At 73.6% G+C, this 55322-nt stretch carries 53 protein-coding genes and 1 tRNA gene (2 of these 54 running past the window's edge); 27 read left to right on the forward strand and 27 right to left on the reverse strand.

Translation table 11 applies throughout. From position 1 onward, the window contains the following. Nucleotides 1-16 carry the beginning of a TetR/AcrR family transcriptional regulator gene (locus M1O15_RS18225; protein WP_248634992.1) on the reverse strand. It extends 722 nt beyond the left edge of the window, so only the first 16 of its 738 coding nucleotides appear in the window; the start codon lies at nt 14-16; the stop codon falls past the left edge of the window. A gap of 106 nt (nt 17-122) precedes the next feature. Here M1O15_RS18225 and M1O15_RS18230 point away from each other — a divergent pair, with 106 nt between their 5' ends. The 4 genes from M1O15_RS18230 (at nt 123) to M1O15_RS18245 (ending at nt 3647) form a co-directional block, all read left to right on the forward strand. Beyond that, entirely contained in the window at nt 123-1274 is a 1152-nt protein-coding gene (locus tag M1O15_RS18230) for an acyl-CoA dehydrogenase family protein (RefSeq protein ID WP_248634993.1), read from the forward strand. Between the two features lie 57 nt (nt 1275-1331). Further along, entirely contained in the window at nt 1332-2585 is a 1254-nt protein-coding gene (locus tag M1O15_RS18235) for an SLC13 family permease (RefSeq protein WP_248634994.1), read from the forward strand. Between the two features lie 71 nt (nt 2586-2656). After that, complete coding sequence (locus M1O15_RS18240; RefSeq protein WP_248634995.1) at nt 2657-2944, forward strand: YiaA/YiaB family inner membrane protein; 288 nt, start codon at nt 2657-2659, stop codon at nt 2942-2944. Nucleotides 2945-3020: 76 nt separating this feature from the next. Next, entirely contained in the window at nt 3021-3647 is a 627-nt protein-coding gene (locus tag M1O15_RS18245) for a TetR/AcrR family transcriptional regulator (protein WP_248635087.1), read from the forward strand. Between the two features lie 60 nt (nt 3648-3707). Here the strand turns inward: M1O15_RS18245 and M1O15_RS18250 are convergent, their stop codons facing one another. Continuing rightward, nucleotides 3708-4169, reverse strand: coding sequence for a MaoC family dehydratase (locus tag M1O15_RS18250; protein WP_248634996.1), 462 nt, complete (start codon nt 4167-4169; stop codon nt 3708-3710). 116 nt (nt 4170-4285) lie between these two features. Here M1O15_RS18250 and soxR point away from each other — a divergent pair, with 116 nt between their 5' ends. After that, on the forward strand, nt 4286-4771 hold the full coding sequence (gene soxR / locus M1O15_RS18255) for a redox-sensitive transcriptional activator SoxR (protein WP_308282362.1): 486 nt from the start codon (nt 4286-4288) through the stop codon (nt 4769-4771). Between the two features lie 80 nt (nt 4772-4851). On the opposite strand, the gene M1O15_RS18260 is transcribed toward soxR, so the two are convergent. Beyond that, nucleotides 4852-5886 (reverse strand): aldo/keto reductase, encoded by a 1035-nt coding sequence (locus M1O15_RS18260; RefSeq protein WP_248634998.1) that lies wholly within the window; start codon nt 5884-5886, stop codon nt 4852-4854. A gap of 105 nt (nt 5887-5991) precedes the next feature. Between M1O15_RS18260 and M1O15_RS18265 the strand changes: the two genes are divergently transcribed. Next, nucleotides 5992-6615, forward strand: coding sequence for a TetR/AcrR family transcriptional regulator (locus tag M1O15_RS18265; RefSeq protein ID WP_248634999.1), 624 nt, complete (start codon nt 5992-5994; stop codon nt 6613-6615). 111 nt (nt 6616-6726) lie between these two features. Here M1O15_RS18265 and M1O15_RS18270 read toward each other — a convergent pair whose 3' ends face one another. Beyond that, complete coding sequence (locus M1O15_RS18270) at nt 6727-8052, reverse strand: NsdA family TPR-like regulatory protein (RefSeq protein WP_248635000.1); 1326 nt, start codon at nt 8050-8052, stop codon at nt 6727-6729. A 442-nt stretch (nt 8053-8494) separates the two neighbouring features. Between M1O15_RS18270 and M1O15_RS18275 the strand changes: the two genes are divergently transcribed. Next, nucleotides 8495-9352, forward strand: a complete 858-nt coding sequence (locus tag M1O15_RS18275) for a phosphotransferase (RefSeq protein ID WP_248635001.1) — start codon at nt 8495-8497, stop codon at nt 9350-9352. Nucleotides 9353-9382: 30 nt separating this feature from the next. Here the strand turns inward: M1O15_RS18275 and M1O15_RS18280 are convergent, their stop codons facing one another. The 5 genes from M1O15_RS18280 to M1O15_RS18300 form a co-directional block, all read right to left on the reverse strand. Further along, the gene (locus M1O15_RS18280; protein WP_248635002.1) at nt 9383-10108 is read right to left on the reverse strand and encodes a VOC family protein; all 726 of its coding nucleotides are present in this window, start codon (nt 10106-10108) and stop codon (nt 9383-9385) included. A gap of 85 nt (nt 10109-10193) precedes the next feature. Further along, nucleotides 10194-10832, reverse strand: coding sequence for a TOPRIM nucleotidyl transferase/hydrolase domain-containing protein (locus tag M1O15_RS18285; RefSeq protein WP_248635003.1), 639 nt, complete (start codon nt 10830-10832; stop codon nt 10194-10196). Between the two features lie 83 nt (nt 10833-10915). Further along, nucleotides 10916-11701 (reverse strand): 3-keto-5-aminohexanoate cleavage protein, encoded by a 786-nt coding sequence (locus M1O15_RS18290; protein WP_248635004.1) that lies wholly within the window; start codon nt 11699-11701, stop codon nt 10916-10918. 123 nt (nt 11702-11824) lie between these two features. Beyond that, entirely contained in the window at nt 11825-12442 is a 618-nt protein-coding gene (locus M1O15_RS18295; RefSeq protein WP_248635005.1) for a hypothetical protein, read from the reverse strand. Nucleotides 12443-12654: 212 nt separating this feature from the next. Further along, nucleotides 12655-13920 (reverse strand): exo-beta-N-acetylmuramidase NamZ family protein, encoded by a 1266-nt coding sequence (locus tag M1O15_RS18300; protein ID WP_248635006.1) that lies wholly within the window; start codon nt 13918-13920, stop codon nt 12655-12657. A 199-nt stretch (nt 13921-14119) separates the two neighbouring features. Here M1O15_RS18300 and M1O15_RS18305 point away from each other — a divergent pair, with 199 nt between their 5' ends. Together M1O15_RS18305 and M1O15_RS18310 are read left to right on the forward strand one after the other, a co-directional pair. Beyond that, on the forward strand, nt 14120-14923 hold the full coding sequence (locus M1O15_RS18305) for an SDR family oxidoreductase (RefSeq protein ID WP_248635007.1): 804 nt from the start codon (nt 14120-14122) through the stop codon (nt 14921-14923). Nucleotides 14924-15146: 223 nt separating this feature from the next. Further along, entirely contained in the window at nt 15147-15740 is a 594-nt protein-coding gene (locus tag M1O15_RS18310; protein WP_248635008.1) for a TetR/AcrR family transcriptional regulator, read from the forward strand. A gap of 90 nt (nt 15741-15830) precedes the next feature. Here M1O15_RS18310 and M1O15_RS18315 read toward each other — a convergent pair whose 3' ends face one another. The 6 genes from M1O15_RS18315 to M1O15_RS18340 all read right to left on the reverse strand — a co-directional run bounded on the left by M1O15_RS18315 (nt 15831) and on the right by M1O15_RS18340 (nt 21904). Then, a complete protein-coding gene (locus M1O15_RS18315) occupies nt 15831-17585 on the reverse strand; it encodes a lysyl oxidase family protein (protein ID WP_248635009.1) in 1755 nt (584 codons plus the stop codon). 268 nt (nt 17586-17853) lie between these two features. Continuing rightward, nucleotides 17854-19089, reverse strand: coding sequence for an acyl-CoA dehydrogenase family protein (locus M1O15_RS18320; RefSeq protein ID WP_248635010.1), 1236 nt, complete (start codon nt 19087-19089; stop codon nt 17854-17856). Between the two features lie 7 nt (nt 19090-19096). Then, nucleotides 19097-20146, reverse strand: coding sequence for a phosphotransferase family protein (locus M1O15_RS18325; protein ID WP_248635011.1), 1050 nt, complete (start codon nt 20144-20146; stop codon nt 19097-19099). Between the two features lie 448 nt (nt 20147-20594). Beyond that, complete coding sequence (locus M1O15_RS18330; protein WP_248635012.1) at nt 20595-20924, reverse strand: DUF202 domain-containing protein; 330 nt, start codon at nt 20922-20924, stop codon at nt 20595-20597. Continuing rightward, nucleotides 20924-21316, reverse strand: a complete 393-nt coding sequence (locus tag M1O15_RS18335) for a YidH family protein (protein WP_248635013.1) — start codon at nt 21314-21316, stop codon at nt 20924-20926. The genes M1O15_RS18330 and M1O15_RS18335 overlap by 1 nt, the downstream gene beginning before the upstream one ends. Before the next feature lie 9 nt (nt 21317-21325). Next, nucleotides 21326-21904, reverse strand: a complete 579-nt coding sequence (locus tag M1O15_RS18340) for an NUDIX domain-containing protein (protein ID WP_248635014.1) — start codon at nt 21902-21904, stop codon at nt 21326-21328. A gap of 129 nt (nt 21905-22033) precedes the next feature. Between M1O15_RS18340 and M1O15_RS18345 the strand changes: the two genes are divergently transcribed. Continuing rightward, nucleotides 22034-23689: an FAD-binding dehydrogenase gene (locus tag M1O15_RS18345; RefSeq protein WP_248635015.1), complete on the forward strand. Its 1656-nt coding sequence runs from the start codon at nt 22034-22036 to the stop codon at nt 23687-23689. A gap of 30 nt (nt 23690-23719) precedes the next feature. Here the strand turns inward: M1O15_RS18345 and M1O15_RS18350 are convergent, their stop codons facing one another. Both M1O15_RS18350 and M1O15_RS18355 read right to left on the reverse strand, forming a co-directional pair. Beyond that, on the reverse strand, nt 23720-25117 hold the full coding sequence (locus M1O15_RS18350; protein ID WP_248635016.1) for a GntP family permease: 1398 nt from the start codon (nt 25115-25117) through the stop codon (nt 23720-23722). A 98-nt stretch (nt 25118-25215) separates the two neighbouring features. Beyond that, complete coding sequence (locus tag M1O15_RS18355; RefSeq protein WP_248635017.1) at nt 25216-25767, reverse strand: gluconokinase; 552 nt, start codon at nt 25765-25767, stop codon at nt 25216-25218. Nucleotides 25768-25942: 175 nt separating this feature from the next. Between M1O15_RS18355 and M1O15_RS18360 the strand changes: the two genes are divergently transcribed. From M1O15_RS18360 to M1O15_RS18375, 4 genes are all read left to right on the forward strand, one after another. After that, nucleotides 25943-26644, forward strand: coding sequence for a FadR/GntR family transcriptional regulator (locus tag M1O15_RS18360; RefSeq protein WP_248635018.1), 702 nt, complete (start codon nt 25943-25945; stop codon nt 26642-26644). Nucleotides 26645-26951: 307 nt separating this feature from the next. Further along, nucleotides 26952-28415, forward strand: a complete 1464-nt coding sequence (locus M1O15_RS18365; protein WP_248635019.1) for an amino acid permease — start codon at nt 26952-26954, stop codon at nt 28413-28415. A gap of 137 nt (nt 28416-28552) precedes the next feature. Then, complete coding sequence (locus tag M1O15_RS18370) at nt 28553-29638, forward strand: S-(hydroxymethyl)mycothiol dehydrogenase (RefSeq protein ID WP_248635020.1); 1086 nt, start codon at nt 28553-28555, stop codon at nt 29636-29638. Continuing rightward, nucleotides 29638-30273, forward strand: a complete 636-nt coding sequence (locus M1O15_RS18375; protein WP_248635021.1) for an MBL fold metallo-hydrolase — start codon at nt 29638-29640, stop codon at nt 30271-30273. The genes M1O15_RS18370 and M1O15_RS18375 overlap by 1 nt, the downstream gene beginning before the upstream one ends. 42 nt (nt 30274-30315) lie before the next feature. Here the strand turns inward: M1O15_RS18375 and M1O15_RS18380 are convergent, their stop codons facing one another. Next, entirely contained in the window at nt 30316-31248 is a 933-nt protein-coding gene (locus tag M1O15_RS18380; RefSeq protein WP_248635022.1) for a pseudouridine synthase, read from the reverse strand. Nucleotides 31249-31330: 82 nt separating this feature from the next. Here M1O15_RS18380 and M1O15_RS18385 point away from each other — a divergent pair, with 82 nt between their 5' ends. Next, on the forward strand, nt 31331-32581 hold the full coding sequence (locus M1O15_RS18385) for an MFS transporter (RefSeq protein WP_248635023.1): 1251 nt from the start codon (nt 31331-31333) through the stop codon (nt 32579-32581). A 23-nt stretch (nt 32582-32604) separates the two neighbouring features. Here M1O15_RS18385 and xylB read toward each other — a convergent pair whose 3' ends face one another. After that, nucleotides 32605-34089 (reverse strand): xylulokinase, encoded by a 1485-nt coding sequence (gene xylB, locus M1O15_RS18390; RefSeq protein WP_248635024.1) that lies wholly within the window; start codon nt 34087-34089, stop codon nt 32605-32607. Between the two features lie 154 nt (nt 34090-34243). Between xylB and xylA the strand changes: the two genes are divergently transcribed. Continuing rightward, a complete protein-coding gene (gene xylA / locus M1O15_RS18395; protein ID WP_248635025.1) occupies nt 34244-35413 on the forward strand; it encodes a xylose isomerase in 1170 nt (389 codons plus the stop codon). A 95-nt stretch (nt 35414-35508) separates the two neighbouring features. Beyond that, a complete protein-coding gene (locus M1O15_RS18400; protein ID WP_248635088.1) occupies nt 35509-36165 on the forward strand; it encodes a maleylpyruvate isomerase N-terminal domain-containing protein in 657 nt (218 codons plus the stop codon). Between the two features lie 12 nt (nt 36166-36177). Here the strand turns inward: M1O15_RS18400 and M1O15_RS18405 are convergent, their stop codons facing one another. Together M1O15_RS18405 and M1O15_RS18410 are read right to left on the reverse strand one after the other, a co-directional pair. Then, nucleotides 36178-37422, reverse strand: coding sequence for an ROK family protein (locus M1O15_RS18405; protein ID WP_248635026.1), 1245 nt, complete (start codon nt 37420-37422; stop codon nt 36178-36180). Between the two features lie 135 nt (nt 37423-37557). Then, a tRNA-Leu gene (locus M1O15_RS18410) sits at nt 37558-37642 on the reverse strand. 192 nt (nt 37643-37834) lie between these two features. Here M1O15_RS18410 and M1O15_RS18415 point away from each other — a divergent pair. The 3 genes from M1O15_RS18415 to M1O15_RS18425 all read left to right on the forward strand — a co-directional run bounded on the left by M1O15_RS18415 (nt 37835) and on the right by M1O15_RS18425 (nt 40714). Further along, complete coding sequence (locus M1O15_RS18415) at nt 37835-39166, forward strand: M20/M25/M40 family metallo-hydrolase (protein ID WP_248635027.1); 1332 nt, start codon at nt 37835-37837, stop codon at nt 39164-39166. Nucleotides 39167-39458: 292 nt separating this feature from the next. Then, nucleotides 39459-39692, forward strand: coding sequence for a chaplin (locus M1O15_RS18420; protein ID WP_248635028.1), 234 nt, complete (start codon nt 39459-39461; stop codon nt 39690-39692). Between the two features lie 176 nt (nt 39693-39868). Beyond that, nucleotides 39869-40714 (forward strand): chaplin, encoded by an 846-nt coding sequence (locus M1O15_RS18425; protein ID WP_248635029.1) that lies wholly within the window; start codon nt 39869-39871, stop codon nt 40712-40714. A 223-nt stretch (nt 40715-40937) separates the two neighbouring features. Here the strand turns inward: M1O15_RS18425 and M1O15_RS18430 are convergent, their stop codons facing one another. Next, complete coding sequence (locus tag M1O15_RS18430; protein WP_007380901.1) at nt 40938-41126, reverse strand: DUF5703 family protein; 189 nt, start codon at nt 41124-41126, stop codon at nt 40938-40940. A 47-nt stretch (nt 41127-41173) separates the two neighbouring features. On the opposite strand from M1O15_RS18430, the gene M1O15_RS18435 reads away from it, so the two are divergent. Next, nucleotides 41174-41839: a hypothetical protein gene (locus tag M1O15_RS18435; protein WP_248635030.1), complete on the forward strand. Its 666-nt coding sequence runs from the start codon at nt 41174-41176 to the stop codon at nt 41837-41839. A gap of 120 nt (nt 41840-41959) precedes the next feature. Here the strand turns inward: M1O15_RS18435 and M1O15_RS18440 are convergent, their stop codons facing one another. Both M1O15_RS18440 and M1O15_RS18445 read right to left on the reverse strand, forming a co-directional pair. Then, nucleotides 41960-44404 carry a helix-hairpin-helix domain-containing protein gene (locus M1O15_RS18440; protein ID WP_248635031.1) on the reverse strand — a complete coding sequence of 815 codons (2445 nt, stop codon included), beginning with the start codon at nt 44402-44404 and terminating at the stop codon, nt 41960-41962. Further along, nucleotides 44401-45384, reverse strand: a complete 984-nt coding sequence (locus tag M1O15_RS18445; RefSeq protein ID WP_248635032.1) for an aldo/keto reductase — start codon at nt 45382-45384, stop codon at nt 44401-44403. Before M1O15_RS18445 ends, M1O15_RS18440 begins: the two co-directional genes overlap by 4 nt. A 219-nt stretch (nt 45385-45603) precedes the next feature. Here M1O15_RS18445 and M1O15_RS18450 point away from each other — a divergent pair, with 219 nt between their 5' ends. Beyond that, a complete protein-coding gene (locus M1O15_RS18450) occupies nt 45604-46656 on the forward strand; it encodes an LLM class F420-dependent oxidoreductase (protein ID WP_248635033.1) in 1053 nt (350 codons plus the stop codon). Between the two features lie 369 nt (nt 46657-47025). Further along, entirely contained in the window at nt 47026-47829 is an 804-nt protein-coding gene (locus tag M1O15_RS18455; protein WP_248635034.1) for a ferritin-like domain-containing protein, read from the forward strand. Between the two features lie 27 nt (nt 47830-47856). Here the strand turns inward: M1O15_RS18455 and corA are convergent, their stop codons facing one another. Beyond that, the gene (corA, locus tag M1O15_RS18460) at nt 47857-48852 is read right to left on the reverse strand and encodes a magnesium/cobalt transporter CorA (protein ID WP_248635089.1); all 996 of its coding nucleotides are present in this window, start codon (nt 48850-48852) and stop codon (nt 47857-47859) included. A gap of 53 nt (nt 48853-48905) precedes the next feature. Here corA and M1O15_RS18465 point away from each other — a divergent pair, with 53 nt between their 5' ends. From M1O15_RS18465 to mshC, 4 genes are all read left to right on the forward strand, one after another. Further along, nucleotides 48906-49619, forward strand: a complete 714-nt coding sequence (locus tag M1O15_RS18465; RefSeq protein WP_248635035.1) for a histidine phosphatase family protein — start codon at nt 48906-48908, stop codon at nt 49617-49619. A 127-nt stretch (nt 49620-49746) separates the two neighbouring features. Further along, complete coding sequence (locus M1O15_RS18470; RefSeq protein ID WP_248635036.1) at nt 49747-50334, forward strand: DUF3090 domain-containing protein; 588 nt, start codon at nt 49747-49749, stop codon at nt 50332-50334. Further along, nucleotides 50301-51167, forward strand: a complete 867-nt coding sequence (locus tag M1O15_RS18475) for an SCO1664 family protein (protein ID WP_248635037.1) — start codon at nt 50301-50303, stop codon at nt 51165-51167. The genes M1O15_RS18470 and M1O15_RS18475 overlap by 34 nt, the downstream gene beginning before the upstream one ends. A gap of 463 nt (nt 51168-51630) precedes the next feature. After that, nucleotides 51631-52860, forward strand: a complete 1230-nt coding sequence (gene mshC / locus M1O15_RS18485; protein ID WP_248635038.1) for a cysteine--1-D-myo-inosityl 2-amino-2-deoxy-alpha-D-glucopyranoside ligase — start codon at nt 51631-51633, stop codon at nt 52858-52860. A 137-nt stretch (nt 52861-52997) separates the two neighbouring features. Here the strand turns inward: mshC and M1O15_RS18490 are convergent, their stop codons facing one another. Together M1O15_RS18490 and M1O15_RS18495 are read right to left on the reverse strand one after the other, a co-directional pair. Next, on the reverse strand, nt 52998-54362 hold the full coding sequence (locus M1O15_RS18490; RefSeq protein ID WP_248635039.1) for a PAC2 family protein: 1365 nt from the start codon (nt 54360-54362) through the stop codon (nt 52998-53000). Between the two features lie 375 nt (nt 54363-54737). Then, nucleotides 54738-55322: the 3' end of a glycerol-3-phosphate dehydrogenase/oxidase gene (locus M1O15_RS18495; protein ID WP_248635040.1), read on the reverse strand. 1026 nt of this gene lie beyond the right edge of the window; the window shows 585 of its 1611 coding nt (coding positions 1027-1611); its start codon lies beyond the right edge, outside the window; its stop codon occupies nt 54738-54740.

Here is a 55322-nt window from a genome sequence, read left to right on the forward strand (position 1 = left end):
TGCGCGGTCGGGCCATGCGGCACATAGTAGGCCCCGCCGCTAAAAAACTAGCACCGGTAGTTTTCGTGTCCCGATCACCGTCGGGACCTACCGATCACCGTCATCGAAGGGAAGCCGTCGCCGTGGACCTGGAGCTGAGCGAGGAGCAGACGGCCGTCCGGCGGCTCGCCGAGGAGTTCGTCCGACGGGAGGTCACCCCGTACGCGGCCGAGTGGGACCGCGCCGAGAACGTCGACCGGTCCATCATCCGCAAGCTCGGCGCGCTCGGCTTCCTCGGCCTCACCCTCCCGGAGGAGTACGGCGGCAGCGGCGGCGACCACCTCGCCTACTGCCTGGTCACCGAGGAGCTCGGGCGCGGGGACTCCTCGGTGCGCGGGATCGTCTCGGTCTCCCTCGGCCTGGTCGCCAAGACCATCGCCACCTGGGGCGACGAGGACCAGAAGCAGTCCTGGCTGCCCCGGCTCGCCTCGGGGGAGGCCCTCGGCTGCTTCGGCCTCACCGAGCCCGGCACCGGCTCGGACGCCGGCCACCTCACCACCCGGGCCGTCCGGGACGGGGACGGCTGGCTGCTCACCGGCACCAAGATGTTCATCACCAACGGCACCTGGGCCGATGTCGTCCTCCTCTTCGCCCGCACCGAGGACACCCCCGGCCCCAAGGGCGTCTCCGCCTTCCTCGTCCCGGCCGACAGCCCCGGGCTCACCCGCCGCCCCGTGCACGGCAAGCTCGGGCTCCGCGGACAGGCGACCGCCGAACTGGTCCTCGACGGCGTCCGGGTGCCCGACTCGGCCATGCTCGGCCCGCGCGGCAAGGGCTTCTCGGTCGCCATGTCCGCCCTGGCCAAGGGCCGGATGTCGGTCGCCGCCGGCTGCGTCGGCATCGCCCAGGCCGCCCTGGACGCGGCGGTCGGCTACGCGGGGGAGCGCGAGCAGTTCGGCAAGCCCATCGCCTCGTACCAGCTGGTGCAGGAACTGCTCACCGACATCGCCGTGGACGTGGACGCGGCCCGGCTGCTCACCTGGCGGGTGGCCGACCTGGTGGACCGGGGCCGGGAGTTCGCCACCGCCGCCTCCCAGGCCAAGCTCTTCGCCTCCGAGGCCGCCGTGCGCTGCGCGAACAACGCCCTCCAGGTCTTCGGCGGCTACGGCTACATCGACGAGTACCCGGTCGGCAAACTGCTCCGCGACGCCCGGGTGATGACCCTGTACGAGGGCACCAGCCAGATCCAGAAGCTCATCATCGGCCGCGCCCTGACCGGCGTCTCCGCCTTCTGACCCCGCCGGACACCCCGACACGCCCCCGGTCGGCGGACCGGCCGGCCGCGGGGGATCATGGGCGCCGTGCTCCTCGCCCTGCTGTCCGTCGCCGCGCTCGCCCTGGTACTCGGAGGCGCCGTGCTGCGCCCGCGCGGACTGCCCGAGGCGGTCTTCGCGGTCCCCGCCGCCGTACTCGTCATCGCCGCCGGCGCCGTACCCCTGGAGCACGCCGGGGAGGAAGCAGAACGGCTCGGCCCGGTCATCGGCTTCCTGGCGGCCGTCCTCGTCCTGGCCCGGCTCTGCGCCGACGAAGGGCTGTTCCGCGCCTGCGGGGCGTGGACGGCCCGCTGGGCGCACGGACGCCCCGGCCGCCTCCTCGGCGCGGTCTTCGCCCTCGCCTCCACCGTCACCGCCGCGCTCAGCCTGGACGCCACCGTCGTGCTGCTCACCCCGGTCGTCTTCGCCACCGCCGCCCGGATGGGCGCCCCGCCCGCCCCGCACGTCTACGCCACCGCCCACCTCTCCAACACCGCCTCGACCCTGCTGCCGGTCTCCAACCTCACCAACCTGCTCGCCTTCGCCGCCACCGGACTGACCTTCACCCGGTTCGCCGCGCTGATGGCGGCGCCCTGGCTGGTGGCCATCGCGATCGAGTACGCCGTCTTCCGGCGGTTCTTCGCCGCCGACCTGGCCGCACCCGCCCCCGGCGAACCGGAGGCGCCGCCGCCGATGCCGCTCTTCGCCCTGGTCACCGTGGCCGCCACCCTCGCCGGCTTCGCGGTGGCCTCGGCCTTCGGCATCGAACCGGCCTGGGCCGCCGCAGCCGGGGCGCTGGTCCTGGGCGTACGCGCGCTGGCCCACCGCACCACCACCCCCCGCACCCTCCTCAACGCCGCCGCCGTACCGTTCCTCCTCTTCGTACTGGCGCTCGGCATCGTGGTCCGCGCCGTGGTGGACCACGGCCTCGGCGACCTGCTGGACCGCCTGCTGCCCGCCGGCGGCTCACTGCCCGCGCTGCTGGCCGCGGCCACCGTCGCGGCCCTGCTCGCCAACGTGATCAACAACCTGCCGGCCGTGCTCGCCCTGATCCCGGTGGCGGCCCCGCTGGGCACCGGCACCCTGCTCGCCGTACTCCTCGGCGTCAACATCGGCCCCAACCTCACCTACGCCGGCTCGCTCGCCACCCTGCTCTGGCGCCGCGTCGCCCACCGCCACGCGTACGAGGTCCGGCTCGGCGAGTTCACCCGGCTCGGACTGCTCACCACCCCGCTGGCCCTGGCCGCCGCCACCTGCGCGCTCTGGGCCGGCCTACGGCTCATCGGGACCTGAGTACCGCCCCCACCAGCCGCTGAGTACGCCACCGGATGCCCCGGCCGCCTTCCTCCCCGCATGCTCGGGCCATGAGTGACACACCGGTCAAGCAGCAGAACACCGCCGCCTACTACGGACAGGCCGTCGCCTCGTTCGCCCTCGCCGTGGCCGCCGTGACCGTCGGCATCGTCAGGATGGAGGCCGACGCCTGGGTCCGCGCCTTCCTCGGCATCGCCGTCCTCTACCTCACGACCTCCGCCTTCACCCTCGCCAAGGTGGTCCGCGACCGCCAGGAGGCCGGGCAGATCACCAGCCGCGTCGACCAGGCCCGCCTGGAGAAGCTGCTCGCCGAACACGACCCCTTCCAGAAGCTCTGACCGAGCCTAAGCGCTTGCTCACCCTCGGGGTATGGTGTTCGTCCTGTCCGGTGGTGCCAGCGAGGGAGCGAAGCGGATGAGTGCGGCGGAGCAGACCCCCGGCGACGACACGCCGTGGGGCGAGGTCACCCCGGAGGCGGCCCGGCGACTGCTGGTCGCCGCCGTGGACGCCTTCGCCGAACGGGGCTACCACGCGACCACCACCCGCGACATCGCCGGACGGGCCGGGATGAGCCCGGCCGCCCTCTACATCCACTACAAGACCAAGGAAGAGCTGCTCCACCGGATCTCCGCCATCGGCCACGACAAGGCCCTGGAGATCCTCCAGACCGCCGCCGACGGCCCCGGCACCGCCGCCGAACGGCTCACCGCCGCCGTACGGTCCTTCGTCCGCTGGCACGCCGAACGGCACACCACGGCCCGGGTCGTCCAGTACGAACTGGACGCCCTCGGCGCCGAGCACCGCACCGAGATCGTGGCCCTGCGCCGCCGCAGCGACGCAGCGGTACGGCGGATCATCAACGAGGGCGTCGCCTCCGGCGAGTTCGACGTCCCGGACATCCCCGGCACCACCCTCGCCGTGCTGTCGCTCTGCATCGACGTGGCCCGCTGGTTCGACTCCGCCGGACGCCGCACCCCCGACGAGGTCGGCGCCCTCTACGCCGACCTGGTGCTCCGCATGGTCGGCGCCGGCCCGAAGTAGCAGCCCCCCGCAGGGAGACGCCCCCCCCGCACCGGCCGCGGGGAGGAGCCCCCTCACCGGTCAGAAGTAGAAGCGGGACACCGACTCCGCCACGCAGACCGGCTTCTCGCCGCCCTCCCGCTCCACCGTCACCAGCGCCGTCACCTGCACCCCGCCGCCCGCCTCCTCGACACTCCGGACCTCCGCCGTCGCCCGCAACCGCGACCCCACCGGCACCGGTGCCGGGAAACGCACCTTGTTGGCGCCGTAGTTGACACCCATCCGCGTCTTCTCCACCCGCATGATCTGCGGCGTGAACAACGGGAGCAGCGACAGCGTCAGATACCCGTGCGCGATCGTCGTCCCGAACGGCCCGGTCGCGGCCTTCTCCGGGTCCACATGGATCCACTGGTGGTCCCCGGTGGCCTCGGCGAACCGGTCGATGCGCTCCTGCCCGACCTCCACCCAGTCGCTGTACCCCAACTGCTCGCCCACCGCCGCCCGCAGCTCGTCGACGGATGTGAAGACCCTCGGCTCTGCCATGGTTCCCGCTCCCGGTTCCCCGTCTCGATGGTGGTGCCTCTCGCTGTCTAAGCGCTTGCTCAGCATCGTCCGGCCGGAAGGCCCGTGTCAACGGCCGGGCCGCTAGGCTTCGCGGAGTGCCGCAGATGCCAGAGAAGATCCAGGAACTGACCGTGGGCCAGCTCTCCGCGCGCAGCGGAGCGGCCGTCTCCGCCCTCCACTTCTACGAGGCCAAGGGCCTGATCACCAGCCGCCGCACCAGTGGCAACCAGCGCCGCTACGGCCGGGACGCGCTGCGCCGGGTCGCCTTCGTCCGCGCCGCCCAGCGGGTGGGCATCCCGCTCGCCACCATCCGCGACGCCCTGGCCGCGCTCCCCGAGGAGCGCACCCCCACCCGCGAGGACTGGGCCCGCCTCTCCGAGCGCTGGCGCGGCGAGCTGGACGAGCGGATCACCCGGCTGAGCCGGCTGCGCGACCATCTGACGGACTGCATCGGCTGCGGCTGCCTGTCCCTGGAGACCTGCGTGCTGTCCAACCCGGACGACGTCCTCGGCACCCGGATGGCCGGCTCCCGCCTCCTCCCCGAGCGCCTGGCCGAACCGCAGCCCCGAACCGAGCCCTGACGTCCGGGCCGGCCCGCGGCCCCGGACGGCCGCCGGACCGCAGTGCCGGGGCGGCGGCGCACCGAATCGGCGCGGGAGCCCTAGACCATCGGGGGGTTCAGCCGGGCGAAACCCTCCTGGCGCTCGTACGGGAAGTACGGGTAGGGGGCCGGCCGGCGGCTGGCGGCGTCGAGCCGGGCCATCTGGTCGGGGGTGAGGGTCCAGCCCACGGCCCCGAGGTTCTGGCGCAGCTGCTTCTCGTTGCGGGCGCCGATGATGACCGAGGCCACGGTGGGGCGCTGCAGCAGCCAGCGCAGGGCGATCTGCGGCACGGCCCTGCCGGTCTCCTCGGCGATCCCGTCCAGCGCGTCGACCACCCGGTAGAGGTGCTCGTCCTCGACGGGCGGGCCGTAGTCGGCGGTGTCGTGCAGCCTGCTGTCGGCCGGCAGCGGGTCGCCCCGGCGGATCCTGCCGGTCAGCCGTCCCCAGCCGAGCGGGCTCCAGACGATCGCGCCGAGCCCCTGGTCGAGCCCGAGCGGCATCAGCTCCCATTCGTAGTCGCGGCCGATGAGGGAGTAGTAGACCTGGTGGGCGACATAGCGCTCCCGGCCGCGCCGCTCGGCGGTGGCGAGGGACTTCATCGCCTGCCAGCCGGAGAAGTTGGAGACGCCGAGGTGGCGGATCTTCCCGGCCCGGACCAGGTCGTCCAGGGTGGACAGCACCTCCTTGACGGGGGTCCGGGCGTCGTAGGCGTGCAACTGGAACAGGTCGATGTAGTCGGTGCCGAGCCGGCGCAGGGCGCCGTCCACCGAAGAGATCAGCCGGGAGCGCGAGGTGCCGGCGTCCCGGGGGCCGTCGCCCATGGGCAGACCCGCCTTGGTGGAGATGATCACCTGGTCCCGCCGGCCCTTGAGGGCGGCCCCCAGCACCTCCTCCGAGGCGCCGCCGGAGTAGACGTCGGCCGTGTCGAACATGGTGATCCCGGCCTCCAGGCAGATGTCCACCAGGCGGCGCGCCTCCTCCACGCCGGTGCTGCCCCAGGCTCCGAAGAGCGGACCCTGCCCGCCGAACGTCCCGGCGCCGAAACTCAGCGCCGGAACCCGAAGCCCTGACGCGCCCAGCTGCCTGTACTCCATGGCGAATCCCCTCTCGACCCGACCCACCCACTAATGGGCGTGTGGTCCCGTTAAGATGCCCTCAACGTAGCAAAGATCAGCAACTAACGGAACGGGAGTCCCGTTATGGAGTCCGAGGGGCACGAGACGGAGCCGGGCACCACCCGGCCCGGAGGGCGCACGGCGCGGGTGCGGGCGGCGGTCCTGGAGGCCGCGGGTGACGTCCTGGCGGAGCACGGCTTCGCCCATCTGGACCTCGCCGACGTCGCACGCCGCGCCGGAGTCGGCAAGACGACCGTCTACCGCCGCTGGGGGACGGCCACCGGCCTGGTGACCGATCTGCTGCTGGACATGGCACAGCAGTCCGTGCCGCGCACGGAGACGGGCTCGCTCCTCGGCGACCTGACGGCCAACGCCCGCCTGGTGCAGCGGACGTTGGCCGACCCGCGGCAGGGGGCCCTGTTCAAGGCGGTGATCGCGGCCGCCACCTGCGACCCGAAGGCGGCCGAGGCCCTGCACGGCTTCTACGCGGTCCGCGTGAAGGAGTGGGCGCCGTGCGTCCGGCAGGCCGCGGCCCGCGGCGAGGTGCCGGAGGACACCGATCCGTACGAGGTGATCCGCGCGGCCTCCGCCCCGCTCTACTACCGCCTGCTGACCACAGACCTCCCGCTGGACGAGGCCGCCGCCGACCGCGCCGCCACCGCCACCGCAGCCGCCGCCCGCGCGGGCGCCTTCGGGCGGGGGGCTTAGAGCGCGCCTACGGACTGCGCATCCCTGGTGCGTGCTGTGATTCCGCACTGCGACGATGATTGACCAATTCCCATAACCATGCGTGGGCGACGGCGAAGCGTCAGCCCGTAGCTAGGAGACCTCTTTGACGCGGTCGTAGATATCACGTGCCGCCAAGTTTGTTCGATATGGGCGCAAAAGGGATGGAATTTGTGCAACCTGCTCATCCACTCGTCCGGAATGGATGGTGGGAACCTCACTCAGGGCCTTCCGCCAAGTCGCACAAGCCGCTTCAAGGTGCCCTATTCTCAACTGCCGTTCGGCGAGCATGAAGCTGAAACGAATTGCTGACCTTCTGCTATCGCTGGTATCTCGAAGGCGAAAGTGCGATTCGAGCGATTCCACACTGCCGGAGACGTCGCCGAGTTCATACCGGACTTGAGCGATGTGGTAAGCGAGGGTTGAAGAGTTGTAAGAGCCAAACGTCTTTGAGCGTGATTCCGCCTTTTCTATGGCTGTTTCGGCCTCGCGTAGATACATGAGGGAAGCGTGCCGATCGCCCAGTTGGGCGCTGGCGTGTGCTTGTTGACCGGCGAGGAATGCCCGCATGCGTGGTCCCGCTTGGGGCGATGCCGCCGCTGCGGCGTCAGCGAGTCGCATTGCGTGCCGCCCGTGGCCCAGGTCCACTGACTGCACGCTCATACCCCGAAGAGTGGTGCAGTAGGTCAGGTGGTCCTCGGCGGCCCCGGCGAGTTCAAGCGCCTTCAGGTAATACCTTTGTGCTAGTCCGTGAACTCCTTCATCTACCGCCATATAGCCAGTCAGATAACAAAGGTCCGATGCGGCAGCCATCATCGCTTTGCGGACCGGGTCGGGGGCTTCAGCCTTCAGGTAGGGCGCAACGGTATTGACGAGGAACGCAGCAGCCATCGGGCGAGCGTGCCGACCTCCGAATTGATCGTCCAATTCGGAAACACGCTCCGTCATGGCGATGACCATGTTCACGTCGGCCGTCCCAATGCGCTGCGTTTTTCCGGTTTGAACCGCCTCCATGCGTCCGATGACGTCCGGCCAGTGAGGAACGGTAAGGGCCACGGAGAATAGTCCCGCATTCAGGACGCTACGGCGTGAGGGATCCATGTCCTGCCTCCCCAGGTCGACCAGCCCTTCCGCGGTGGTCGGATGGCTGCTGGACTCCTCCGGAGGCAGCGGGAATCCTGCCTCGGCGTACGTGATCGGCCGGAGCAGTCGCCGGGCGAACACTTCTAGAACCAGCGGCCGGACGGACTCCTTTGGCAGGTGTCCGTTCAGCCACTGGTGCACCGAAGGCTCTCGGTACCGCAGAGGCGTTCCGCGCTCCGTCCCTAAGCGGTTGACCTCTTGAGCGAACTGCCGCAGCGTCCAACCGCTCTCGCGGTACAGCCGCTCAAGTCCGGCGTTCGGCTGTCGTACCGTCACTGGACTCAACTCCCGTGCGTTGAAGGCTTAAAGGTCTTAAGTCCTGCCCCTCTTCCAACAGTACCGCTGTGCGTGGTCGAGCGGTTGCCTAGTGCGAGCAGGACACCGCGGCGGAGCGGAAGGCACTGACATGGACCACGAGCCCACCTGTGAGACCAGCACACGTGGTGGGTTAAGGCGTAAGGACCGCGTGGCCGCCCTCCGCTGTCGGGCACCCAAGCCCCCGCCCGGGGATCGAGACCCTGGACAGGTCGAGTACCCCGGGCGGGTTGCACGTGCCAGGAAGATCGAGTGGAAGGAACCTCAGATGGCAGACTGCGACCACGAGTGGGTGGGCTGGTCCGGGAAGACCCGGTGCCGCAAGTGCGGTGCCACGCAGGGCTAGGAGAAGACTGATCACCGGGGCCGGGGAAACTCGGCCCCCCCGGCCTACTGAGGGGTCATGAGCGAGCGTGTCACGTGGGAAGAGCTGCCGACCGAACTTCGCACGGCAGTGGAAGAACACACCGGGAAGGTGCTCTCCGCAGAGCAGGTGAGTAAGGGTCTCAACAGCCCGGCGGCATTCATCATCACGACCGCCGGGAACGGGCGCCTTTTCTTCAAGGGGGTGCGGCTTGATGACCCCGAGGGGGTCATGGCCACGCGTGCTGAGGAATCCCTCAATCGGACCGTGGCAGGCGTGAGCCCGTGGATTCGGCACCGGTTCGAGATGGCCGGGTGGTACTGCCTCGCCTTCATCCATGTGGACGGCAGGCATGTGGACTTCTCGCCCGGTACGAAGGATCTCGGGCCTGTGGCGTTCACGCTCAACTGGATGGCGCGCCGATTCACGGTGCTGAGCCTTGCGCGCGCCGACTACCGGCCACCCATGCTGGCTGAGCGCTTCACGGGATTTCTCAGCGAGAAGGAAGCCGTCCTGCTCGACGGCACCAACATCCTGCACACGGATACCAACCCACACAACATCATGGTTCCCGGCGTCGGGAACAACGCCTACGTCGTGGATTGGGCCATGCCTGCCGTCGGCCCCGCATGGGTGGACATGGCGAATACGGCCGTGCGGCTCATGGAGGCGGACCAGCCGGACGAAGATGCTCTTGCCTGGTTGGGTGGCTTCGACGCGTGGAAGACGGCCGATCCGAGAGCCGTGAAGGCTTACGTGGACGCGACGTGTCGGCAGTGGTCGGCGCGGGTCGGAGAGCAAGCGGCGAGCCACAGCAACCGGCGCTTTTCCGTGCTGCTGGAGTATCCGCGCACCGAGCCCCGGGCGGCCCGTAGTCGCGGCTTGAGGGACACGTGACTCTGCCGATGCGAGGTAGGAGGCGGGGGGTCAGCGGGGCGGGAGCAGGCGGAACTCGTTGCCGTCGGGGTCGGCCAGCACCACCGCGCCGTGCTCGTCCGGGGCGGAGGCCGTGCGGGTCGCTCCGAGGGAGAGAAGGCGCTCGACCTCGGCCTGCTGGTCGCCGTGGCTGGGGACGGCCAGGTCGAAGCGCAGCCGGTCCCGCCCGTGCCTCGGCAGCAGCGGGGGACCGCCCCAGGTGATCTTCGTGCCGCCGTGCGGGGACTGGATCGCGGTCTCCTCGTCCTGGTCCCAGACCAGCGGCCACTCCAGCGCCTTGCTCCAGAAGTACCCGACCGCGTGGGAACCGTCGCAGGCGAGCGCCCCGATGAGACCGCAGTCGGCGAGGAACGTGTTGCCCGCCGGGATCACGCAGAACTCGTTGCCCTCGGGGTCGGCGAGCACCACATGGCCCTCCTCGGGCCGTTGGCCGATGTCGATGTGCCGGGCGCCCAGCTCCAGGGCCCTCGCCACGGTCGCCTCTTGGTCGCCGGAGGAGGAACTGGTCAGGTCGAAGTGGCTGCGGTTCTGGCCCCACTTCGGGTCCTCGGAGGGAGTGAAACGGAGCCGGAAGCCGGTGTCCTCTGCGGGCAGCAGCTCCGCGGCGCCGTCCAGGGAGTCGCCGGCCGCCTCCCGGCCCAGCACCCCGCCCCAGAAGCGGGCGAGGGCGAGGGGATCGTGTGCGTCGAAGCGGAGTGCGTCAAGGCGAGGGGGCATGTTCGGATATCTCCGGTGTGGGGCGGGACGGGGCGGGGCGGGATGGGATGGGGCGGTGGGGTGGTGGGATGCGGTGGGGTGGGGGTCAGAGGGTGGTGAAGAGGTCGTTGAGGGGGGAGGGGGTGTGGTCGGGGTGGAGGGCGTCGACCAGGAGGCGGCCGTAGCGGATCTTGCGGCCCTTCTTGGTGCCGAGGAAACGGCGCAGTTGCTGCTCCGGGGGGCGGCCCCGGTGGGCGGGCTGGCTCTGGAACGTCGTCCAGGCGCGGAGGTCGCCGGCGGTCCGGATGATGTCCTCGACCCGGGCGGGGCCCAGGGCGCGGATGAGTTCGTCCTCCAGGTCCGCCACGCAGACGAAGAAGGGGTCCGAGGGTGCTCCGGCCCGGGTCAGGGCGCGCTCGTAGTAGCCCCGTTCCCGCTCGTCGCAGAGGCCCGTGAGGCGCAGGCCGAGGCCGGGCGGCCCGAGGAGTCCGGCGTAGCGGCCGACACTCATGGCCCCGCCCATCGGCACCACGCACACCCCCTCGGCGGCCAGGTCCCGGCCGCGCCGGGCGGCCAGCGCCTCCACGGCGGCGAGGTCGCTCCGTCCCTCCAGCAGCACGGCCGTCCGCACCCCGTGCTCCACGGCCAGCTCGCGGGCGGGTCCACCGGGGCCGCCGGACGCCCAGTCGGCGACCGCGTCCCGTAGTGCCACCGTCCCCGCGGGGGAGGGTCGTGTTTGCGCCATGGACGGGAGTCTGCACGTCCGGCGGCGGGAGGGCACGGGGTTTTACGGCAGGGGGCGGTGCTGGGGTGGCTGCCTGGTGGCGGCTACTCGGCTGGTGGGTGCTCCGCCTCTGCCCGTAGGTGCGCGGCCGCCGTCACCAGCTCGGCGTTGGAGGCGGCCGGGGTGCCGTCCGGGAGCAGCAGGGTGTCCTCCAGGCCGATCCGGGTGTCCAGGCCGAGATCGAGCGCCAGCCGCAGCACCGGCCAGGCGCCGCCGTCCTCGCCGTGCAGCAGCACCGGCACACCCGCAGGCGGCGCGGCCTCCTCCAGCAGGGCCCGGGCGGTGCGCGGTGCCGTGGCGGGGTCGGTGTCCGTCACCTCGGCCAGCACCCGCGCCACCCGGGGCGCCAGCGGTGAGGCGGCGAACAACCGCGCACCGGGCGTGCCCGACCAGAGGCCGGCCTCCACCGCCACCCCGCGCTCCAGCAGCGCCGCGGCGACTTCCTCGGCGCCGGGCTCATGCCAGTTGACCGAGGCCAGGTCGGGCAGCACCGTCCAGGAGCGGACCCGCTCCACCCGCCGCACCGGATCGGGCTCCGCCCAGGCGCCGGTGGTGACGCCGACCGGCACGCCCACGGCCGCCGCCCGTATCGCCTCCACCGTCTCGGCGACCAGCCGGCCGGACACACTGTCCTGGCCGCAGGGCGTCTTGGGGTGCACATGCACCTCCGCGGCACCGGCGGCGACCGCCCGCGCGGCCGACCGGGCCATCGCCTCCGGGGTCATCGGCACGGCGGCCGACTCCCCGGCGGTCCGGGCGCCGTTCAGGCAGACCTGGAGGAGACCCCGGCCGGCGGGCCCGGCCGCATGCTGGTTCACGATCCCGTTCATGTCCTCGATGGTGGCAGCCGCCACTGACAACGGGGCCGGTGTACCGGCGTGTGTGGCGAGACCTCGCCACCCTGCCGAGCCGTGCTGGGCCGAGCCGTGCCGTGCCGGGCCGGTATCGGCCGACTAGGCCACCGATGCCAGTTGTTCCCGGTGCCGCCGCTCCTGCTTGGCCGCCGCCAGCGCCTCCGGGGTGAGCACCGGCTGCGGCACGACCACTCCGCACCCGGTGCACACCGGGCCGTGCCAGGGCTCGTTCGACAGCTCCGGGCGCCAGACGATCCCGGCGTCCGCGCACACCGGGCAGCGCTTCCCGGGGTCGGCCTCCAGCGCGGAGATCAGCCGCCGCAGCGCCTCCGCGAGCGGCAGCGTCGGGTGCAGGGACGGGTCGTCGCACCGCGCCACCCCGTAACCGCCCCAGGTCCGCCGGTGCCAGTCGTCGAACGAGCCGGGCCGCCTCAGCCCGTCGTGCTTCTCCTTCTTGCGGCGCTCGGCGAACCTCTCCTCGTAGGAGAGCCACACCTCGCGCGCCTCCTCCAGCTCCTCCAGCGCGGCCACCAGGCGCGCCGGATCCACGCCCCGGTCCTCCGGGTGGAACCGGTGCCTGGTGCACAGATGGTGCCAGGTCGCCCGATGCCCGTAAGGGGCGAAGCGTTCCAGGCACTTGCGCAGCGAGTAGCGCCGTAGCGCCAGATCGCATCGAGAGTCACGGACCTGTCTGGCGAGACTCCGGAAACCGGCCATCGCACTGTCACCTCCGTCGCGGGGTACTTCGGCTCACGGAATGGACGTACGGGTGCCCGGTTCGGCTCCCGTAAAAAGCGGATGGGCACCGTCCATGGCGCATCTGGCGTGAATTGCCCCAAGCGCGCCCGCCCCACGCGCCCCCGCATCCCCACCGCGCGCCCCCTGCCAGGGGGTTTGCTGATACCCGGTCAGCAGGCCCATAGAAGATGTCAATAGAGCAGGTACTTCCGGCGTACCGCGCGGAAGGCGGACAGCTCGCGCCGCCAGGCGGCCACCACCTCGTCGGTGCCCGCGCCCGCGTCGATCATCGTGCGCACCCGCGCCGAGCCGGTCAGCTTGTCGATCCACCGGTCGGCCCGCCAGGCGAAACCGCTCCAGCTCCGCTTCGCCGTCACCAGCAGCCCGATCCCGGTGCGCACCGCGTCGAACGCCTCCCGGTCGTGGAGGTGCAGTTGCACCCCACCGACCGTCTTGCCCTGGAACTTGGAGAAGGTGGGCGCGAAGTAGGCCTCCCGGAAGCGGACCCCGGGCAGCCCGAGCGCGTTGGCCGCCTCGGCCCACCGGCGGTCGACGCCCTCCGCGCCCAGCAGCTCGAAGGGCCGGGTGGTGCCGCGCCCCTCGGACAGGTTGGTCCCCTCGAAGAGGCAGGTCCCCGCGTACACCAGGGCCGTCTCCGGCGTCGGCATGTTGGGGCTCGGCGGCACCCAGGGCAGTCCGGTGGCGTCGAAGAAGTCGCCCCGGCGCCAGCCCGACATCCGTACCACCGACAGCTCCACCGGGCGCGCGGTCAGGAACTCCCCCTGGAACAGCCGCGCCAGCTCCGCCACCGTCATCCCGTGCGCCTGGGCGATCGGCTCCCGCCCGACGAAGGTGGCGAACGCCCGGTCGAGGACCGGGCCGGACGCGGCTCGGCCGGTCACCGGGTTCGGGCGGTCCAGGACGAGGAAGCGCTTGCCGGCCAGCGCGGCCGCCGCCATGCAGTCGTAGAGGGTCCAGATGTAGGTGTAGAAGCGGGCGCCCGCGTCCTGGATGTCGAACACCACGGTGTCCACCCCGGAGGCGGTGAAGACGTCCGCCAGCGGCTGCCCGCTCTTGAGGTACGTGTCGTAGACCGGCAGCCCGGTCGCCGGGTCGTCGTAGCGCCCCTCCGAACCGCCCGCCTGCGCGGTGCCCCGGAAGCCGTGCTCGGGCCCGAACACCGCCACCAGGTCCACCCGCTCGTCGGCGTGCATCACGTCCACCAGGTGGACGGCGTCCGCGGTGATCCCGGTCGGGTTGGTCACCACCCCGACCCGCTGCCCGGCCAGCTCCGCGTACCCTCCGGCGGCCAGCCGGTCGAATCCGGTGCGCACCCGCCGCCGTCCCCCTTCCCCGCCCGTGCGGGCGGCGGCCGGTCCGGCCCCGGCGGCGGTCACCGCGGCGGCCGCCCCCACCGCACCGCCCGCGGTCAGCAGACCTCTTCTGTCCACGCTCATCAGCGCAACCTCCCGATCGGGCACCGGCTGGTGCCGGGCGGCCCTGGCGGCCGGCCGGGCCACGCACGCTAGCGCCGCCGAGGGCCCGGGGGAACGAGGCGGACCGGCCGAGCTGCCACCGGCCCGGCACCCTTCTTCAGACCGGCCATACCGACTGGTTAGTATGTGGTTCCCATCGGTTCACGGGAGGCGGTCCGCCATGAGTACGCCCATCACCCCCGGCACACCCAGTCGGCCAGGCCCATCGGACGAGCTGCGGGGCGCGAAGGTGGTCGTCACCGGCGCGGGCGGCGGCATCGGCGCCGCGCTCGCCCGCCGGTTCGCCGCCGAGGGTGCCCGGGTGGTGGTCAACGACATCGACGCCGGCCGGGTCGAGGCGGTGGCCGAGGAGATCGGGGCCATCGCCCTGCCCGGCGACGCCTCCGCGATCGCGGCCGAGGCCCGTGAGGCGCTCGGCGGCACCGTCGACGTCTACTGCGCCAACGCCGGACTGGCCTCGCCCGGTGACGCCTTCGCCGAGGAGGAGGTCTGGGCCGCCGCCTGGGACGTCAACGTCATGGCCCATGTCCGCGCCGTGCGCACGCTGCTGCCCGAGTGGCTGGAGCGCGGCTCCGGGCGGTTCGTCTCCACCGTCTCGGCCGCCGGACTGCTCACCATGGTGGGCGCCGCCCCGTACAGCGTTTCCAAGCACGGCGCGTACGCCTTCGCCGAATGGCTCTCGCTCACCTACCGCCACCGCGGCCTGAAGGTGCACGCCATCTGCCCGCAGGGGGTGCGCACCGACATGCTCACCGCCGCCGGCTCGGCCGGGGAGCTCGTCCTCGCCCCCACCGCCATCGAGGCCGAGGACGTCGCCGAGGCGCTGATGGACGGGATCGCCTCCGACCGCTTCCTGATCCTGCCGCACCCCGAGGTGGCCCGGTACTACCAGGCCCGGGCGAGTGACCCGGGGCGCTGGCTGGCCGGGATGAACCGGGTCCAGCGGACCTGGGAGGACGGCTGACGGCCGGGCCGTGATCCCTGGCGGCGGAAGGCCCCGCCACGGGGGAGAGCGGGGCGGAGCGGCGGGCCGCGGACCGGCGGTGGGAAGATCCCGTGGTGGGGCACGCGTTTTCGGACGAGTGCCGGAGTGACGCGCGCGGGCGACGAGCACCGGTGTGCGGACGGCAGGTACGGCGGCCCCGCGCACGGACGGCCGGTGAGAGCGAGAGGACAGGTGTCGGCGGATGGCCACGACGACGGACGGGGGCGAGCTCCCCGTCCCCCACAGGCTGCTGGCCACGGCGACCCGGCTCTTCGCCGAGCAGGGCTACGACCGCACCTCGGTCCAGGAGATCGTGGAGGCGGCCGGCGTCACCAAGGGCGCGCTCTACCACTACTTCGGGTCCAAGGAGGACCTGCTCCACGAGGTGTACGCGCGGGTGCTGCGGCTCCAGCAGGAGCGGCTGGACGCCTTCGCCGAGGCCGACGCGCCGGTGGAGCGCCGGCTGCGCGACGCCGCCGCCGACGTGGTGGTCACCACCATCGACAACCTGGACGACGCCGCCATCTTCTTCCGCTCCATGCACCACCTGGGCCCGGAGAAGAACAAGCAGGTCCGCGCCGAGCGCCGGCGCTACCACGAGCGGTTCCGGGCGCTGGTCGAGGAGGGGCAGAACAGCGGGGTGTTCTCCTCGGCCACCCCGGCCGACCTGGTGGTGGACTACCACTTCGGCTCGGTCCACCACCTGTCCACCTGGTACCGCCCGGACGGCCCGCTCACCCCCCAGCAGGTCGCCGAGCACCTGGCCGACCTGCTGCTGCGCGCCCTGCGCCCGTAGCACCGGAGGCACCTGGGATACCGGGGAAGGCGAACGGGCGGGCGGACCGTGCACCGGTCCGGCCGCCCGCCCGCGTACGCCCCGTCTGGATCAGTTGGCGTTGACCAGGTCGTGCGCCGGTACGGTCACCGTGCGCTTGCCCGGCTTGCCGCCCAGCACGACCTTGCGCAGCGCGCTGTTGTTGTTGAGGTTGGTCTCCTTCAGCCGCTTCTCCGGGTTGGCCAGCACCTGGATGTAGTACGTGCCGTTGGGGAGGGTGGTGATGTCGAAGGACTGGCCCGGCAGGTCCTGGGTGTAGGTGTCACCGGAGCCGACGTCCAGCACCTCGCGGACGGAGATCGAGTTCTCCTGGCCGCAGGCGGTGGACAGGTCGGTGTTGTACGGGTGCCAGTTGGCGCCCTTCACCGTGTAGTCGACCGCGTCGGTGTTGGCCAGGCAGAAGGCCTCCTTGCCGCTGCGCACGGCCTCCTTCTGGTCCGCCTTCAGCAGCCGGTAGCTGGCGAAGTCGGTGAAGTGCCAGTGCACATGGCCCGGGCGCGGGTCCCACTCCATGGTGCCGGTCGGGGTGTAGCCGACCTGCTTGCCCTTGGCGTCGTAGAAGTACTGGAAGGCGTCCATCTTGGCCTTGCCCGGCGTGCGGAAGCCGTCCACCACGAGCTGCGCCGGACCGGCGTTCCAGACGTTGGCGCTGAAGGCCAGGTAGTCCTTGTTGGGGACGTCCTTGCCGCCGTCGCTGATGGTGATGCCGTACGCCGGCAGCGAGCGCAGGTCGGGCTTGGGGACGTTCGGGACGGCGGCCCGGCCGGTGGGCCGCTTGGCCAGCGGCTTCAGGGCGGGCGCCTGGCGCGAGCCGTCGGTGCGGCCACCGGTGTCACCGACCCGCAGCGACCGTCCGGCGGCCTGCTTCTTCGCCGCCCACGGCAGGGCCGGCGGGGCGGCCTTCAGCGGGCCGTGGCCCACGTTGTACGAGGGACCCGCGCCGCTCGTCTCCGGGGCGCCGGCCTGGGCGGGCGTCGGCTCGTGGCCGGGCATCCGGTGCCCCTCGTGGCCGGTGGCCGCCTGGTGCCCGGCGCCGTGGCCGGCGTGCCCGCCGGTCTTGGCGGAGCGGGCGGCGGCGCCCTGCGCCTCCTCCTCGTAGCTCTTCTCCACCACGGTCACCTTGACGGTGGCCGGCTTGTTCGCGATGCCGAACAGGTCCCGGTACTTCTTGGCCACGCCGACCTTGGCGGTGTACGCGCCGGCCTTCAGTTTCACCGGGGCGTCGCTGTAGGCGCCCGCGTAGGTGTTGGCGGCCCAGCCCTTCTCGACGCCCCAGACCGAGCCGAGGGTGAAGGCGTTGGTCGGGCAGCTCTCCGGATACTTGGAGGTGGAGGGCGCGTCGGGGCGCACCCGGCCGCTGGCGTTGTTCGGGCAGAAGGCCTCGTTGCGGGAGAGGACCTTCTTGCCGGCCTTGTCGGTGAGGGTGATCTCCACGAAGCCGGGCAGCCCGGAGAAGTCCTTCACCGTGCCCTTGGGCAGGGTCTTGGCCTTCGCCTTGCCGCCCTCGTAGACGGTCTGGGTGATGGTCACCGGGTCCTTGTAGGACTTCCGGGTCACCTTGAGCTCCAGCGGCGTCCCCTCGGCGGTGAGGTAGGTGCCGAGGTCCAGCCAGACGCCCGGCTCCTCCTTCCAGGAGGTGAGCGTCACCGCGTTGGTGGCGGCGATGAGGCGGAGCTTGGGCCCGGTGGGGGCCTTCGCCGCCTCGGGCGCGGCGGCGACGACGCCGGCGGTCACGGCGGTCACGGCGAGGGCCGTGGTGCCGGCGAGCAGCGGACGCCGCAGCCGGGTGGTGCGGGTTCTGGTCATCGTTCCCTCGTCTTCCGGGTACTGCGGGAAGAAAGCAGGGCGGCGGGCGGCATGTGCTCGACCGTGGAGTCGTCTGCCGGACCGGCGCGGTGAGGGGCGCTTGCTGTGCCCGCGCTGTGAGAGGCGCCACCCGGTCGCCCGGTTGCCCGGAGGGAGGGAAGCCCCCGGAGAATGGCCGGATCCCGCTGGGAGGAGCGAGATCCGGCCGTTGGTGTCTGTATGGCTTATCTGAGTGCAGTGATTCTGGTAGGGGAAAACGGCTGCGGTGTCAACTCCCGGTGAGCGCGTACCGCTTCAGCTCCCGGCGGGCCAGCGAGCGCTGGTGCACCTCGTCCGGGCCGTCGGCCAGCATCAGGGTCCGCGCGCCCGCCCACAGCTCGGCCAGCGGGAAGTCCTGGCTCACCCCGCCGGCGCCGTGCAGCTGGACGGCCCGGTCGAGGATGCCCACCACGGCCCGGGGGGTGGCGATCTTGATGGCCTGGATCTCGGTGTGCGCGCCCCGGTTGCCGACCGTGTCCATCAGCCAGGCGGTCTTCAGCACCAGCAGCCGCAGCTGCTCCACCGTCACCCGGGCGTCCGCGATCCACTCCTGGACCTGGCCCTGCGCGGCCAGCGGCCTGCCGAAGGCGGTCCGGGACACCGCCCGGCGGCACATCAGCTCGACGGCCCGCTCCGCCATGCCGATCAGCCGCATGCAGTGGTGGATGCGGCCGGGGCCCAACCGGGCCTGGGCGATGGCGAATCCGCCGCCCTCCTCGCCGATCAGGTGCGCCGCCGGGACCCGTACGTCCTCGAACACCACCTCGGCGTGGCCGCCGTGGGAGTGGTCCTCGTACCCGTACACCCGCATCGCGCGGCGGACGTCCACCCCGGGGGTGTCCCGGGGGACCAGGACCATCGACTGCTGGCGGCGGACGTCCGCTCCGTCCGGGTCGGTCTTGCCCATCACGATGAAGACGGCGCAGTCCGGGTTCATGGCGCCGGAGATGTACCACTTGCGGCCGTTGATCACGTAGTCGCCGCTGCCGTCGGCGGCCCGGTCGATCCGGGTCTCGATATTGGTGGCGTCCGAGGAGGCCACCTCCGGCTCGGTCATCGCGAACGCCGAGCGGATCTCACCCGCCAGCAGCGGTTCCAGCCACTGCTGGCGCTGCGCCTCGGAGCCGAACTGGGCCAGCACCTCCATGTTCCCGGTGTCCGGGGCGGCGCAGTTGAGCGCGGTGGGCGCCAGGTGCGGCGAGCGCCCGGTGATCTCGGCGAGCGGCGCGTACTGGAGGTTGGTCAGCCCCGCCCCGTACTCCTCGTCGGGCAGGAAGAGGTTCCACAGCCCCTGCCGCCGGGCCTCGGCCTTCAGCTCCCCGACCACCGCCGGGGTGTCCCACGGCGAGGCGAGCGCGGCCCGCTGCTCCTCGGCCACCGGCTCGGCCGGGTACACGTGCTCGTCCATGAAGGCGAGCAGCCGGGCCCGCAGCTCCTCGGTGCGCGCGTCGAACGCGAAGTCCATGATCGGCTCAGCCTTCCGTCAGCAAGTGCGAGGTGTGCGGGGCGCGGAGGGTGTGCAGGCCGTGCTCGGTGAAGACCGGCACCAGCTCGCCGATCCGGTCGAAGCCGGCGCCCACGGTCTGCCCCAGGGTGTAGCGGTAGTGGATGCCCTCCAGGATCACCGCGAGCTTGAACCAGGCGAACGCGGTGTACCAGGCGATGGCGGAGGTGTCCCGGCCCGAGCGGGCGGCGTACCGCTCGACCAGCTCGGCGGCGTCCGGGTGCCCGGCCGCGGTCGCCGTGGTGGAGATGGGGGAGCCGGGCAGGTCCAGCGGGGTGCTGTACATCACCAGCAGCCCCAGGTCGGTGAGCGGGTCGCCGAGCGTGGACATCTCCCAGTCCAGGACCGCCGCCACCCGGTCGCCGCCGTCCAGCAGCACGTTGTCCAGCCGGTAGTCGCCGTGCACCACGGTCGGGGCGGGGGAGTGGGGCAGCGCCCGGCCGAGCCCGGCGTGCAGCTCCTCGATACCGGCCAGCTCGCGGCTGCGGGAGGCGTCCAGCTGCTTGCCCCAGCGGCGCAGCTGGCGGTCGAGGAAGCCCTCCGGCCGGCCGAAGTCCGCCAGGCCCACCGACTCCGGGTCCACCGCGTGCAGTTCGACCAGGGTGTCCACCAGGCCGAGGACGGCCGCCCGGACGCGCTCCGGGCCGAGCGGGGCGAGCTGCTCGGCGGTGCGGTACGGCGTACCCGCCACATGCTCCATCACATAGAACGGCGCCCCGAGCACCGACTCGTCCTCGCAGAGCGCGAGCGGCTCGGGCACCGGCACCGCCGTCGGGTGCAGGGCGCTGATCACCCGGTGCTCGCGCCGCATGTCATGGGCGGTCGCCAGCACATGGCCGAGCGGCGGCCGGCGCACCACCCAGCTGCCGGTGCCGTCGGTGACGGTGTACGTGAGGTTGGAGCGGCCGCCCTCGATCAGCCGGCCGGTCAGCGGCCCGGCCACCAGGCCGGGCCGGACGCGGTCCAGGAAGCCGCGCAACTGCTCGGGGTCGAGGCCGGGCGGCGGGGCTGGACTCATCGGGGGCACCTCCGGGGCGGCGCCCGGGCACCGTGGAGGCGGGCCCGGGGTGGGTCGGCGATCTACTGGGAGGCAGTCTGACCGACCAGTCGGTATGCCGTCCAGTGCGCGCCCGCCCCTCGCCCGGGGGTCCGGTGGCTCAGTGGTCGTCCCAGTGCCCGTCATGGGCGGGCGGCGTGCCGGTGGCCGTCGTGCGGGGTGTGTTCCTGGTGCTGGAGCGTCGCCATGGCCGGCTCCCTCGCATCCGTACGGGTGATATGTCCAGCTTAGGGCGGCTGGCCTGGCTGGGTGGTGACGCCGGGAGGGCCGCTGGCTCGGCTCGGTGGTGACGCCGGGAGGCCCCCGCTCGACACCAGGCAGGCCCGCGCTCACGCCAGAAGCGCTGCGTGCACGTCAGCAGAGCCCCCCTCACACCAGCAGGGCCCCGCTCACCCCAGCAGAGCCCCGCTCACACCAGCAGGGCGACCGCGAAGCAGGCCAGCGCCAGGGAGCAGGCGGCCGCCGCCGTGGCCGTGCGCGGGGTCAGCCCCGGCGGGCGGGGTGCCGCCAGCGCCCGCATCCGGCGGTGGGCCACCGCCAGGAACGCCACCCAGACCAGCAGCGACAGCGCCGCGCCGATGATCCCCGCCGGGTCGGCCGGTCCGTCGGCCACGCACTGCCGGGCCGCCAGCACGGCCGCGACCGTGGCCGAGAGGGTGGTCCGCCGCCAGGCCAGCCGGGTGCGCTCCGGCTGGAGCCCCGGGTCGCGCGCCGCCCCGCCGGCCGGGCCCGCCGCCATCAGCCGTGCCGGCGCAGCAGCACGGCGAGCACCATGGTGGCGGCGACCGCGCCGACCGCCAGGCTCAGCAGCGCGGGGAAGCGGCTGACCGGCAGGTCCTCGCCGCGCCGCATGGCCCGCTCGCACCGCACCCAGTGGTTGACCGCCCGCAGCGCGCACAGCGCCCCGGCGGCGAGCAGCGCCAGGGCCAGGCCCACCCGGGCGCCCCAGCGCAGGTCCGGCAGGAACTGGTCGACCGCGAAGCCGCCGCCGACCAGGGCGAGCGCGGTGCGCACCCACGCCAGGAAGGTGCGCTCGTTGGCGAGGGAGAACCGGTAGTCGGGGGTCTCCCCCTCCTCCCGGATCCGGCGCGGCGCGAACCAGAGCCGCAGATCCCGTACGAAGTCGCTCACATGATCACACTAACGGGGTGGCCTGGTCCCGGCGCTGCCGGACACCTCCCTCCGGTGCTTCCGCAGCAGCTCGTAGGCGGCCAGCCCGTCCGGCACCCAGGGCCAGTCGTCGAGCCGCGCCCGCACCTCCTCCTCCGGCAGGAAGGCGTGCCAGGCCACCTCCTCCACCTGCGGACGCACCGGCAGCGCGCACCGCACCTGGTACACCGCCGACCACCAGGAGCCGAACCCGCCGGCGTCCTCATAGAGGAAACGGAACAGCGGCTGCGGCGGCTCCAGCCCCCGTACCCCCAGCTCCTCCTCCGCCTCGCGCAGCGCGGCCGCGTCGTACCCCTCGCCCGCGCCGACCACCCCGCCCACGAACATGTCGTAGTGGGACGGGAAGAGCAGCTTCCCGGGTGTGCGGCGGTGCACGAAGATCCGCCCCTCCGCGTCCCGCGCCAGCACGAACACGCAGCGGTGGCGCAGCCCCAGGGCGTACACCTCGCCCCGGGCCCGCTGCTCCACCACCCGGTCCCGCTCGTCCACCACGTCCAGGATCTCGTCCGCCGGGTTCACCGGCCGCTCCGGATCGGTCAGATCAGTCATGCAGGCATGGAACCACCCTCGGATCCTGCGAGGCCCCCCGTCCGGACCGTTGACGTGTTACCCCCGGGTACGGAGGATCGAGCCCGGGAGCGGAGGACCGCGCCGGGGAGCGAGAGGAACGGGAAGCCCATGGCGTACGACGCCGATGTGATCGTGATCGGGGCGGGGCTGGCCGGGCTGGTGGCCACCGCCGAGCTGGTGGACGCCGGACGCAGTGTCATCCTGCTCGACCAGGAGCCCGAGCAGTCCCTCGGCGGCCAGGCGCACTGGTCCTTCGGCGGGCTCTTCCTGGTCGACTCGCCCGAGCAGCGCCGGATGCGCATCCGGGACAGCCGCGCCCTCGCCCTCCAGGACTGGCTGGGCACCGCCGGCTTCGACCGCCCCGAGGACCACTGGCCGCGCGAGTGGGCCGAGGCGTACGTGGACTTCGCGGCCGGCGAGAAACGGCCCTGGCTGCACCGGCAGGGGGTGCGCTTCTTCCCGGTGGTCGGCTGGGCCGAGCGCGGCGGCTACGACGCCACCGGCCACGGCAACTCGGTGCCGCGCTTCCACATCACCTGGGGTACGGGCCCCGGGCTGCTCGCCCCCTTCGAGCGGCGGGTGCGCGCGGGCGCCGAACGGGGCCTGGTCCGGTTCGCCTTCCGGCACCGGGTCACCGGCCTGTCCCGTACCGCCGGCGCGGTGGACACCGTCACCGGCGAGATCCTCATCCCCTCCGACGCCGAGCGCGGCACCGCCTCCTCCCGCGAGGTGAGCGGCGCCTTCGAGTACCGCGCCCAGGCGGTGGTCGTCACCTCCGGCGGCATCGGCGGCAACCACGACCTGGTCCGCGCCCACTGGCCGAAGCGGCTCGGCACCCCGCCCGGGAAGCTGCTCTCCGGCGTCCCCGCCCATGTGGACGGGCTGATGCTGGACGTGGCGGGCGGGGCAGGGGCGCGGCTGGTCAACCGGGACCGGATGTGGCACTACACCGAGGGCATCGAGAACTGGAACCCGATCTGGGCCCGGCACGGCATCCGGATCCTGCCCGGCCCGTCCTCGCTCTGGCTGGACGCCACCGGCCGCCGGCTGCCCGTCCCGCTCTTCCCCGGCTTCGACACCCTCGGCACGCTGGAGCACATCACCCGCTCCGGGCACGGCCACACCTGGTTCGTGCTCAACCAGCGGATCATCGGCAAGGAGTTCACCCTCTCCGGCTCCGAGCAGAACCCGGACCTGACGGGCCGTTCGGTCCGCGGGGTGGTCGACCGGGCCCGCGCCGACGTCCCGGCCCCGGTCAAGGCGTTCATGGACCACGGCGTTGACTTCGTGGTGGAGCGCGACCTCGCCTCCCTGGTCCGGGGGATGAACGCCCTCACCGAGGAGCCGCTGATCGACGAGGCGGCACTGCGCCGCGAGATCACCGCCCGGGACCGGGAGATCGCCAACCCGTTCACCAAGGACCTCCAGATCACCGCGATCCGGGGCAGCCGCCGCTACCTCGGCGACCGGCTCATCCGCACCGCCACCCCGCACCGCATCCTGGACCCGGCCGCCGGACCGCTGGTCGCCGTGCGCCTCAACATCCTCACCCGCAAGTCGCTGGGCGGCCTGGAGACCGACCTCTCCTCCCGGGTTCTCACCGACGGCGGCGAGCCGCTGCCCGGCGTCTACGCGGCCGGGGAGGCCGCCGGCTTCGGCGGCGGGGGAGTGCACGGCTACCGCTCCCTGGAGGGCACCTTCCTGGGCGGCTGCCTCTTCTCCGGCCGCGCCGCGGGGCGGGCCGCGGCCCGCGAGGTGGGGTGACGTGCCGTCACGGCCCCGGGGGCGCAGGCGTCACAACACCAGTGACAGCAGCAGCACGAACACGATCCCGCACACCGAGATGATCGTCTCCATCACCGACCAGGTCTTGATCGTCTGGCCGACGGTCATCCCGAAGTACTCCTTCACCAGCCAGAACCCGGCGTCGTTCACATGGCTGAAGAAGAGCGAGCCCGCGCCGATCGCCAGCACCAGCAGCGCCGCGTGCGTGGTCGACATGTCCGCCGCCAGCGGCGCCACCAGGCCCGCCGCGGAGATCGTCGCCACCGTCGCCGAACCGGTCGCCAGCCGGATCGCCACCGCGATCAGCCAGCCCAGCAGCAGCGCCGGGATCGACCAGTTCTCGGAGAGGTCCAGGATCATCCGGCCCACCCCGATGTCGATCAGGGTCTGCTTGAAGCCGCCGCCGGCGCCGACGATCAGCAGCACGCCCGCGATCGGGGCGAGCGAGGACTCCACGGTCGAGGAGAGCCGCCCCCGGGTGAACCCGGCCGCCCGGCCGAGCGTGAGCATCCCGACGAGCACCGCCGCCAGCAGGGCGATCAGCGGCTGGCCGACGATGTCGGTGACCCGCTGGAGGTGGTTCTCCGGGTCGTCCACCACGATCTCCACCAGCGCCTTGACCAGCATCAGCACCACCGGCAGCAGCACGGTGGCCACCGTGGCGCCGAAGCCGGGACGGCGGTCGAGGTCCTCCGAGGCGCGCTGCGGGATCATCCGGTCCGGGGCCGGGATGTCCACCCAGCGGGCCGCGTAGCGGGAGAAGAGCGGACCGGCGATGACCACCGTCGGGACGGCCACCACCAGGCCGAGCGCCAGCGTCACCCCGAGGTTGGCCCCGATGGCGTCGATCGCGACCAGCGGGCCGGGGTGCGGCGGGATGAGCCCGTGCATCACCGAAAGCCCGGCCAGCGCCGGGATGCCGATCCGCATCAGCGAGTAGTTGCCGCGCTTGGCCACCAGCAGCACCACCGGGATCAGCAGCACGATGCCGACCTCGAAGAAGAGCGGCAGCCCGATCACCGAGGCGATCAGCACCATCGCCCAGGGCATGGCGCGCCCGCTCGCCCGGGCCAGGATGGTGTCCACGATCTGGTCCGCGCCGCCCGAGTCGGCGAGCAGCTTGCCCAGGATGGCGCCCAGCGCGATGAGCACACCGACGCCCGCGACGGTCGTGCCGAGGCCGGCGGTGAAGGAGGTGATGGTGTCGCCCAGCGGCGCGCCCGCGAAGGCGCCCAGCAGGAGCGAGCCGATGGTCAGCGCCAGGAAGGCGTGGAGCTTGAACCGGGTGATGAGTACGACGATGACGGCGATGCCCGCCAGGACGGCGATGCCCAGTCGGGCGTTGCCGGCCGAGGTGATCGGCTCGGCGGCGCCGGCTGCCAGCATCTCGACGTTGAGACTGGTCACAGGGGGTCCTCGGGTTGGTCGCGGGGCCCGGCGGGTCGCCGGACGGGCGGGGGAGGCGGAGGGGGAAGGCGGAGGTGAGGGGCCCGGGGGCGGGGATCCTACGGGGCCGGGGCGAGCGCGTCCGCCCGGCGCAGCGCGGCGACGGCCCGCTCGGCGATCTGCTCGGGGGTGCCGGCCACGTCGACCGCCACCCCGGCCTCGTCCGCGCCCAGCGGCTGGAGCGCGGCGAACTGGGAGTCCAGCAGCGCGGTCGGCATGAAGTGGCCCTTCCGCTCGGCCATCCGCCGCTCCACCAGGGCCCGGTCGCCGGTCAGATGGAGGAAGACCGCGCCGGGGGCGGCGGCCCGCAGCCGGTCGCGGTAGGCCCGCTTCAGCGCCGAGCTGCTCACCACCCCGCCGAGTCCGGCCCGGCCGTGCGCCCACCGCCCGATGGCGTCCAGCCAGGGGGCGCGGTCCGCGTCGTCCAGCGGGACGCCGGCCGACATCTTGGCGATGTTCGCCGCCGGGTGGAAGTCGTCGCCCTCGGCGTAGGGGACGCCCAGGCGCTCGGCGACCAGCGGGCCGATGGTGGTCTTGCCCGTCCCGGCCACGCCCATCACGACGACGACCGGGGGGTGGTCCGGGTTCTCGGGGTTCTCCGGCGGGGTCATGGCGGAGGGTGCCTCGCTGTCCTGGTGCGGGCGGCCGCGCGGGGTCCTCGTCGACCTCGCGGGGGGACGCCGGGATCGGTGTCCGTCGCCGCACACTGAAACCCATCGGATACGACGTATTCAAGAGGTCGTGACTAAAAAGTCATACTTAATTGGTGGCGGCTAGGCTGAGCGCATGACGACTTCGGCCCGGGGGCTCCATACGCAGGTGCTGGACGGCCTGGGTCTGGCCATCACGGCCGGCGAGTACCCGCCCGGCAGCGTCCTGCGCACCGACGAGGTGGCCCAGCGGTTCGAGGTCTCCCGCACCGTGGTCCGCGAGGTGGTCCGGGTCCTGGAGTCGATGCACCTGGTGGAGTCCCGGCGCCGGGTCGGGGTGACGGTCCGGGCCGCCGAGCAGTGGAACGTCTACGACCCCCAGGTCATCCGCTGGCGGCTGGCCGGCGCCGACCGCCCCCGCCAGCTCCGCTCGCTGACCGTGCTGCGCTCCGCCGTGGAGCCGGTGGCCGCCGGGCTCGCCGCCGCCCACGCCACCCCCGAGCAGTGCCGGGAGCTCACCGAGCAGGCCCTCGGCATGGTCGCCACCTCGCGCGGCCGGCAGCTGGAGGCGTATCTGGTGCACGACATCGCCTTCCACCGGGTGGTGCTGGGCGCCTCCGGCAACGAGATGTTCGCCCGGCTCGGCGATGTGGTGGCCGAGGTGCTGGCCGGCCGCACCCACCACCAGGTGATGTTCGAGGACCCCGACCCGGCCGCGGTGACCCTGCACGTCCAGGTCGCCGAGGCGGTACGGGCCCGGGACGGCCGCCGCGCCGAGGAACTCACCCGCGAGATCGCCGTGGGCGCCCTGAAGGAGCTGGACGTCCTCGCCCCCTGAGCGGTCCCGAGGGCGTCACCCGAGCCGCACCGTCGCCCCTGGTGGCCCTCGCCGCCCGGTCGCGCCGGAGCCCGGCTGATCCGGGCCGATGCGGCCACCCGGGCGAACCTCGCCTAAGCTGCGCACCGCCCGTCCATCGCGCGGCAACCTCAAAAACCCCTCAAATCAGCTCTTACGTGACATGGGCCACAGCGTTACGGCGGTGTTGCCGTGACTATGTGACCTGGCCTTCTGCGTGGTGACCCACCCCCTTCACCGGCGTACGGCGGCTCCTCCCGCACGACCCCTCACAAAGGCGACTTCCCAGATGAGTGACCGCACCGTGGCTGCGGCCGACACCCAGAGCCCCGGTTCGCCGGCGGCGGGTGCCCCCCACATCGACGCCGGTGACGCCGGTTACAGCAAGGACCTCAAGTCCCGGCACATCAACATGATCGCCATCGGTGGCGCGATCGGCACCGGGCTCTTCCTCGGCGCCGGCGGCCGCCTGGCGGGCGCGGGTCCGTCCCTGGCCATCGCCTACGCCGTCTGCGGCGTCTTCGCCTTCTTCGTCGTCCGGGCCCTCGGCGAGCTGGTGCTCTACCGTCCGTCCTCCGGCGCCTTCGTCTCCTACGCCCGTGAGTTCATGGGCGAGAAGGGGGCCTACTCGGCGGGCTGGCTGTACTTCCTGAACTGGTCGACCACCGCCGTCGCCGACATCACCGCGGCCGCGACCTACGCCCACTTCTGGGCCATGTTCAGCGACGTCCCGCAGTGGATCCTCGCCCTGATCGCGCTCGCGGTCGTGCTCACCGCCAACCTCATCTCGGTGAAGTACTTCGGCGAGATGGAGTTCTGGTTCGCCATCGTCAAGGTCGCCGCGCTGGTGGTCTTCATGCTGGTGGGCATCTTCCTGGTGGTCACCCAGCACGAGGTCGGCGGCCACACCCCGGGCCTGTCCACCATCACCGACAGCGGCGGCATCTTCCCCCTCGGCATGGTGCCGATGCTGATGGTCGTCCAGGGCGTCGTCTTCGCCTACGCCTCCGTCGAGCTGTGCGGTGTCGCGGCCGGTGAGACCGAGAACCCCGAGAAGATCATGCCGAAGGCGATCAACTCGATCATGTGGCGGGTGGGCCTGTTCTACGTCGGCTCGGTGGTGCTGCTCGCGCTGCTCCTGCCGTACACCTCGTACTCCGCCGGCCAGAGCCCCTTCGTCACCGTCTTCGACAAGCTGGGCGTCCCCGGGGCGGCCGGCGTGATGAACCTGGTCGTGCTCACCGCCGCGCTCTCCAGCCTGAACTCCGGCCTCTACTCCACCGGCCGCATCCTGCGCTCGATGGCGATGGCCGGCTCCGCGCCGAAGTTCACCGCCCGGATGAACAAGGGCCAGGTCCCCTACGGCGGCATCCTGCTCACCGCCGCCTTCGGTGTGCTGGGCGTCGGCCTCAACTACGTCGTCCCCGGCGAGGCCTTCGAGATCGTGCTGAACCTCGCCTCCATCGGCATCCTCGGCACCTGGGGCATGATCATGCTCTGCTCGCTGCTGTTCTGGAAGCGCTCCGAGCAGGGCCGGGTCGAGCGCCCCTCGTACCGGCTGCCCTGGGCCCCGTACACCCAGATCGTCACCCTGGTGTTCCTGGTGACCGTGCTCGGCCTGATGTGGTGGGGCGGCGGCGTCGGCCGCACCACGGTCAACTGCCTGCCGCTGATCGCCGCGGCCCTGGTCGGCGGCTGGTTCGTGGTCCGCAGGCGGGTCACCGCGCTGGCCGCCGCCCGCCCCCTGGACTGACGGGCGCCGGCACCACCCCCGTACCACCCGCGACCCCCGCCGGAGCACTGCCCGGCGGGGGTCGCGGTGTGTGGCGGGTGCGCGATAGTGGACCGTACAGGCAACATCATCGAGGCGTGACGAAGGGACGGCGTGCCATGACGCAGCAGGTCCGCGGGGTGATCGCACCCGGACGCGACGAGCCGGTACGGGTCGAGACCATCACCATCCCCGACCCCGGACCCGGCGAGGCCGTGGTGAGGATCCAGGCCTGCGGGGTGTGCCACACCGATCTGCACTACAAGCAGGGCGGCATCAACGACGACTTCCCCTTCCTGCTCGGCCATGAGGCCGCCGGCACCGTGGAGTCGGTCGGCGAGGGCGTCACCGACGTGGCCCCCGGCGACTTCGTGATCCTCAACTGGCGGGCCGTCTGCGGCCAGTGCCGGGCCTGTCTGCGCGGCCGCCCCTGGTACTGCTTCGACACCCACAACGCCAAGCAGAAGATGACCCTGGCCGACGGCACCGAGCTCACCCCGGCCCTGGGCATCGGCGCCTTCGCCGAGAAGACCCTGGTCGCCGCCGGGCAGTGCACCAAGGTGGACCCGGCCGCCTCCCCGGCCGTCGCCGGGCTGCTGGGCTGCGGGGTGATGGCCGGCATCGGCGCCGCGATCAACACCGGGAACGTCGGCCGGGGCGACTCGGTCGCCGTCATCGGCTGCGGCGGTGTCGGGGACGCGGCGATCGTCGGCTCCCGGCTGGCCGGGGCGGCCCGGATCATCGCCGTCGACGTGGACGACCGCAAGCTGGCCAAGGCCACCGAGGTCGGTGCCACCCACACCGTCAACTCCCGCACCACCGACCCGGTCGAGGCCATCCGCGAACTCACCGGCGGCTTCGGCGCGGACGTGGTCATCGAGGCGGTCGGCCGCCCCGAGACGTACACCCAGGCCTTCTACGCCCGCGACCTGGCCGGCACCGTCGTCCTGGTCGGCGTCCCCACCCCGGAGATGAAGCTCGAACTGCCCCTGCTGGACGTCTTCGGCCGCGGCGGATCGCTGAAGTCCTCCTGGTACGGGGACTGCCTGCCCTCCCGGGACTTCCCGATGCTCATCGACCTGCACCAGCAGGGCCGGATCGACCTGTCCGCCTTCGTCACCGAGACCATCGCCCTGGACGAGGTCGAGAAGGCCTTCGGCCGGATGCACGAGGGCGACGTCCTCCGCTCGGTGGTGGTCTTCTGATGACCGGCACCGCACGGATCGACCACCTCACCACCTCCGGCACCTTCAGCCTGGACGGCGGCACCTGGGACGTCGACAACAACGTCTGGATCGTCGGCGACGACACCGAGGCGATCGTCATCGACGCCGCCCATGACGCCGAGGCCATCGCCGCCGCCGTCGGGGACCGCCGCCTCCTCGCCATCGTCTCCACCCACGCCCACAACGACCATATCGACGCCGCCCCCGCCCTCGCCGAGGCCACCGGCGCCCCGATCCTCCTCCACCCCGACGACCTCCCCCTCTGGCGCCAGACCCACCCGAACCGCGCCCCCGACGGCGAACTCACCGACGGCCAGGTCCTCACCGTCGCCGGCACCGAGCTGACCGTGCTGCACACCCCCGGCCACGCGCCCGGTGCCGTCTGCCTGCACGCGCCCGCCCTGGCCACCGTCTTCACCGGGGACACCCTCTTCGCCGGCGGTCCCGGCGCCACCGGCCGCTCCTTCTCCTCCTTCCCCACCATCATCGACTCCCTGCGCGACCGCCTCCTCAGCCTCCCCGCGGACACGGTCGTCCGCACCGGACACGGCGACACCACCACCATCGGCGACGAGGCCCCCCACCTCGCGGAATGGATCGAACGCGGCCACTGACCGCCGCCGGGCCCCGGTCGAGACCACCGTCCCGGCCGGGGCTCAACGCCACGCGGCCAGCCGCCGCCCGCTCCCGAACCGCAGCTCCGCCCCCGTCACCGGATCGGTGAACTCCAGCGCCCGCGCCAGCAGTTGCAGCGGCCGCCCGAAGTCCTCCGGCTCTTCCTCCGGCCGGACCACCGGATACAGCGGGTCGTTGAGGATCGGCACCCCCAGCGCGTCCATGTGCACCCGCAGCTGATGCGTCCGCCCGGTCATCGGCATCAGCCGGTAGAGCCCGCGCGGGCCATCGCGCCCCACCAGCTCGACCCGGCTCTCGCTGTTGGGCTCCCCGGGCTCCTGGTACGCCGCCGGGACCCCCCGCTCCTTCACGATCCGGCTGCGCACCGTCACCGGCACGGTGAGCGCCGGATCGTACGGCGCCACCGCCTCGTACTCCTTGCGCACCAGCCGGTCCCGGAAGAGCGTCTGGTACGCGCCCCGGTCCTCCGGCCGCACCACCAGCAGCACCAGCCCGGCGGTCAGCCGGTCCAGCCGGTGCGCGGGCTGGAGCGCGGGCAGCCCGAGGTCGTGCCGCAGCCGGGCCACCAGCGTCTCGGTGACATGCCGCCCGCGCGGGGTGGTCGCCAGGAAGTGCGGCTTGTCCGCGACCACGATCCGCTCGTCCCGGTGCACCACCTCCACCGCGAACGGCACCCGCACCTCCGGCGCCAGGTCCCGGTGGAACCAGAGCAGCCGCCCCTCCCGGTACGGCTCCTCCGCCCGTACCGCCGTGCCGTCGGCCCCCACGAAGCGGCCCTCGGCCAGCATCGCGTCCACCCGCTCCGGGCCCACCGCCGCCGCGTACCGGGCCAGCAGATGGTCCCGTACCGTCGCCCACGCCCCGCCGGGATCGGCCGGCAGCCGCACCCGTACGGGATCGATCCCCGCCCGCTGCGGCAGCGGCGCCGCCGGCGGCCTCGTCCTTCGTCGCACCGCCCCACGGTAGCCGCCGTTTGACCTGCGGCCCGCCGCCCGCTTTCCTTGCCCCCGGACGTGGCGGGGAGGGGGTACGGGCATGGCGGCCGGACGGCGGTTGGGGCGGGGTTTCGGCTGGCTGTGGGCCGCGTACGCGGCGAGCACCTTCGGCACCTGGGTGGCCTTCGACGCCTTCGCGCTGGTCGCCATCCTGGTGCTGCACGCCGGTCCGGCCGAGGTGTCGCTGCTGGCGGCCGCCGGTCCGGCCGTCGGGGCGCTGGCCGCGGTGCCGTTCGGCCCCTGGGTGGAGTTCCGCCGCAAGCGGCCGGTGATGGTCGCGATGGACCTGCTCCGGTGCGCCGCGCTGCTCAGCGTCCCCGCCGCCTACGCGCTGGACCGGCTCGGCCTGGTCCAGCTGCTGGTCGTGGCGGTGGTGGTCGGCGCCGCCGACATCGCCTTCACCGCGGCCGCCGGGGCCTGCCTCAAGGCGCTGGTACGCCCGGACGACCTGGTCGTCGCCAGCGGCCGCCTGGAGTCCACCACCTGGACCGCCACCCTCCTCGGTCCCCCTCTCGGCGGGGCGCTGACCGGGCTGCTCGGCCCGGTGGCGGTGGTACTGGCGAACGCGGCCGGCTATCTGCTCTCGGCCCTCGGCGTCCGCACCATCGGCGGCGCCGAACCCCGTCCGGCACGGCCGGTGCGCCCGCCGGGAAGCGCGGTGGTCCGGCGTAGCGCCGAGGTGTCGGCCGGCTGGCGGTACATCCTGGCCGATCCGGTGCTGCGTCCGCTGTTCGTCCACACGGTGCTGGTGAACGCCCTGATCCTGGCCGTCTCCCCGGTGCTGGCCGTGCTGATGCTCGGCGAGCTGGGCTTCGCGCCCTGGCAGTACGGGCTGGCCTTCGCCCTGCCCTGCGCGGGCGGGCTGATCGGCTCCCGGCTGGCCGGCCGGCTGGTCGACCGGTTCGGCGCGCGGCGGGTCCTGCGCACCGCCGGCACCCTGCGGGTGTGCTGGCCGCTCGCTCTGGCCTTCACCGGCCCGGGCACCGGCGGGCTGGTCCTGGTCCTGCTGGTCCAGTCCGGCATGCTGCTGTGCATCGGCGTCTTCAACCCGGTGTACGCGGCCCTCCGGCTGCGGCGGGTCCCGGCCGACCGCACCGCCCGCACCCTGGCCGCCTGGTCGGTCACCGGCAAGGCCGCCGTCGCCGCACTGACCGCGCTCTGGGGCCTGCTGGCCGGCCTGACCGGCCCCCGCCCGGCGATCGCGGCCGCCGGTCTGCTCCTCCTCGCCACCCCGCTGCTGCTGCCCACGGCCACCGCCCCGGACGACCACCCCGAACCGGCCCGTTCCTGAGCCCGCGCCCGCGTGAGGGGCGCTCACCCCCCGCCGAGCAAACCCGCGTATCCCGCCAGCACCGCCTCGATCCGCTGCCACGCCTCCTCGTCCCGCGGTACGGGGTCCAGGGCGCGGCCCTCGCCGAAGCCCCAGTCCGCGGCCAGCGCGACCGGGTCGCCCCCGCCCGCCGCGCCCGCGGCCAGCGCGGCGGCGCCCAGCGCGACCAGCTCGGTGCCGCGCGGCAGCACCACCGGGCGCCCGGACAGCCGCCGTACCGTCTCCACCCACATCCGGCCGCGCGCCCCGCCCCCGGTCAGCCGCAGCGGGACACCGCCGGCCACACCGCCCGGCAGCGCCTCCAGCGCGCGCAGCACCGTGAACACCGCCCCCTCGTAGGCCGCGCCCAGCAGCTGCCGGCCGCTGGTGGCGTGCCGCAGCCCGGTCAGCAGCCCCGAGGCGCCCGGCAGGTCCGGGGTGCGCTCCCCGTCCAGATACGGCAGCAGCACCGCCTCCCCGCCCGGCTCGGCGTCCTCCCGCTCCAGCCCCAGCAGCCCCGCCACCCGGTCCACCGCGAGCGTGCAGTTCAGCGTGCAGCCCAGCGGCAGGTACACCCCCGCACCGTCCGCGGCGGCGAACCCGGCGAGCGCGGCCACCGCCGGGCGCTCCCGGGTGGCCGCGAACACCGTGCCGGAGGTGCCCAGCGAGACCACCGGATGGTCCAGCAGCCCCGCCCCACCGAGGCCCAGACCCACCGCCGCCGCCATGTTGTCCCCGGTCCCGGCGGCCACCGCGATTCCCTCCGGCAGCCCCAACTCCTCGGCCGCGGCGGCACTCAGCCCGCCCACCCGGCTGCCGCCGGACGGCGCGAGCTCCGGCAGCAGGGCCCGCTCCAGCCCGATCAGCTCCAGCAGCTCCGGGTCGTAGGCGTGGGTGGCGGTGCTGTACCAGAGGGTGCCCGAGGCGTCCCCGGGGTCGGTGGCGGGGACACCGCACAGCCGCTCGGTGAGATGGTCGTGCGGCAGCCGCACCCCGGCCACCGCCGCCGCGGTCCGCGGCTCGTGCTCCACCAGCCAGCGCCACTTGGCCGCCGTCATCGAGGCCACCGGCACCGACCCGGTCCGCGCCAGCCACCCCTCCACCCCCAACTCCCCGGTGAGCGCGGCGGCCTGCGGCGCTGCCCGGGTGTCGTTCCACAGCAGCGCCGGCCGCAGCGGACGCCCGGCCGCGTCCTGCACCACCAGCCCGTGCTGCTGCCCGGCGACCGCGATCCCGGTGATCCGGTGCGTACCGCCCGATCCCGGCCCACCCGCCGCCCGCACCTCCGCCAGCGCCGCCCCGACGGCGTCCACCAGCGCCCGCCACCACTGCCCCGGATCACTCTCCCGGGCCCCCGCCGCCCCGGTGACGGTGTGCGGGGCACGGCCGGCGGCCAGCACCCGGCCCGTTCCCGCCTCCACCACGACGGCCTTGGTGGACTGCGTGGAGCTGTCCACCCCGATCACGGCCGCGGACGACGACGGCGCCATCCCGCTCACCCCGCTTCCCTCTCCGCTCTCCGCGCTCCGGCCTCTTGGCGGTGCGCCGCCCGTAGCGTATTAGTAATGCCAGAAAACAAATACCCCCCACACGCCCGGTTCCGCGCCGGAGTCACCATCCCCAGTCCCGAGGAGAGCACCCGCCATGCCGGACCGCCACACCCCCACCCCCCAGGACCGCTTCACCTTCGGCCTGTGGACCGTCGGCTGGCAGGGCGCCGACCCCTTCGGCACCGCCACCCGCCCCGCCCTGGACCCGGTGGAGTCCGTCGAACGGCTCGCCGCGCTCGGCGCGTACGGGGTCACCTTCCACGACGACGACCTCATCCCCTTCGGCGCCTCCGAGGCCGAACGCGAGGCCGTCGTCAAGCGGTTCCGCGACGCCCTGGACCGCACCGGGCTGAGGGTGCCGATGGCCACCACCAACCTCTTCACCCACCCGGTCTTCAAGGACGGCGGCTTCACCGCCAACGACCGCGACGTCCGGCGGTACGCGCTGCGCAAGACGATCCGCAACATCGACCTCGCCGTGGAGCTCGGCGCCGGGATCTACGTCGCCTGGGGCGGCCGCGAGGGCGCCGAGTCCGGCGCCGCCAAGGACGTCCGCACCGCGCTCGACCGGATGAAGGAGGCCTTCGACCTGCTCGGCCAGTACGTCTTGGAGCAGGGCTACGAGCTGCGCTTCGCCATCGAGCCCAAGCCCAACGAGCCGCGCGGCGACATCCTGCTGCCCACCATCGGCCACGCCCTCGCCTTCATCGAGCGGCTGGAACGCCCCGAACTCGTCGGCGTCAACCCGGAGACCGGCCACGAGCAGATGGCCGGACTCAACTTCCCGCACGGCATCGCCCAGGCCCTGTGGGCGGGCAAGCTGTTCCACCTCGACCTCAACGGCCAGTCCGGCATCAAGTACGACCAGGACCTCCGCTTCGGCGCCGGCGATCTGCGCCAGGCGTTCTGGCTGGTGGACCTGCTGGAGACGGCCGGCTACCAGGGGCCGCGCCACTTCGACTTCAAGCCGGTGCGCACCGACGGCTTCGACGGCGTGTGGGAGTCGGCCCGCAACTGCATGCGCAACTACCTGATCCTCAAGGAGCGCGCCGCCGCGTTCCGCGCCGACCCCGAGGTGCGCGAGGCCCTGCGCACCTCCCGCCTGGACGAGCTGGCCCGCCCCACCGCCGAGGACGGTCTCGCCGCCCTGCTCGCCGACCGCTCCTCCTACGAGGACTTCGACGCGACCGCCGCCGCCGGCCGCTCCATGGCCTTCGAGCGCCTGGACCAGCTCGCCCTGGACCACCTCCTCGGCGTCCGCTGACGCCCTGCGGAACCATGGCGGCGCCGTCCCCGCGGGCGCCCTACCGTGCCACCCCGGCCCCGCACTACCGTGCCGGTGTGGATCTCTTCTCCGGTGTGGACCTCTTCGTACGCTCCTGGGCGGCGCTGCGCGCGGCGGTCGCCGAGCTTCCGGACCAGGACTTCGCGCGGCCGTCCGGCTGCGCGGGCTGGCTGGTGCGGGACCTGGTGTGCCACCTGGTCATCGACGCCCAGGACGTGCTGATCACCCTGGCCACCCCCGACGACGGGGAGGCCACCGTCGACGCGGTGACCTACTGGAACCTCCAGGACGCCCCGCCCACCGGGGACGACCCGCTGGACGCGCTGACCGTCCGGCTGGCCGCCGCCTACCAGGACCCGGGACTGCTGCGGTTCCACCTGGACGACATCGGCTCCGCCGCGGGCCGCGCCGCCGTGCTCGCCGACCCGGCCGCCCGGGTGAGCACCCAGGACCAGGTCCTGACCGCGGCCGACTACCTCACCGCGTACGTCCTGGAGTGGACGCTGCACCATCTCGACCTGGCCGCCCACCTCCCGGCCGTACCGCCACCCCCGGCCGAGGGCCTGGCCCGGGCCCGGTCGCTCCTGGAGGAGATCGCGGGCGCCCCCTTCCCCGCCGCCCTCACCGACACCGACGCCCTGCTGCTGGGCACCGGCCGCCGGTCACCCACCGAGGCCCAGCGAACCGAACTGGGCTCCCTGACCGACCGGTTGCCCCTCCACCTCGGCTGACGCCCGGCCCCCTCAGCCAAGAGGCGGCGCGGCATGACCGGCCGGGTCGGCCAGCACCCCGCGGACCACCACCGCCGCCGCACCCCGGGCCGCGTCCCCCGACGAGGACGAGGCCCGCAGCCGGCCGCTGCCCGCCGCCCACAGCCCGGACACCACCCGCTCGGCCAACTCCCGTTCCGCCGCCGGGCCCAGCCACTCCATCAGCGGCCGGAACACGCCGCCCAGCACCACCGCGTCCGGGTCCAGCAGGTTCACCGCACCCGACACCGCCAGCCCCAGCATCCGCCCGGCCCGCTCCAGCGCCTCCACCGCCCGGGGCTCGCCCCGCCGGGCCCGCGCCGCCAGCTCCGCCACACCCGCCGCCCCCGCCGACTCCTCGATGCCCGCGCCCCGCAGCAGCGCCGCCTGCCCCGCGTACCGCTCCAGGCAGCCCCGCGACCCGCACCGGCAGCGCGGCCCGTCGGCGTCCACCACCAGATGCCCGATCTCCCCGGCGAACCCGTGCGCCCCGCGCAGCAGCGACCCGTCCACCACCAGCGCCCCGCCCACCCCGATCTCCCCGGTCAGATACACGAAACTGCGCGCCCCGGAGGCTCTACCCGCCTCCCCGAACCACAGCTCCGCCAGCGCCGCCGCGTTGGCCTCGTTGTCCACCCCGACCGCGAGCACCCCGAGCCCCGCCGCGAACAACTCCTCCGCGCCCACCCGGTCCCACCCCAGATTGGGCGCCTGCCGGACCGAGCCGCCCGACACCAGCCCGGGCAGCGCCAGCCGCGCCCCGACCGCCCGGAGCCCCCGCCCCGCCGCCTCTTCCAGCGCCCGCCTGGCCATCCGCGCGGCCCGCGCCAGCACCTCCTTGGGCGGAACGCCCCGGTTGTCCCGGTGCTCGGTCAGCCGCACCCGGTCCGTCCCGGCCAAATCCACCACACACACCGACACATAGTCGACGTTGACCTCCACCCCGAGCCCCGCCGGACCGGTGTCCGCCACCCGCAGCGCGGTCCCCGGCCGCCCGGCCTGCCCGCTGAAGGTCTTGCCCCGCTCGCTCAGGAAGCCGCCCGCGAGCAGCTGCTCCACCAGCGAGGACACCGCCGCCCTGGTCAGCCCCACCCGCGCCGCCACCGCCGCCCGGGTCGCCTCGCCCTCCTCGTACACCGCGCGCAGCACCAGGCTCAGATTGTGCCGCCGCACGGTGTCCTTCCCGGCCTTGGCGTCCCTGCCGTCCCCGCCCCGGGACGGCTCACACGTGCTGTTCATCGTGCGCCCGAGCCTATGCGAGCCCCCGGTGCGGTGGGCCTGGCGGTGGGGAAACACGACAAAGCGCGGGCCCGGCCGTGAAGCCGTACCCGCGCGATGGGCTGTGCGCCCGTGCGTTTCCGCATATGTGCTGAGTGTCCGAGGGGGGACTTGAACCCCCACGCCCGATAAAGGGCACTAGCACCTCAAGCTAGCGCGTCTGCCATTCCGCCACCCGGACCAGGTGTCTGTCTCGCGGCCTGGGGCCGTTCCGACGTGGAAAACCATAGCAAACATTCGGGGCGCCCGATCACCCGCCCGAGCGGCGTCCGCCGGTGCCCGGCCGGGCCCGGAACCGCCTTGGGCGTACGGCGGGGGAGCGGGGAGGATGGGGGCAGGAACCGTCAGCCACAGCCAGCCGGGAGGAAGAAGCGTGAGCGAGTCGAGCCAGGCGCGGACCACCGCCGTCACGGGCGAGGACGAGGTCGTCGACCTCTGCCGCGACCTCATCCGGATCGACACCAGCAACTACGGCGACCACTCCGGCCCGGGGGAGCGGGCGGCCGCCGAGTACGTCGCGGAGAAGCTGGCCGAGGTCGGACTCGAACCGAGGATCATCGAGTCCCACAAGGGCCGCGCCTCCACGGTCGCCCGGATCGCCGGCGAGGACCCGTCGCGGCCGGCGCTGCTGATCCACGGGCACACCGACGTCGTCCCGGCCAACGCCGAGGACTGGACGCACCACCCGTTCTCCGGGGAGATCGCGGACGGCTGCGTCTGGGGGCGCGGCGCGGTCGACATGAAGGACATGGACGCGATGACCCTGGCGGTCGTCCGCGACCGGCTGCGCAGCGGCCGCAAGCCGCCGCGCGACGTGGTGCTGGCCTTCCTCGCCGACGAGGAGGCCGGCGGCACCTACGGGGCCCGCTACCTGGTCGACAAGCACCCCGACCTCTTCGAGGGGGTCAGCGAGGCCATCGGCGAGGTCGGCGGCTTCTCCTTCACCGTCAACGAGAACCTGCGGCTGTACCTGGTGGAGACCGCCCAGAAGGGCATGCACTGGATGCGGCTGACCGTGGACGGCACCGCCGGGCACGGTTCGATGACCAACAACGACAACGCCATCACCGAGCTGTGCGAGGCGGTCGGCCGGCTGGGCCGGCACACCTGGCCGGTCCGGGTCACCAAGACCGTACGGTCGTTCCTGGACGAGCTGTCCGACGCGCTGGGCACCCCGCTGGACCCGGACGACATGGAGGCGACCCTCGCCAAGCTCGGCGGCATCGCCAAGATGATCGGCGCCACCCTGCGCAACTCGGCCGCCCCCACCATGCTGGGCGCCGGCTACAAGGTGAACGTCATCCCCGGCCAGGCCACCGCGCATGTGGACGGCCGCTTCCTGCCCGGTCACGAGGAGGAGTTCCTCGCCGACCTCGACCGGATCCTCGGCCCCCGGGTCCGCCGCGAGGACGTGCACGCCGACAAGGCCCTGGAGACCACCTTCGACGGCGACCTGGTGGACGCCATGCAGTCCGCGCTGCGCGCCGAGGACCCGATCGCCCGCGCCGTGCCGTACATGCTCTCCGGCGGCACGGACGCCAAGTCCTTCGACGACCTCGGCATCCGCTGCTTCGGCTTCGCGCCGCTGAAGCTCCCCCCGGAGCTGGACTTCGCCGGGATGTTCCACGGCGTGGACGAGCGCGTCCCGGTGGACGGCCTGAAGTTCGGGGTACGGGTGCTGGACCGCTTCCTCGACGCCAGCTGACCCCCGCCCGGCCCGGGTGGCCGGTCCCGCCGCGCGCCGCCGCGACACCGCCGACCTGCGGTGTCGCGGCGGCGCGCGGCCTTGCGCACGGGTCGCACACCGGTCGCACCCGGCCGTGCCCACGGCATCGCGCGCGGCATTAGTCGGCTGAAACGACACTCCAATAATCGCCTGCGTGTGCCCCTCCGACCGGAAAGGGTGAACGGCACCACCGGCGCGTAGCCCTCTTCCCTCCCTGTCGTTACAGGTGTGCGGTCCGCGGCTGGGACCGCATTGCCAACTAGGAGGAATGATGATCAAGAAGATCGCCGCCGTCGCGGCTGCCGCGGGTGGCCTGATGCTGGCGGGCGCGGGTATGGCCGTCGCCGACGCGGGCGCGCAGGGCGCCGCTGTGGGCTCCCCGGGCGTCCTCTCGGGCAACCTCGTCCAGGTGCCGATCAACGTCCCGATCAACGCCTGCGGCAACACGGTGAACGTCATCGGCCTGCTGAACCCGGCCTTCGGCAACACCTGCATCAACAAGTGACGTTGAGCCCTCTCCCCTAGCGGTCCGCTAGTGGTCCACGTCCGGCCGGCCCCGGAGCGCGCGCCATGCGCTCCGGGGCCGGCGGGCATTGCGGGCCCGTGCTTGCCGGACCGCACCATGCCCGCGGGCGAGGTGCCCGGGGTACTCAAGGAAGCCTGGAAGGCAGGAAACCAGCAATGCGACAGGTCACGCGCAAGGGCCTGACCCTCATCGCGGCCGCGGGCGGCGTGCTCGCCCTCGGCGGGGGTTACGCGCAGGCGCACGGCGGTGCCGGCGCCGAAGGTGCGGCGGCGAACTCCCCCGGCGTCGGCTCCGGCAACGCCGTCCAGGCGCCGGTGAGCGTCCCGGTGAACGCGTGCGGCAACTCCGTCAACGTGGTCGGCGCCCTCAACCCGTCCTTCGGGAACAAGTGCGTCAACCAGGGCAGCGGGGCGCACGCCGCCGGCACGACCAGCAACTCCCCGGGCGTCGCCTCCGGCAACAACGTCCAGGCCCCGGTCACCGTCCCGGTCAACGCCTGCGGCAACAGCGTGAACGTGGTCGGCGGACTCAACCCGACCTTCGGCAACAAGTGCCAGAACGGCCACGCGGGCCACGAGCCGGGCAAGCCGGGCCACCCCGGCAACCCGGGAAATCCCGGCAACCCGGGCAACCCCGGCAACCCTGGGAACCCCGGCAATCCGGGGAACCCCGGGAACCCGGGCAACCCCGGCCAGCCTGGGAACCCCGGCAACCCCGGTGAGCCCGGCAACCCGGGGAACCCCGGCAACCCCGGAAACCCGGGTGAGCCCGGTAACCCCGGCACTCCGGGCAACCCCGGCACCCCCGGCAAGCCCCACACCCCCGGCACTCCGGACGAGCCGACCGGGCCCAGCACCCCGGAGACCCCGACCGACACTCCGCAGAAGGACGACGAGCTGGCGCTCACCGGTGCCGCCCCGCTCGGGGCGATCATCCCCGCCGCCGGGGCGCTGCTGCTCGGTGGCGCGGTCCTCTACCGGCGCGCCCGCCGGGCCGCGTAACCGCCGCACCCGGGCCACCGCGCTCGCGCTCCCGCGCCCGGCGCTCCCCACCGCGCGCCATGACCGTCCGCGCGCCCGGCCCTGAGGGCCCGGCCATGAAGCGGGGCGGCCCTGATCCCAGGGCCGCCCCGCTTCCGGTCTCCGGTCCTCGTCCGGGCCTCCTCCTGCGGGCCCGGTGTCCGCGTTCCCCCGGTTCGCTGTCCTCCCGGCTGCGGGTCCGGGGCTACCAGGTGGCCCGGACCTGGCGGATGATCCGCCGTCGCAGGCGGACCCGGCGGCTGCCGTCGCGCATCAGGCTCAGGCGGTCCAGCTCCCAGTGTCCGTACTCGGCATGGTCGGTGAGCAGACGGGTGGCGTCCTTGCGGGAGACCCCGCGAGGGACGTACACGTCGACGAATTCGTATTCCGGCATCGCATCTATTGTGCGGCCACCCGCCCGGTACGGATAGCGTCTGCACTATGTCTGATGCTGCGCAGCCCACCGCTGCCGAGGTACGTGCCGCCGCCGAGGCGGTCAAGGCCGCACTGGACCGGCACCTGGAGGCGGTGGAGAACCGCACCGGTGAAGACGACCCGGCCGTCCACGCGGCCTTCAACGCCCTGGCCGCCGCGGCCGAGGCCTACGACGAGCGCCTCTACGACCGGTACGACGAGGTCACGCCCTTCGAGATCCCGGGCGTGGAGGACTCCCTGCCGCCCTACCAGGGCCCGACCGAGCCGAACGCGCTGACGGTGCTGATCCGGCGGGACTACGCGGTGGTCGAGCCGCAGAGACTGCTGGCGCAGGCGCAGCGCGTCGCCGACCTGGACCGGGGCGAGGACGAGGGCGCGGACGCCGTCGCCATGGTCGGCGTCAGCACCCATGCCGCGCTGGGGGTGCTCTTCGGCGAGTTCGAGCCCGACGAGATCGCCTCCCGGCACGCCGAGTTCGGCTTGGAGGAGGGCGACTCCACGCTCTGGGTCGCCGCCGCGGACGAACTCCCCGAGCCGGGGGAGTGGCTGAGCACCCCGTTCGACCAGGCCGAACCGGGCCGGGTGATCTGCCGGTTCGACGTCAGCGCGGTCTTCGACGAGGACGACTTCCAGGACAGCCCCGGCCCGGCCCCCCGCCGCGACTCCGCCTGACCGCGCCCCCGCGACGGGGCCCCGGCCCCACCGCCCCACCCGGCCCGCCGCCCCCATCCCGGGGACGGCGGGCCGAGTCCTGCCCCCGGGAGCCGGTGGGCGGGCCGGCCGGGGTGGGCGTCAGTCGTCGGCCGCCGGAGCGAGCAGACGGGTCAGCAGTTCGGTGAGCCGGGTGGTGCGGGGGCGGGGGAGGACCTCGGCGACCGCTCGGGGGAGGGCCTGGTCCACGCCGTGGACGACCGAGAGGTGCCGCTCGCCGCGGCCGAAGGCGGTGTAGACCCAGGCCCGGTCCAGCCCCGGGGCGGCGTCCCCCGGGAGGACCACCACGGTGGCCGGCCAGCGCGTCCCGGCGGCCTGGTGGGCGGTCAGCGCCCAGCCGTGCCGGACCGAGGACTCCACGGCGTCCTTGGGGACGACTGTCCGGCCGGTCTCCCCGCAGTCCAGACGCAGCCCCTCCGCGTCCGCCGAGACCACCGTGCCCGGCACGGTCCGGCCCGGCGCGGGGGCGTACGCCACCCGGTCGCCCGGGTCGAACCCGCCGAACCGTCCGGGGCCCGGGTTGAGCCGCTCCTTCAACGCCGCGTTCAGCGCCCGGGTGCCGGCCGAACCGCCGTGCCCGACCGTGATCACCTGGGTGTGCCCGGCCGGCACACCGATCGCCCGGGGCACCGAGTCCGCCACCAGCTGCACCGTGCGGTGGACGGCCTCCCCGGCGTCCCGCACCGGGACGATCACCACCTCCTTGCCCGGAGCGTCCACCTGGTTCAGCTCGCCGACCCCGATCCCGGAGACCAGCTCGCCGATCGGGCCCTGGTCGGGGAGGCGGGAGGCGGCCTTGGGGCACACCCCGGCCGCGAGCACATCCGCGAAGACCCGGCCCGCGCCCGCCGACCACAGCTCGCCGGGGTCACCGCTCAGCACCAGCCGGCAGCCGTCCGGCAACGCCTCCACCAGCATCGCGGCCGTCTCCACGTCCAGCCGCGGGGCGTCCAGCACCACCAGCAGGTCCAGCGCCAGCGCCCCCTCCTCGTCCCGGCCGGGGCCGGCCGCACCGGAGAGCAGCCCGGCCACCGTCACCCGGGCCGCGCCCGCCTCGCCGGAGCCCTCACCGGGACCGTCACCGGGGCCGCCGCCGGGGCCGCCGCCGGGACGCGGGGTCCGTCGGACGCCGTCGCCCGTGTACGCGGCCACCGCCGCCCGCAGCCCGCGGTCGTGCGCCGCGTCGGCCAGGGCCACCGGCTCCCGGCGGGCCTCCTCGCCGCCGGTGTGCAGCACGAGCCCGTGCTCGGCGAGCGGACCCGCCAGCTCGGCCGGGCGCAGCTCGCGCCAGCGCTCCTCCGGGGCGGTGCGGGCGATCCGGGCCAGCCCGTCGGCCAGGCTCTCCTCCGCCATCGCGTAGCGGTCGAGTCCGAGCAGGACCCGCCCCGGGGCGCGTCCGCCCTCGTCCTGTCCGGCCTCCGCCGCCTCCTCGCCCTCCGGCTCAGGATCCTCCTCGTGCTCGCCGTCCGCCCCCTCGCGGAAGACCAGCACCGCGCCCTCGGCCACGGTGTGCCGCACCGCCTCGTCCGGGTCGGGCACGCCCCGCTCGGCCAGCGCCGCCCGCACCTCGTCCGCGTCCACGGCGGTGTGCCCGCGCTCGGCGGCCTGCTGGAGCAGCCAGCCGGTGAGCGCCACCGCACGGCGGCCGTCGTCCGGGCCGCACTCGGCACCGAGCAGCGCCCGGGCGAAGCCGTCCGCCTGCTCGGGCCGGACCCCCGGCACCGCCAGCAGCCGCCAGGGGTCCTCCCGCAGGGCGTCCGCCGCCGTCTCCCCAAGCGCCTCGACCACCCGGGCGGCGAGTGCCTCGGGGGCCCCGCCCTCGGCCAGCACCGACCGCACCGCGGCCACCGCCTCCGGGCTGGCGGCGCGCCGGGCCTCCTGCCGCCGCCGCTCGGGCGCGGAGGCCGTGCGTACCGGCTCGGGGGCCACCGGCCGGGGCGCGGGCCTGCGCTGCGGGGCCGCGGGGGAGTCGTACAGGGCCGCCCCCGGCTTCTCACCGCTCTCCACCGCGCGCACCGCGGCCAGCAGATCGGCCGCGGAGCCGCTGAGCTTCCCGCCCGCCTGGAGCGGACCGTCCTTGGCCGCCTTGCGCTCCTCGATCCTGGCCCGCAGCTCCCGCTGGGCCGCCAGCTCCGCCTGCGCCTCCGACAACTCCCCGCCCGAGCCACCCGAAGCGTCCGAGCCGCCCGAGCCGCCCGAGGCGTCCGAGCCATCCGAAGCGTCCGGCTCCTTCCCGCCGGACCCCGCCTCGGCCGAGGCCGGTGCCTCCGAGGCCGGTGCCTCCGAGACTGGTGCCTCCGAGGCCGGCTCCCCTCGCCGCTCCGGACCGGCTTCCGGCTCCGGACCGTCCGCCGACTCCAGCCCCGGACCGTCCGCCGACTCCGGACCGTCCGCCGACTCCCGCTCCGGCTGCGGCCCGGGCTCGGCGGGTGCGGCCTGCTCGGCCACGGCCTGCTCCTCCTCCGCGGGCTCGTCGTCGCTGTCGCTCGGGTGGCCGGGGGTCTCCCCCCGGGGAAGGGCGGTCACAGGGTGCTCCAGTCCTGGTCGGGGTAGCGGTGCACGGGGGCCGAGACATCGTCCAGCGCCCGTCTGATCTCGTCAGGAAGACTAAGGGCCTCCACTGACAGCGCCGCCGTGAGCTGCCGCGCGTCGCGGGCGCCGACGATCGGGGCGGTCACCCCGGGCCGGTCCCGTACCCAGGCCAGGGCCACCTGGAGCGGGGTCGCCGCCAGTCCGTCCGCCGCGATGGCCACCGCCTCCACCACCCGGGCGGCGTCCTCGTCCAGATAGGGCTCGACAAAGGCCGCCAGCCGCTCCGAGGCGCCGCGCGAGTCGGCCGGGACGCCCTGGCGGTACTTGCCGGTCAGCACCCCGCGGCCCAGCGGGGAGGACGGCAGCAGCCCGACGCCCAGGTCCCGGGCGGCGGGCAGCACTTCCCGCTCCACGCCCCGCTGGAGCAGCGAGTACTCCATCTGGGTGCTGGCCAGCCGGGCCCGGCCGCCGGCCCCGGCGAGCTGCCAGGTCGCGGCCTTCGCCAGCTGCCAGCCGCAGTAGTTCGACACCCCCACATAGCGGGCCCGCCCGCTGCTGACCGCGATGTCCAGCGCCTGGAGGGTCTCCTCCAGCGGGGTGTCCGGGTCGAAGGCGTGCACCTGCCACAGGTCCACGTAGTCGGTGGCCAGCCGGGCCAGCGAGGCGTCCAGCGCCGCCAGCAGATGCCCGCGCGACCCGTCGAACCGGCGGTACGGGTCGGCCACGCTGCCGGCCTTGGTCGCTATGACCAGCTCATGGCGGGGGATCAGCCGCTCCACGAGCTGCCCGAGCAGGTACTCGGCCTCGCCGCCGCCGTACACGTCCGCGGTGTCGATCAGCGTGCCGCCCGCCTCCCAGAACGCCTTCAGCTGGTCGGCGGCGTCGTGCTCGCCGGTGTCCCGGCCCCAGGTGAGGGTCCCGAGCCCGATCCGGGACACACGCAGGCCGGTCCGGCCCAGATGCCTCTGCTCCATGGCGGCGAGATTACTGGCCAGAGGCGTACGGGCAGAGAGGCTGTGGACAACCGTGGGAGGAGACCGCCGCACCTTCGAGTGAGGCGCCTGTCCACCGGCGACGTTCCCCGGCCCCGGGGCCGGGCTGGCGGACCCGCCCCCTGACGGGACGGGGAGGGGCGCGCTAGGCTCCGCCCCCAGGACGTTACTGGTCAGTAAACGGTGTGTAAGGGGACCTGTATGCGGCTCGGCATCAACCTCGGCTACTGGGGCGCGGGCATGGACGGCGACAACCTCGCCGTCGCACAGGAGGCGGACCGCCTCGGGTACGACGTGTGCTGGGCCGCCGAGGCGTACGGCTCGGACGCGCCGACCGTGCTCTCCTGGGTCGCGGCCCAGACCGAGAACATCGACATCGGCTCCGCGATCATGCAGATCCCGGCCCGCCAGCCCGCGATGACGGCCATGACCGCGGCCACCCTGGACTCGCTCTCCGGCGGCCGCTTCCGCCTCGGCCTCGGCGTCTCCGGACCGCAGGTCTCCGAAGGCTGGTACGGAGTGAAGTTCGACAAGCCGCTGGCCCGCACCCGCGAGTACGTGGAGATCGTGCGCAAGGCGATGGCCCGGGAGCGGCTCACCCACGAGGGCGAGCACTGGACGCTGCCGCTGCCCGGCGGCCCGGGCAAGCCCATCAAGCTCACCGTGCACCCGCAGCGCGAGCACATCCCGCTCTACATCGCGGCGATCGGCCCCAAGAACCTGGAGCAGACCGGCGAGATCGCCGACGGCGCGCTGCTGATCTTCCCCTCCGCCGAGCATCTGGAGGAGACCGCCCTGCGCCCGCTGCGGGCCGGGCGGGAGAAGGCCGGCAAGACCATGGACGGCTTCGATGTGGTGCCCACCGTGCCGCTGGCCGTGGGCGACGACGTCACCGGCCTCGCCGACATGTTCCGCCCGTACACCGCGCTGTACGTCGGCGGGATGGGCAGCCGGAAGCAGAACTTCTACAACCAGCTCGCCCGGCGGATGGGGTACGAGAAGGAGGCCGCCGAGATCCAGGAGAAGTACCTCGGCGGCGACAAGGCCGGTGCGGCGGCCGCCGTACCGCACTCGCTGATCGACCAGACCACCCTGCTGGGCTCGGTGGAGCGGATCGCCGAGAAGATGGCCGCCTACGCGGAGGCCGGGGTCACCACGCTGACCCTCGCCCCGGCCGGCTTCACCCTGGAGGAGCGGATCGCCGCCCTCCGCGCCGGTACCGAGGCCCTGGAGCACGCCGGGCTGGTGGACTGAGGGCAGGAAGAAGCCCCGGGGCGCGTGAGACGTGACGGCCCCGGGGCCGCACCCGGCCGGCCGGACGCGCGCGACAAAGCCGGAGACGCGGCACAGCCGGAGACGCGCGAGGCAGGCGCGGAGCCCGGACAGGTCTGCGGCCGTGGTGGGGGCTCGGGGTCATCCCCGCCACGGCCGTCGTGCTGCACAACGCCCCACCGGCCCCGGGGTTACGCAACCGCGCAGAGCCGATCGGCGCACTCCCGCGCCCGTCCTCGTTGCTTCACCTCCCGCACGGCATGCCGCCCGCCTCCGACGGAGACGGATGGAAGCACGCAAGGAGACCGGGAAGCCCGGCGGTCCGGGCGTGCGCGTACGGAGGTGGCACCTATGCTGTCGGCCCGAAGCCTGTTCCAGGAGATCCTGGACCACGACGAGTCCTACCGGCTGTTCTGCTCCATCGCGGCCAGCGGGGAGGCCCAGGGCGGCTGGGAGAACGGGCGGATCGCCGCCCTCGTCCCCGAGGGACTGCGGGAGCTGGCCCCCAAGATCGCCCGGCACGGCGCGGACGAGGACAAGCACGGCCGGATCTTCCAGGGACTGCTGCGCAAGCGGAGCCTCAAGCCGGCCCCCGTCCCGGCGGCCACCGACTACACCATGCTGCTGGAGCGGCGCGGCATCGGCCTCACCCACGACAAGCTGCGCCGGGACCAGCCGCTGACCGAGCGGGACATCGTGGTCTACCTGTGCCACAGCCGGGTCACCGAGCAGCGCGCCGCCGACCAGATGGCGATGCTGGTCCGCCACTTCGGCGACCACCCCGAGGTGGGCAAGGCGATCCGGATGATCAGCCACGACGAGGGCAACCACCTCGCCTACTGCCACGAGGAGCTGCTAAGGCTGGCCCGCGCCGGGCACGGCCGGTTCATCCTGCGCACCCTGCGCGAGTCCGCCCTCGCGGAGACCGCCGTCCACCGGGACGTGAGCCTCGCCGTCATGGCGCACATGGGCCGCATCCTGCGCTGGCCCAAGGCCAAGTCGGCGCTGCTCGCCGCCGGCATCCACGCCCTGTACGGCTACGAGCGGGCCGGCGGCTGGCGGCGGATGACCGAGCTGCGGACGCCGGAGCGCCGCGACGCCCTCGGCGGCCCGGCGGAGCCCGAGTCCGCGCCCGCGCCCGCCCCCGCGTACTGAACCCGCGTACTGAAACCGGGGCCGGGGTCAGAGCCAGCCGCGCCGCTTGAACAGCCGGTGCAGGCCGATCATCGCCCCCACCATCAGCAGCACCACCGCCGGGTAGCCCCACTCCTCCTTCAGCTCCGGCATGAACTCGAAGTTCATGCCGTAGACCCCGGCCACCATGGTGGGCACCGCCGCCATCGCCGCCCAGGCCGAGATCTTGCGCATGTCGTCGTTCTGCCGCACGCCCATCTGCGCGAGATGCGCCGACAGGATGTCCGAAAGCAGCCGGTCCAGCCCCTCCACCTGCTCGGTCGCCCGGGTCAGGTGGTCGGCCACGTCCCGGAAGAACGGCTGCGCCTCCTCGCTGACGAACGGCACCCCGCCGCTCGCCAGCCGGGCCGTCGGGCCGGACAGCGGATTGGTGGCCCGGCGGAACTCCAGCACCTGCCGCTTGAAGGTGTAGATCCGCGCCGCGGTGTTCTTGGCGTCCCCGCCGGTCGGCTGGAACACCTCGGTCTCCAGCTCCTCCAGGTCCACCTGGAGCTCGCCCGCCACATCGATGTAGTGGTCCACCACCGCGTCGCTGATCGCGTACAGCACCGCCGTCGGCCCCTGCCGCAGCACGTCCCGCTCCCGCTCCAGCCGGTCCCGCACCGCCGCCAGCGGGGCGCCCGCGCCGTGCCGCACGGTCACCACGAAGGAGTCGCCGACGAACACCATCAGCTCCCCGGTGGACACGGTGTCGCTCTCCGGCTCGTACACCACCGGCTTCAGCACCATGAACAGCGAGTCGTCGTACACCTCCAGCTTGGGCCGCTGATGCGCCTTCAGCGCGTCCTCCACGGCCAGCGGATGCAGCCCGAACTCCTCGGTGACGTGCGTGAACTCCTTCTCCGTCGGTTCGTGCAGCCCGATCCAGAGGAAGGTGTCGCCGCCGGACGCCCGGGCCGCGTCCAGCGCGTCGGAGAAGTCGTCCGAACCCTCGGTGCGGTGGCCGTCCTGGTAGACGGCGCAGTCGACGATCACAGCGCGTATTCTCCCTCCGGGCGCCGGGCCGCGCACCCGTCCGGCCGCCTACCCTGGCAGCCATGGCCACGTTGATCCTGGTACGGCACGGACGCTCCACCGCGAACACCGACGGCGTGCTGGCGGGCTGGACCCCCGGCATCGCCCTGGACGAGCGGGGCGCCGCGCAGGCCGCCGCGCTCCCCGGGCGCCTCGACGGGGTGCCGCTCGCCGCCGCCGTCAGCAGTCCGCTGCAGCGCTGCCGCGAGACCCTGCGCCCGCTGCTGGAGGCCCGCCCCGGACTGCCCCTGCACACCGACGACCGGATCGGGGAGTGCCACTACGGCGACTGGTCCGGCCGCAAGCTCTCCGAACTGTCCGGCGAGCCGCTGATGGAGGTCGTCCAGCAGCACCCCTCCGACGCGGCCTTCCCCGGCGGCGAGTCGATGCGCTCCATGCAGGCCCGCGCCGTCGACGCGGTCCGCGAGTGGAACGCCCGGGTGGAGGCCGAGCACGGCCCGGACGCCGTGTTCCTCATGTGCTCGCACGGCGACATCATCAAGTCGGTCGTCGCCGACGCCCTCGGTATGCATCTCGATCTGTTCCAGCGCGTCCATGTGGACCCTTGTTCCGTGACCGCCATCCGTTACACCCGTCTGCGGCCATTTCTGCTGCGACTCGGCGACACCGGCGACCTCACCGGGCTCGCCCCGCGCGAGCGGCCGGACGCGGATCCGGGCCGGGACGCCGCCGCGAGCGGGAACGCGGAGGTGGGCGGCGGCGCGGGCGCACCGTGATCCCTTCGCACAGTAGGGTGGACGGGCCCGAGGCGCCGTCGTCGCCTCACCGGCCGCGTATCGCCTCGGCGAGAGCACCGCGTGCCGGAGCATGGCCGACCGCGAACTGAAGCAAGGGAGAGGGAACGTGTCCCGTCAGGTGTTCCTCTATGACCCACCGGAGCGTTTCGTGGCCGGCACGGTCGGGCTGCCTGGGCGCCGCACCTTCTTCCTCCAGGCGTCCGCGGGCGGCCGCACCACCAGCGTCGCCCTGGAGAAGACCCAGGTCGCCGCGTTGGCCGAGCGCATCGACGAACTGCTGGACGAGGTGGTGCGCCGCACCGGCGGCAACGCCCCGGTGCCCGCCGTCGCCACCTCCGAGGCCACCGACACCGCGCCGCTGGAGACCCCGGTGGAGGAGGAGTTCCGGGTCGGCACCATGGCGCTCGCCTGGGACGGCGAGGACCAGCGGATGATCGTGGAGGCGCAGGCCCTGGTCGAGCTGGAGGCCGACTCCGAGGAGGACCTGGCCGAGGCCGAGGAGCGGCTGCTCCAGGACGAGGAGAACGGCCCGCCGATGCTGCGGGTCCGGCTCACCGGCTCCCAGGCCCGGGCCTTCGCCAAGCGCGCCCTGGACGTGGTCAACGCGGGCCGGCCGCCCTGCCCGCTGTGCAGCCTGCCGCTCGATCCGGAAGGACATGTATGCCCGCGCCAGAACGGGTACCGGCGGGCGTGAGGCCGGCCGGCGACACGGGCCCGGCTCCGGATGCGGTGTCGGCCCCGGACGAGCTGCTGGAGGTGCTCGCCGAGGGCGAGCTGACCGTGCGCGGGCAGGTCCGGGAGGCGTCCAACGCGGTGCTGCTGTGCACCGCCGCCCACCGGGGGCGGGAGGTCGACTGCGTCTACAAGCCGGTCGCCGGGGAGCGCCCGCTGTGGGACTTCCCCGACGGCACCCTCGCCGAGCGCGAGGTCGCCGCCTACGCGGTCTCCGAGGCCACCGGCTGGGGCCTGGTCCCGCCGACCGTGCTGCGGGACGGCCCGTACGGCCCCGGCATGGTCCAGCTCTGGGTGGAGAGCGACCCGGACGCGGAACTGCTCGCCCTGGTCGACGGCGACGAGCCGGGCGAGGGCTGGAAGGCCATCGGGTACGCGCAGGTCGAGGAGGACCGCACCGCCCTGCTGGTGCACGCCGACGACCTTCGGCTGCGGCGGCTCGCCGTGCTCGACGCGGTGGTCAACAACGCCGACCGCAAGGGCGGCCATCTGCTGCCCGCGCCCGACGGCCGGCTGCACGCCATCGACCACGGCGTCACCTTCCACACCGAGGACAAGCTGCGTACCCTGCTGTGGGGCTGGGCCGGCGAACCGCTGCCCGAGGAGGCCCGCGACACCCTGGCCGCCCTCGCCGAGGCGCTCGCCCCGGCCGCGCCGCTCACCACCCGGCTGGCCGAACTGATCACCCCGGACGAGCTCACCGCGCTCCGCACCCGCGTGGCCGCCCTGCGCGCCTCCGGCCGCCACCCCGAACCGTCCGGGCAGTGGCCGGCCATCCCCTGGCCGCCCGTCTGAGACGGGGACCGAGAAGACCGCACCTCCGCGGGCGCACTGCCGGGGCGCCCTCGGGCGCACTCCCCCGGGCACACCCCCTCGGGCCCACACTGTGGGCGCACCCCCCTGGGCGCATTCCCAAGCCCCATGTGGGCGCACACCCTGGGCCCCCCTGTGGGCGCACCTCCTTCGGTGGACCCCCGGGCCCACACTGTGGGCGCACTCCCCGGGCACACCCCCTCGGGCACCCGCCGAGCCCACCCCCTCGGGCGCCCCCCGGGCACACACTGTGGGCGCACCCCCGGGCGCATTCCCAAGCCCCCTGTGGGCGCATACCGCGGGCGCACCCCCTAGGCGCACACCCCGGGTGCACACCCTGGGCCGGGCCGCAAGAGTGCCCGGCCGGCCATCGCGGCCGCTTGGCCCCCGGCCCGGTCCGTATCCGGTTCGTATCCGGACGCCGCGTCCGGTTAGGCTCATGAGCATGCATGCCTGGCCCGCTTCCGAGGTCCCCGCCCTGCCCGGCAAGGGCCGCGACCTCCGGATCCACGACACCGCGACCGACGGCCGAGTGACCCTCACCCCCGGTCCGGTCGCCCGTATCTACGTCTGCGGCATCACGCCGTACGACGCCACCCACCTGGGGCACGCGGCGACCTACAACGCGTTCGACCTCGTACAGCGTGTGTGGCTGGACACCAAGCGGCAGGTCCACTACGTCCAGAACGTCACCGACGTGGACGACCCGCTGCTGGAGCGGGCCGTGCGCGACGGCATCGACTGGACGGTGCTGGCCGAGCGCGAGACCGCGCTGTTCCGCGAGGACATGACCGCCCTGCGGATGCTGCCGCCCCGGCAGTACATCGGCGCCGTCGAGGCGATACCCGGCATCGTCCCGCTGGTGGAGCGGCTCCGCGACGCGGGCGCCGCCTACGAGCTGGACGGCGACGTCTACTTCTCCGTCGAGTCCGACCCGCACTTCGGCGAGGTCTCGCACTACGACGCCGAGGCCATGCGGGTGCTGTCCGCCGAGCGCGGCGGCGACCCCGAGCGCCCCGGCAAGAAGAACCCGCTCGACCCGATGCTGTGGATGGCCGCCCGCGAGGGCGAGCCCAGCTGGGACGGCGCCAGCCTCGGCCCCGGCCGCCCCGGTTGGCACATCGAGTGCGTCGCCATCGCCCTGGACCACCTCGGCATGGGCTTCGACGTCCAGGGCGGCGGCTCCGACCTGGTCTTCCCGCACCACGAGATGGGCGCCTCGCACGCCCAGGCCCTCACCGGCGAGTTCCCGTTCGCCAAGACCTATGTGCACGCCGGCATGGTCGCCCTGGACGGCGAGAAGATGTCCAAGTCCAGGGGCAACCTGGTCTTCGTCTCCGCCCTGCGCCGCCAGGGCACCGACCCGGCCGCCATCCGGCTCGCCCTGCTCGGCCACCACTACCGGGCCGACTGGGAGTGGACCGACCAGGTGCTGCGGGACGCCGAGGAGCGGCTGGCCCGCTGGCGCGCCGCGGTCTCCCGCCCCGACGGGCCGTCCGCCGACGCCCTGTTGGAAGAGGTCCGCGAGGCGCTCGCCGACGACCTCGACTCCCCGGCCGCGCTCGCCGCGGTGGACCGCTGGGCCGCCGCCCAGCAGGCCGGGGGCGGCACCGACGAGAGCGCCCCCGGGCTGGTCTCCCGCACGGTGGACGCGCTGCTGGGCGTGGCGCTGTAGGAGGCAGGCCGGCCGGTACGGCGGTACGAGGAGAGGGCGGCAAACCCCGAAGGGTGCCGCCCTCTCCTCGTACCCGGCCGCGTGCGCCGCAGCGCCGTACGCCGGGCCGGTGCTCTCAGTCGGCCCGGCGTACGGCTTCAGTCCTCCGCGCGCCCCTCGGACGAGTCGCCGTCCTCGCCCTTCTCCTTGGACCGGTCGCCGGGCGCGTCGCCCTTCCTGCCCTTGCGGGCCGTGCCCTTGGTGCCACGCGCCTTCCGCCCGCTCGGCCGGTCACCGGACTCCGCGTCCACCGGTCCGTCAGCCGCCGCGCCGCCGCCGGACTCCGCGTCCGCGGCCGACCCGCCTTCCGGGCTGTCCTCGGCGGTCTCCTGCTCCGGGTCCGTCCGGCGGGTGGAGCGGCGGGTCCGGCCGCCGCTCCGGCGCCGGGGCGCGTCCTGGCCCCCGTCCTCACCGTCTCCGCTGCCGCCGTTCTCGCTCTCGCCGGTCCCGGCCTCGGGGGCGTCCTCCGCGGACTCCTCGGCAGCGTTCTCGGCGTCCTCGCCGGCCGGCTCGGTGTCCCGCTGCTGCTCCGGCGTCTTCGGCTTCGGCGGCCGGGCGCGGCCCCCGGAGGGGTCGCGCAGATAGCCCGTGTCACCGGACTCGCCGGCGTGCCCCTGCCCGCCGCCGTCCCGGCGCCGCAGATAGCGCTCGAACTCGCGGGCGATGGCCTCGCCGGAGGCCTCCGGGAGCTCGGCGGTGTCCCGGGCCTCCTCCAGGGTCTGCACATACTCGGCGACCTCGCTGTCCTCCGAGGCCAGCTGGTCGACGCCGACCTGCCAGGCCCGGGCGTCCTCGGCGAGTTCGCCGAGCGGGATGCGGAGGTCGATGAGGTCTTCCAGGCGGTTCAGCAGCGCCAGAGTGGCCTTCGGGTTGGGCGGCTGCGACACATAGTGCGGGACCGCCGCCCACAGGCTCACCGCCGGGACCCCGGCGTGGGTGCAGGCCTCCTGGAGGACACCGACGATGCCGGTGGGACCCTCGTAGCGGGTCTCCTCCAGGTCCATGGTGCGGGCCAGTTGCGGGTCGGAGGTCGCCCCGCTGACCGGCACCGGGCGGGTGTGCGGGGTGTCGCCCAGCAGCGCGCCGAGGATCACCACCATCTCCACGCCCAGCTCGTGGGCGAAGCCCAGGATCTCGTTGCAGAACGAGCGCCAGCGCATGGACGGTTCGATGCCCCGGACCAGCACCAGGTCGCGGGGCTTGTCCCCGCCGACGCGGACCACCGACAGCCGGGTGGTGGGCCAGGTGATCTTCCGCACCCCGCCCTCCATGAACACCGTGGGGCGGTTGACCTGGAAGTCGTAGTAGTCCTCGGCGTCGAGGGCCGCGAACACCTCGCCCTTCCACTCCCGCTCCAGGTGCGCGACCGCGGTGGAGGCGGCGTCGCCGGCGTCGTTCCAGCCTTCGAACGCGGCCACCATGACCGGGTCGATCAGCTCGGGAACCCCCGCGAGCTCGATCACCCAGGCCTCCTTCCGAAGTTCCGTACGTACGAACCAACCTTACGGGCAACGGCGGGCCGGCCCGCAGCCCCCGTACCCGTCCGGGTGCACTTCACCGGCCATTCCCACCTGCCCGGAACCCGCCGGAAGCCTCTCCGGGCGGGGCGGTCGGCGCCGACCGCAAGCCACTACCCATCAGGGCCGCCGCGAACCCCCGCCGGCACCCTTCCCGGAGGGCGCGAAGGGGCCCGGGAAACCCGGTGGGGCGGCCCCGTGAAAGGGAGCCGCCCCACCGCGCCGTGCCCGGCCTTCCGCGACCGACGGACCGTCCGCACTCCTGCCGGTCCGTCAGTTCAGCATGCCGTCAGTTCCGCCCGCCGTCAGTTCCGCTTCCCGTCAGTCCCGGTCGCCGAGCACCGACTCGACCCCGGCGCGGATCTCGTCCGTGGCCAGGCCGCGGATGGTCAGCGTGGTCCGGCGGCGCAGCACGTCGTCCGCGGTGGCGGCCCACTCGTGGTCCCGGGCGTAGGCGACCTGCGCCCAGATCTCGGGCGCGTCCGGGTGGATCCGCTCGCCCAGCTTCGGGTTCTCCTGGGCCAGGCGCGCGATGTCGAAGGCGAGCGAGCCGTAATGGGTGGCCAGGTGCCGCGCGGTGTCGGCGGCCATCCGCGGACCGGGCGTGCCGCCGTCCACCAGCAGCCGGTGGGCGACCGCGTTGGGGTTGGCGATACCGGGCAGCGGCAGCTTCTTCGGCAGGTGGGAGATGGGCTCCATGTCCTCGCCCAGCGGGTGGCCGGGGAGGGCGGCGAGCTTGTTCATCACGGTGCGGCCGATGTGGCGGAAGGTCGTCCACTTGCCGCCGGCCACCGACAGCATCCCGCCGCGGCCCTCGGTGACCACCGTCTCCCGCTTGGCCTTGGAGGTGTCCCCGGGGCCGCCGGGCAGCACCCGCAGGCCCGCGAAGGCGTAGGTGATCAGATC

The organism is Streptomyces lichenis, from assembly GCF_023218175.1.
In the GTDB taxonomy this organism is placed as follows: Bacteria; Actinomycetota; Actinomycetes; order Streptomycetales; family Streptomycetaceae; genus Streptomyces; species Streptomyces lichenis.

What these genes read in the sequence shown, in the direction of transcription:
- M1O15_RS18325 (WP_248635011.1), bottom strand. Translation starts at nt 20,146, where the DNA reads ATGAGTCCAGCCCCGCCGCCCGGCCTCGACCCCGAGCAGTTGCGCGGC.
- M1O15_RS18475 (WP_248635037.1), top strand. Translation starts at nt 50,301, where the DNA reads ATGCCCGCGCCAGAACGGGTACCGGCGGGCGTGAGGCCGGCCGGCGAC.
- M1O15_RS18275 (WP_248635001.1), top strand. Translation starts at nt 8,495, where the DNA reads ATGAGCGAGCGTGTCACGTGGGAAGAGCTGCCGACCGAACTTCGCACG.
- M1O15_RS18260 (WP_248634998.1), bottom strand. Translation starts at nt 5,886, where the DNA reads ATGGAGTACAGGCAGCTGGGCGCGTCAGGGCTTCGGGTTCCGGCGCTG.
- M1O15_RS18355 (WP_248635017.1), bottom strand. Translation starts at nt 25,767, where the DNA reads ATGACCCCGCCGGAGAACCCCGAGAACCCGGACCACCCCCCGGTCGTC.
- M1O15_RS18450 (WP_248635033.1), top strand. Translation starts at nt 45,604, where the DNA reads ATGCGGCTCGGCATCAACCTCGGCTACTGGGGCGCGGGCATGGACGGC.
- M1O15_RS18340 (WP_248635014.1), bottom strand. Translation starts at nt 21,904, where the DNA reads ATGACTGATCTGACCGATCCGGAGCGGCCGGTGAACCCGGCGGACGAG.
- M1O15_RS18280 (WP_248635002.1), bottom strand. Translation starts at nt 10,108, where the DNA reads ATGCCCCCTCGCCTTGACGCACTCCGCTTCGACGCACACGATCCCCTC.
- mshC (WP_248635038.1), top strand. Translation starts at nt 51,631, where the DNA reads ATGCATGCCTGGCCCGCTTCCGAGGTCCCCGCCCTGCCCGGCAAGGGC.
- M1O15_RS18465 (WP_248635035.1), top strand. Translation starts at nt 48,906, where the DNA reads ATGGCCACGTTGATCCTGGTACGGCACGGACGCTCCACCGCGAACACC.
- xylA (WP_248635025.1), top strand. Translation starts at nt 34,244, where the DNA reads ATGCCGGACCGCCACACCCCCACCCCCCAGGACCGCTTCACCTTCGGC.
- M1O15_RS18295 (WP_248635005.1), bottom strand. Translation starts at nt 12,442, where the DNA reads ATGGCCGGTTTCCGGAGTCTCGCCAGACAGGTCCGTGACTCTCGATGC.
- xylB (WP_248635024.1), bottom strand. Translation starts at nt 34,089, where the DNA reads ATGGCGCCGTCGTCGTCCGCGGCCGTGATCGGGGTGGACAGCTCCACG.
- M1O15_RS18245 (WP_248635087.1), top strand. Translation starts at nt 3,021, where the DNA reads ATGAGTGCGGCGGAGCAGACCCCCGGCGACGACACGCCGTGGGGCGAG.
- M1O15_RS18405 (WP_248635026.1), bottom strand. Translation starts at nt 37,422, where the DNA reads ATGAACAGCACGTGTGAGCCGTCCCGGGGCGGGGACGGCAGGGACGCC.
- M1O15_RS18235 (WP_248634994.1), top strand. Translation starts at nt 1,332, where the DNA reads ATGGGCGCCGTGCTCCTCGCCCTGCTGTCCGTCGCCGCGCTCGCCCTG.
- M1O15_RS18300 (WP_248635006.1), bottom strand. Translation starts at nt 13,920, where the DNA reads ATGAGCGTGGACAGAAGAGGTCTGCTGACCGCGGGCGGTGCGGTGGGG.
- M1O15_RS18315 (WP_248635009.1), bottom strand. Translation starts at nt 17,585, where the DNA reads ATGACCAGAACCCGCACCACCCGGCTGCGGCGTCCGCTGCTCGCCGGC.
- M1O15_RS18370 (WP_248635020.1), top strand. Translation starts at nt 28,553, where the DNA reads ATGACGCAGCAGGTCCGCGGGGTGATCGCACCCGGACGCGACGAGCCG.
- M1O15_RS18455 (WP_248635034.1), top strand. Translation starts at nt 47,026, where the DNA reads ATGCTGTCGGCCCGAAGCCTGTTCCAGGAGATCCTGGACCACGACGAG.
- M1O15_RS18265 (WP_248634999.1), top strand. Translation starts at nt 5,992, where the DNA reads ATGGAGTCCGAGGGGCACGAGACGGAGCCGGGCACCACCCGGCCCGGA.
- M1O15_RS18285 (WP_248635003.1), bottom strand. Translation starts at nt 10,832, where the DNA reads ATGGCGCAAACACGACCCTCCCCCGCGGGGACGGTGGCACTACGGGAC.
- M1O15_RS18345 (WP_248635015.1), top strand. Translation starts at nt 22,034, where the DNA reads ATGGCGTACGACGCCGATGTGATCGTGATCGGGGCGGGGCTGGCCGGG.
- M1O15_RS18305 (WP_248635007.1), top strand. Translation starts at nt 14,120, where the DNA reads ATGAGTACGCCCATCACCCCCGGCACACCCAGTCGGCCAGGCCCATCG.
- M1O15_RS18435 (WP_248635030.1), top strand. Translation starts at nt 41,174, where the DNA reads ATGTCTGATGCTGCGCAGCCCACCGCTGCCGAGGTACGTGCCGCCGCC.
- M1O15_RS18425 (WP_248635029.1), top strand. Translation starts at nt 39,869, where the DNA reads ATGCGACAGGTCACGCGCAAGGGCCTGACCCTCATCGCGGCCGCGGGC.
- M1O15_RS18330 (WP_248635012.1), bottom strand. Translation starts at nt 20,924, where the DNA reads ATGGCGGCGGGCCCGGCCGGCGGGGCGGCGCGCGACCCGGGGCTCCAG.
- M1O15_RS18240 (WP_248634995.1), top strand. Translation starts at nt 2,657, where the DNA reads ATGAGTGACACACCGGTCAAGCAGCAGAACACCGCCGCCTACTACGGA.
- M1O15_RS18365 (WP_248635019.1), top strand. Translation starts at nt 26,952, where the DNA reads ATGAGTGACCGCACCGTGGCTGCGGCCGACACCCAGAGCCCCGGTTCG.
- M1O15_RS18290 (WP_248635004.1), bottom strand. Translation starts at nt 11,701, where the DNA reads ATGAACGGGATCGTGAACCAGCATGCGGCCGGGCCCGCCGGCCGGGGT.
- M1O15_RS18420 (WP_248635028.1), top strand. Translation starts at nt 39,459, where the DNA reads ATGATCAAGAAGATCGCCGCCGTCGCGGCTGCCGCGGGTGGCCTGATG.
- M1O15_RS18310 (WP_248635008.1), top strand. Translation starts at nt 15,147, where the DNA reads ATGGCCACGACGACGGACGGGGGCGAGCTCCCCGTCCCCCACAGGCTG.
- M1O15_RS18320 (WP_248635010.1), bottom strand. Translation starts at nt 19,089, where the DNA reads ATGGACTTCGCGTTCGACGCGCGCACCGAGGAGCTGCGGGCCCGGCTG.
- M1O15_RS18445 (WP_248635032.1), bottom strand. Translation starts at nt 45,384, where the DNA reads ATGGAGCAGAGGCATCTGGGCCGGACCGGCCTGCGTGTGTCCCGGATC.
- M1O15_RS18360 (WP_248635018.1), top strand. Translation starts at nt 25,943, where the DNA reads ATGACGACTTCGGCCCGGGGGCTCCATACGCAGGTGCTGGACGGCCTG.
- M1O15_RS18375 (WP_248635021.1), top strand. Translation starts at nt 29,638, where the DNA reads ATGACCGGCACCGCACGGATCGACCACCTCACCACCTCCGGCACCTTC.
- M1O15_RS18385 (WP_248635023.1), top strand. Translation starts at nt 31,331, where the DNA reads ATGGCGGCCGGACGGCGGTTGGGGCGGGGTTTCGGCTGGCTGTGGGCC.
- M1O15_RS18430 (WP_007380901.1), bottom strand. Translation starts at nt 41,126, where the DNA reads ATGCCGGAATACGAATTCGTCGACGTGTACGTCCCTCGCGGGGTCTCC.
- M1O15_RS18250 (WP_248634996.1), bottom strand. Translation starts at nt 4,169, where the DNA reads ATGGCAGAGCCGAGGGTCTTCACATCCGTCGACGAGCTGCGGGCGGCG.